Annotated in this window: 48 protein-coding genes and 2 pseudogenes (1 of these 50 running past the window's edge); 20 read left to right on the top strand and 30 right to left on the bottom strand. The window is 69.4% G+C overall.

Annotation, left to right across the window (positions count from 1 at the left end):
• The 19 genes from ACFPIJ_RS47140 to ACFPIJ_RS47050 form a co-directional block, all read right to left on the bottom strand.
• Positions 1-169, bottom strand: the 5' end (the start) of a protein-coding gene (locus tag ACFPIJ_RS47140) for a DEAD/DEAH box helicase (RefSeq protein WP_380126031.1). Its footprint begins 2,201 nt before the window's first position; only the first 169 of its 2,370 coding nucleotides appear in the window; it begins with the start codon at positions 167-169; its stop codon lies beyond the left edge, outside the window.
• Positions 170-281: 112 nt separating this feature from the next.
• Positions 282-635, bottom strand: coding sequence for a histone-like nucleoid-structuring protein Lsr2 (locus ACFPIJ_RS47135; RefSeq protein WP_380126030.1), 354 nt, complete (start codon positions 633-635; stop codon positions 282-284).
• A gap of 237 nt (positions 636-872) precedes the next feature.
• Positions 873-1,289 carry a hypothetical protein gene (locus ACFPIJ_RS47130; RefSeq protein ID WP_380126029.1) on the bottom strand — a complete coding sequence of 139 codons (417 nt, stop codon included), beginning with the start codon at positions 1,287-1,289 and terminating at the stop codon, positions 873-875.
• Between the two features lie 8 nt (positions 1,290-1,297).
• The gene (locus ACFPIJ_RS47125; protein WP_380126028.1) at positions 1,298-1,795 is read right to left on the bottom strand and encodes a hypothetical protein; all 498 of its coding nucleotides are present in this window, start codon (positions 1,793-1,795) and stop codon (positions 1,298-1,300) included.
• Positions 1,796-2,199: 404 nt separating this feature from the next.
• Positions 2,200-3,588: a hypothetical protein gene (locus ACFPIJ_RS47120; RefSeq protein WP_380126027.1), complete on the bottom strand. Its 1,389-nt coding sequence runs from the start codon at positions 3,586-3,588 to the stop codon at positions 2,200-2,202.
• Positions 3,582-4,436: an SAM-dependent methyltransferase gene (locus ACFPIJ_RS47115; protein WP_380126026.1), complete on the bottom strand. Its 855-nt coding sequence runs from the start codon at positions 4,434-4,436 to the stop codon at positions 3,582-3,584. The genes ACFPIJ_RS47120 and ACFPIJ_RS47115 overlap by 7 nt, the downstream gene beginning before the upstream one ends.
• Positions 4,433-5,047, bottom strand: a complete 615-nt coding sequence (locus ACFPIJ_RS47110; RefSeq protein ID WP_380126025.1) for a hypothetical protein — start codon at positions 5,045-5,047, stop codon at positions 4,433-4,435. The genes ACFPIJ_RS47115 and ACFPIJ_RS47110 overlap by 4 nt, the downstream gene beginning before the upstream one ends.
• Complete coding sequence (locus ACFPIJ_RS47105) at positions 5,044-5,316, bottom strand: hypothetical protein (RefSeq protein WP_380126024.1); 273 nt, start codon at positions 5,314-5,316, stop codon at positions 5,044-5,046. Before ACFPIJ_RS47105 ends, ACFPIJ_RS47110 begins: the two co-directional genes overlap by 4 nt.
• Positions 5,317-5,550: 234 nt before the next feature.
• Positions 5,551-6,372: a class I SAM-dependent methyltransferase gene (locus ACFPIJ_RS47100; protein WP_380126023.1), complete on the bottom strand. Its 822-nt coding sequence runs from the start codon at positions 6,370-6,372 to the stop codon at positions 5,551-5,553.
• Positions 6,369-7,232, bottom strand: coding sequence for an ABC transporter ATP-binding protein (locus ACFPIJ_RS47095; RefSeq protein ID WP_380126022.1), 864 nt, complete (start codon positions 7,230-7,232; stop codon positions 6,369-6,371). The genes ACFPIJ_RS47100 and ACFPIJ_RS47095 overlap by 4 nt, the downstream gene beginning before the upstream one ends.
• Before the next feature lie 2 nt (positions 7,233-7,234).
• Positions 7,235-7,999, bottom strand: a complete 765-nt coding sequence (locus ACFPIJ_RS47090; RefSeq protein ID WP_380126021.1) for an ABC transporter ATP-binding protein — start codon at positions 7,997-7,999, stop codon at positions 7,235-7,237.
• The gene (locus ACFPIJ_RS47085) at positions 7,996-8,997 is read right to left on the bottom strand and encodes a branched-chain amino acid ABC transporter permease (protein ID WP_380126020.1); all 1,002 of its coding nucleotides are present in this window, start codon (positions 8,995-8,997) and stop codon (positions 7,996-7,998) included. Before ACFPIJ_RS47085 ends, ACFPIJ_RS47090 begins: the two co-directional genes overlap by 4 nt.
• Positions 8,994-9,875 (bottom strand): branched-chain amino acid ABC transporter permease, encoded by an 882-nt coding sequence (locus ACFPIJ_RS47080; protein WP_380126019.1) that lies wholly within the window; start codon positions 9,873-9,875, stop codon positions 8,994-8,996. The genes ACFPIJ_RS47085 and ACFPIJ_RS47080 overlap by 4 nt, the downstream gene beginning before the upstream one ends.
• A gap of 49 nt (positions 9,876-9,924) precedes the next feature.
• Positions 9,925-11,124: an ABC transporter substrate-binding protein gene (locus ACFPIJ_RS47075; protein ID WP_380126018.1), complete on the bottom strand. Its 1,200-nt coding sequence runs from the start codon at positions 11,122-11,124 to the stop codon at positions 9,925-9,927.
• Positions 11,125-11,152: 28 nt separating this feature from the next.
• The gene (locus tag ACFPIJ_RS47070; protein ID WP_380126052.1) at positions 11,153-11,764 is read right to left on the bottom strand and encodes a GTP-binding protein; all 612 of its coding nucleotides are present in this window, start codon (positions 11,762-11,764) and stop codon (positions 11,153-11,155) included.
• A gap of 35 nt (positions 11,765-11,799) precedes the next feature.
• Positions 11,800-12,222 (bottom strand): roadblock/LC7 domain-containing protein, encoded by a 423-nt coding sequence (locus tag ACFPIJ_RS47065; RefSeq protein WP_380126017.1) that lies wholly within the window; start codon positions 12,220-12,222, stop codon positions 11,800-11,802.
• 29 nt (positions 12,223-12,251) lie between these two features.
• A complete protein-coding gene (locus tag ACFPIJ_RS47060) occupies positions 12,252-14,771 on the bottom strand; it encodes a sensor histidine kinase (protein WP_380126016.1) in 2,520 nt (839 codons plus the stop codon).
• A gap of 506 nt (positions 14,772-15,277) precedes the next feature.
• Positions 15,278-16,321, bottom strand: coding sequence for a helix-turn-helix domain-containing protein (locus ACFPIJ_RS47055; protein ID WP_380126015.1), 1,044 nt, complete (start codon positions 16,319-16,321; stop codon positions 15,278-15,280).
• Positions 16,322-16,477: 156 nt separating this feature from the next.
• A complete protein-coding gene (locus ACFPIJ_RS47050; RefSeq protein ID WP_380126014.1) occupies positions 16,478-17,686 on the bottom strand; it encodes a helix-turn-helix domain-containing protein in 1,209 nt (402 codons plus the stop codon).
• Positions 17,687-17,758: 72 nt separating this feature from the next.
• On the opposite strand from ACFPIJ_RS47050, the gene ACFPIJ_RS47045 reads away from it, so the two are divergent.
• The 8 genes from ACFPIJ_RS47045 (at position 17,759) to ACFPIJ_RS47010 (ending at position 25,681) form a co-directional block, all read left to right on the top strand.
• Entirely contained in the window at positions 17,759-18,475 is a 717-nt protein-coding gene (locus ACFPIJ_RS47045) for an HAD family hydrolase (protein WP_380126013.1), read from the top strand.
• Positions 18,476-18,489: 14 nt separating this feature from the next.
• A complete protein-coding gene (locus ACFPIJ_RS47040) occupies positions 18,490-18,756 on the top strand; it encodes a hypothetical protein (RefSeq protein ID WP_380126054.1) in 267 nt (88 codons plus the stop codon).
• A 205-nt stretch (positions 18,757-18,961) separates the two neighbouring features.
• Positions 18,962-20,062, top strand: coding sequence for a DegT/DnrJ/EryC1/StrS family aminotransferase (locus ACFPIJ_RS47035; protein ID WP_380126012.1), 1,101 nt, complete (start codon positions 18,962-18,964; stop codon positions 20,060-20,062).
• On the top strand, positions 20,052-21,335 hold the full coding sequence (locus tag ACFPIJ_RS47030) for a hypothetical protein (RefSeq protein ID WP_380126011.1): 1,284 nt from the start codon (positions 20,052-20,054) through the stop codon (positions 21,333-21,335). Before ACFPIJ_RS47035 ends, ACFPIJ_RS47030 begins: the two co-directional genes overlap by 11 nt.
• A complete protein-coding gene (locus ACFPIJ_RS47025; RefSeq protein ID WP_380126010.1) occupies positions 21,332-22,243 on the top strand; it encodes an NAD-dependent epimerase/dehydratase family protein in 912 nt (303 codons plus the stop codon). Before ACFPIJ_RS47030 ends, ACFPIJ_RS47025 begins: the two co-directional genes overlap by 4 nt.
• A gap of 77 nt (positions 22,244-22,320) precedes the next feature.
• Entirely contained in the window at positions 22,321-23,946 is a 1,626-nt protein-coding gene (locus tag ACFPIJ_RS47020) for a carbamoyltransferase family protein (RefSeq protein WP_380126009.1), read from the top strand.
• Entirely contained in the window at positions 23,943-25,109 is a 1,167-nt protein-coding gene (locus ACFPIJ_RS47015; RefSeq protein WP_380126008.1) for an NAD(P)/FAD-dependent oxidoreductase, read from the top strand. The genes ACFPIJ_RS47020 and ACFPIJ_RS47015 overlap by 4 nt, the downstream gene beginning before the upstream one ends.
• A 47-nt stretch (positions 25,110-25,156) precedes the next feature.
• Positions 25,157-25,681, top strand: coding sequence for an NUDIX hydrolase (locus tag ACFPIJ_RS47010; protein WP_380126007.1), 525 nt, complete (start codon positions 25,157-25,159; stop codon positions 25,679-25,681).
• Positions 25,682-25,690: 9 nt separating this feature from the next.
• On the opposite strand, the gene rfbB is transcribed toward ACFPIJ_RS47010, so the two are convergent.
• The gene (gene rfbB / locus ACFPIJ_RS47005; RefSeq protein WP_460494969.1) at positions 25,691-26,680 is read right to left on the bottom strand and encodes a dTDP-glucose 4,6-dehydratase; all 990 of its coding nucleotides are present in this window, start codon (positions 26,678-26,680) and stop codon (positions 25,691-25,693) included.
• A 417-nt stretch (positions 26,681-27,097) separates the two neighbouring features.
• Between rfbB and ACFPIJ_RS47000 the strand changes: the two genes are divergently transcribed.
• Complete coding sequence (locus ACFPIJ_RS47000; protein ID WP_380126005.1) at positions 27,098-27,499, top strand: VOC family protein; 402 nt, start codon at positions 27,098-27,100, stop codon at positions 27,497-27,499.
• Here the strand turns inward: ACFPIJ_RS47000 and ACFPIJ_RS46995 are convergent.
• Genes ACFPIJ_RS46995 through ACFPIJ_RS46985 form a run of 3 tightly spaced genes read right to left on the bottom strand, consistent with a single transcriptional unit; the run spans position 27,496 to position 29,890 of the window.
• Positions 27,496-28,458 carry a helix-turn-helix domain-containing protein gene (locus tag ACFPIJ_RS46995; RefSeq protein ID WP_380126004.1) on the bottom strand — a complete coding sequence of 321 codons (963 nt, stop codon included), beginning with the start codon at positions 28,456-28,458 and terminating at the stop codon, positions 27,496-27,498. The two genes, ACFPIJ_RS47000 and ACFPIJ_RS46995, sit on opposite strands and share 4 nt — an antisense overlap.
• On the bottom strand, positions 28,455-29,138 hold the full coding sequence (locus ACFPIJ_RS46990) for an HAD family hydrolase (protein ID WP_380126003.1): 684 nt from the start codon (positions 29,136-29,138) through the stop codon (positions 28,455-28,457). The genes ACFPIJ_RS46995 and ACFPIJ_RS46990 overlap by 4 nt, the downstream gene beginning before the upstream one ends.
• A complete protein-coding gene (locus tag ACFPIJ_RS46985; protein WP_380126002.1) occupies positions 29,135-29,890 on the bottom strand; it encodes a TauD/TfdA family dioxygenase in 756 nt (251 codons plus the stop codon). Before ACFPIJ_RS46985 ends, ACFPIJ_RS46990 begins: the two co-directional genes overlap by 4 nt.
• A gap of 117 nt (positions 29,891-30,007) precedes the next feature.
• On the opposite strand from ACFPIJ_RS46985, the gene ACFPIJ_RS46980 reads away from it, so the two are divergent.
• Both ACFPIJ_RS46980 and ACFPIJ_RS46975 read left to right on the top strand, forming a co-directional pair.
• Positions 30,008-30,445, top strand: coding sequence for an NUDIX hydrolase (locus ACFPIJ_RS46980; protein ID WP_380126001.1), 438 nt, complete (start codon positions 30,008-30,010; stop codon positions 30,443-30,445).
• Between the two features lie 188 nt (positions 30,446-30,633).
• Positions 30,634-31,689, top strand: a complete 1,056-nt coding sequence (locus ACFPIJ_RS46975) for a helix-turn-helix domain-containing protein (protein ID WP_380126051.1) — start codon at positions 30,634-30,636, stop codon at positions 31,687-31,689.
• Positions 31,690-31,970: 281 nt separating this feature from the next.
• Here the strand turns inward: ACFPIJ_RS46975 and ACFPIJ_RS46970 are convergent, their stop codons facing one another.
• Positions 31,971-32,330 carry a histone-like nucleoid-structuring protein Lsr2 gene (locus ACFPIJ_RS46970; protein WP_380126000.1) on the bottom strand — a complete coding sequence of 120 codons (360 nt, stop codon included), beginning with the start codon at positions 32,328-32,330 and terminating at the stop codon, positions 31,971-31,973.
• Positions 32,331-33,072: 742 nt separating this feature from the next.
• On the opposite strand from ACFPIJ_RS46970, the gene ACFPIJ_RS46965 reads away from it, so the two are divergent.
• Positions 33,073-34,554, top strand: coding sequence for a tyrosine-type recombinase/integrase (locus tag ACFPIJ_RS46965; protein WP_380125999.1), 1,482 nt, complete (start codon positions 33,073-33,075; stop codon positions 34,552-34,554).
• Positions 34,555-34,820: 266 nt separating this feature from the next.
• Here the strand turns inward: ACFPIJ_RS46965 and ACFPIJ_RS46960 are convergent, their stop codons facing one another.
• Entirely contained in the window at positions 34,821-35,270 is a 450-nt protein-coding gene (locus ACFPIJ_RS46960; protein WP_380125998.1) for a hypothetical protein, read from the bottom strand.
• Between the two features lie 785 nt (positions 35,271-36,055).
• A complete protein-coding gene (locus tag ACFPIJ_RS46955) occupies positions 36,056-38,596 on the bottom strand; it encodes a tetratricopeptide repeat protein (protein WP_380125997.1) in 2,541 nt (846 codons plus the stop codon).
• Between the two features lie 226 nt (positions 38,597-38,822).
• Between ACFPIJ_RS46955 and ACFPIJ_RS46950 the strand changes: the two genes are divergently transcribed.
• A complete protein-coding gene (locus ACFPIJ_RS46950; protein ID WP_380125996.1) occupies positions 38,823-38,945 on the top strand; it encodes a hypothetical protein in 123 nt (40 codons plus the stop codon).
• Positions 38,946-39,212: 267 nt separating this feature from the next.
• Here ACFPIJ_RS46950 and ACFPIJ_RS46945 read toward each other — a convergent pair whose 3' ends face one another.
• Positions 39,213-41,771 carry a hypothetical protein gene (locus ACFPIJ_RS46945; protein ID WP_380125995.1) on the bottom strand — a complete coding sequence of 853 codons (2,559 nt, stop codon included), beginning with the start codon at positions 41,769-41,771 and terminating at the stop codon, positions 39,213-39,215.
• Between the two features lie 522 nt (positions 41,772-42,293).
• Between ACFPIJ_RS46945 and ACFPIJ_RS46940 the strand changes: the two genes are divergently transcribed.
• Positions 42,294-42,461, top strand: coding sequence for a hypothetical protein (locus tag ACFPIJ_RS46940; RefSeq protein WP_380125994.1), 168 nt, complete (start codon positions 42,294-42,296; stop codon positions 42,459-42,461).
• Positions 42,462-42,482: 21 nt separating this feature from the next.
• Here ACFPIJ_RS46940 and ACFPIJ_RS46935 read toward each other — a convergent pair whose 3' ends face one another.
• Both ACFPIJ_RS46935 and ACFPIJ_RS46930 read right to left on the bottom strand, forming a co-directional pair.
• Entirely contained in the window at positions 42,483-43,037 is a 555-nt protein-coding gene (locus tag ACFPIJ_RS46935) for a suppressor of fused domain protein (RefSeq protein WP_380125993.1), read from the bottom strand.
• Positions 43,038-43,064: 27 nt separating this feature from the next.
• Positions 43,065-49,547: a polymorphic toxin-type HINT domain-containing protein gene (locus tag ACFPIJ_RS46930; protein WP_380125992.1), complete on the bottom strand. Its 6,483-nt coding sequence runs from the start codon at positions 49,545-49,547 to the stop codon at positions 43,065-43,067.
• 820 nt (positions 49,548-50,367) lie between these two features.
• Here ACFPIJ_RS46930 and ACFPIJ_RS46925 point away from each other — a divergent pair.
• Positions 50,368-50,890: pseudogene (locus ACFPIJ_RS46925) on the top strand (IS5 family transposase); the annotation flags it as partial.
• A 623-nt stretch (positions 50,891-51,513) separates the two neighbouring features.
• On the opposite strand, the gene ACFPIJ_RS46920 reads toward ACFPIJ_RS46925, so the two are convergent.
• On the bottom strand, positions 51,514-52,563 hold the full coding sequence (locus ACFPIJ_RS46920) for a mannosyltransferase family protein (RefSeq protein ID WP_380125990.1): 1,050 nt from the start codon (positions 52,561-52,563) through the stop codon (positions 51,514-51,516).
• On the opposite strand from ACFPIJ_RS46920, the gene ACFPIJ_RS46915 reads away from it, so the two are divergent.
• From ACFPIJ_RS46915 to ACFPIJ_RS46895, 5 genes and pseudogenes are all read left to right on the top strand, one after another.
• Entirely contained in the window at positions 52,562-52,825 is a 264-nt protein-coding gene (locus ACFPIJ_RS46915) for a hypothetical protein (RefSeq protein WP_380125989.1), read from the top strand. The genes ACFPIJ_RS46920 and ACFPIJ_RS46915 overlap by 2 nt on opposite strands.
• Before the next feature lie 280 nt (positions 52,826-53,105).
• Complete coding sequence (locus tag ACFPIJ_RS46910) at positions 53,106-54,392, top strand: hypothetical protein (RefSeq protein ID WP_380125988.1); 1,287 nt, start codon at positions 53,106-53,108, stop codon at positions 54,390-54,392.
• A gap of 121 nt (positions 54,393-54,513) precedes the next feature.
• The gene (locus ACFPIJ_RS46905) at positions 54,514-55,698 is read left to right on the top strand and encodes an acyltransferase family protein (RefSeq protein ID WP_380125987.1); all 1,185 of its coding nucleotides are present in this window, start codon (positions 54,514-54,516) and stop codon (positions 55,696-55,698) included.
• Between the two features lie 122 nt (positions 55,699-55,820).
• On the top strand, positions 55,821-57,182 hold the full coding sequence (locus tag ACFPIJ_RS46900; protein WP_380125986.1) for a hypothetical protein: 1,362 nt from the start codon (positions 55,821-55,823) through the stop codon (positions 57,180-57,182).
• A gap of 61 nt (positions 57,183-57,243) precedes the next feature.
• A pseudogene (locus ACFPIJ_RS46895) lies at positions 57,244-57,671 on the top strand (nucleotide sugar dehydrogenase); the annotation flags it as partial.

The raw sequence follows: 57,671 nt of genomic DNA, 5'->3' as shown, positions 1-57,671 counted from the left end.
CGATCACCACCAGACCGTCCGCGACCAGTTGCGCAGCTGCGTGGACCGCCATCAGCGTCTTGCCCGTGCCGCAGGCGGACAGCAGTTGTCCCCGGCCGCCGTCGGTCAGCCCAGCGGTCACCGCGGCGAGAGCCTGCCGTTGGTACGTGCGCAAGGCCGGCAGAGCCACGTCGAGGCGATCGGCCGGTGCCGCGTCCGACCTGTGTTGCTGCAGTTTCAGCACCAGGCACCCCGGTCGGTGACCACTGAGTCGGCATACATCGCCGCCGTAGGCTGCCGCATCAGCGTTGAGCGCGTGCTGGATCACCGGTCATGGCTGCGTGGTACGCAGCGGCGATGCGGTTCGAGATCCTCCCCCGGTCGCGAAGCTCGAAGCCGGCGGCGCGGGCCCAGGCGCGGATCTCAACGCATTCGCGGTCCGGGCGCCGGGCGGTGCGGACGGCGGGCGTGCGGGTGTTCCACTGGACGCAGGTCGCCGCCCGCACGAACGGTCCGACAGCGGCTCGCAGCTTCGCCGCGTTGATGGTGTTGAGGTCGATCTCGTAGTGGGTGCCGTCCAACGCGAAGCGGACGGTCTCGTCTGCCGGGCCTCCGTCGAGGTCGTCGTCGAGGACCTCGATGCTGCGCCTCGCCATGTGCTGCCCTTCAAATCGGGAGGGCACGCCGGGTACATGGACGTGCCAGAGGTGTGGGTTCGTGCTTTCGGTGACCGCTGCCAGCCCGGCGCCGTGTACGTGGGCGCCGGTCGGCGAGGGCTGCTCGCCGACCGGGCTACCCGACGTACGTGGAGCGACCAGGCCGGGTGTGCCGATCGAGCCGCAACGACACGATCTGCTGCTTGAGCCGGTCGGTGCGTCCTCGTGCGGTTGGGTTCAGGACGGCCGGCGGGCACGTGCACGCTCGACCTGTCGGGTGCGCACGGTGCTCGCCACCCACAGCCGCACGCGGGTCGAGGTGAGGTCGGTGTAGATGGTCGGTTCCGTGCACGGTCGTTCGGCGCTGATCTCGCGGCTGGCGATGCCGATCTGCGACCACCGCGAGCCCCGGCTCGCGGTGGTGCTGATGTTTGTGTGGACGACCGGGCTGCCGGAGTCGCCGTCGCCGTAGCAGGCTTCGTCGCCGCTGATGAACCCGCCGCCGCACGCGGTGGCGGGCAGCCTTGCGGTGTCCCGCTGCAGCAGCGCTGGCGGGCCGGTGGTGGTGGGTAGTCGGTGAGGCCCCGGCGCGACCGCTACTCCTGTACCGCTGACGGTGGCCGTCGCGAGGATCGCCGCCGCTGCGGTGCACACGCGCCGGTTCACCATGTCGGACCCGCGGGCGTCTCGACGGGGCGGTGCGGGTCGCAGCGGGTTCGGTGCAGCAGCAGCATGGTCGGCGTCGGACCGTGCTCGGTCGGGGTGGCCAGCCGGTGGCTGAGGACTTCGCCGGTGGCGGTGTCGACGATGAGGTCGATCGAGACTGAGTCTGCGGCGAAGCGGAAGCCCCACCCGGTGCGGTGCTGCTGGTCGCTGCTGGGCCCGAGGCCGGTGATGGCGGACCAGGTGGCGAGGACCCGCAGCAGCGTGGCGCGTTGCTGCGCAGTGAGGGCGCGCACGCCGAGCAGGTCGGTGATCGCGGCGAGGATGGTGCTGCTGTCACGGTCCGGCGTGGCCATGGCCGCGTGGGCGGGCCAGGTCGCCGGGTCGTCCGGGATCGCCGCCAGGCCGGGCGCCGCTGGGACCTCGGTGATGACGACGGGACCGACCGCGGCCAGCGGCGACGTGACGTCGGACCGGACGTGGCGCTGCTCAGTCACCCACCCAGCACCGTCCCTGCGAAGGTGCCGGTGCACGTCGAAGACCATGTCGCCGCCAGTTTCGTCGTGCAGCCACCGTTGGACGTGCACACATGACCCGGGACCGCTACCGGGCTCGGTGGCAACGGACGCTGCCTGTTCGGCGATCGCGAGCAGCTGGTCCCGCGCCGGCTCTCGCATCTCGCCGGCGGCTAGCGCCGCTGGCCGGGCGGTGCCTGCGTGCGCCGCTACTGCAGGATCGCTGGACGCAGCGGCGAGCAGGCCAGTGCTGAGGACGGCGCTGAGCAGCCGACGCGGCTGCGACCATGGTCGAGGGCTACCGGGCACGGGCGGATTCCGATGTTGGTGTGGTGATCGGGGCGGAGGTGGGGGTCGTCATCGAATGGCTTCCTAGGGCTGGGGTCTTACGGGCGCGGTGGGCTGCTGCTGCCGCCCAGTGGCACGGCCGCGGCGGAGGTTGAAGGTTGCTGGGTGCTCAGCCGTGCTGGGGCACAGACGGGCGGGGCGCCGACGACGGTGTTGACGCCGTAGACCAGCGCCACGCAAATGCAGTAGGTCGTCGCCCGGCCCAGGCCGCTGAACCGGTGCTCGGTGGTGCCGGCCGGCACCGTCGCGGTCGTGACCGGGGTGCCGCCGCGGGTCAGCTGCACCACGGCCGGGCTGGTGCCGGTCGGGTCGCTCCAGGTCACGACCAGCACCGTCAGCGGGTTGCGGGTGACGCGGACCTCCTGGGGTGCCGGTGTCGCCGCCGGGCCCTGTGTGGTTGGCGGGCGGGCGGTAACCGGCGCAGCGGGCTGCTGCGGAGGCTCCGGGTCGGGCAACAAGAGCGTGTTGAGCCCTCCGGCGGCGACACCGAGGACGCTGAGCCCGCCGAACAGCCATCTGGCTGTCCAGCGCGGTCGCCACCGACGGGCACGCCGCGGCTGGCGGTCGGCCCGCGCACCCGGCACGGCTCTGGGCAGTACTTCCGGCGGGGCTTCGGACGGGGCTTCGGACAGGGCACGGTGAGCGCCGGCGATGGCGCGGGTGGCGGATCGTCGCGGGCGTGCTGGCGCGGTGGCCGAGGCGGTGCCGGGGCGGGTGAGTGTGTTCAGGGCGGCGATCGCAGTGTCAATTCGGGCGGTGAGGGGGTGGTCGGCGCCGAGGACGTGGTGGGCGGTGTGGGCCGCGTCGTCGAGGACGGTGACAGCGTTGCCCGGTTCGCCGAGCCGTTGGTGGAGTTCGGCGAGGGCGAGGGTGAGCCGGACGCTGGTCGTGGCGTGCTGGCGGGTCGGGCCGCGCAGCCCGGCGATGGCGTCGGCGAGCAGTGGTGCTGCGCGGCGGGGCTGGCCGCGGTCGGCGATGAGCTGGGCGCGGTGGGCGCGGGCGAGGCGCAGTGCCCATCCGGCCTGGCCGGTGTCGTCGGCGCCGCTGTAGACGATCGCGGCGTAGAGGTCGTCGGCGGCGTCGAGCTGACCCTGGTCGTGCACGATGCGGGCGAGGACGCCGGTGGCGCGCAGCGCCGCCGGGTGCGCGGGACCGTGCCGGGCGGTGAGGTCGTCGACGAGGTGCCGGGCCAGCAGGTGCGCTTCCTCCAGGTCACCGGCCTGGCGCAAGGCGTCGGCGAGGCGCCACGTCAGGGTCGCTGCCAGGAACGGCGGACCGCCTGCACCGCTCGGGTCGGCCGGTGCGGCGGGACCGATCTGCTGCACGGCCCAGCGCAGCACCTCCGCCGCGGCGGTGACGTCGCCCGCGTCCTCGTGGTCCGCGGCCAGCCGCAGCAGGTCCCTGATCTCCTCCGTCACCGTCACCACGTCCCGGCACCGCCTCCATCGCCGCCACACACCGCGACGGTGGTCACAGTGAGCAGGCCGCGGTCGCGGCGGGTCCGGCGATCGGCACAGTGGGCGTCGGGGACGGCGGTGGCCGACAGGCCCGCGACGCGGAGCAGCGCCCGTACGTGCTGCCGGGTCCGCAGGTGCAGCGGCTGGTCGGTGTCGGCGTACAGGCGGGTCAGCCAGTCGGTGACGTGGGCCGGCTGCTCGTCGCGGACGAGATGGGACACGACCAGGCGGCTGCCCGCCGGCAACCGCGCGTTGACGGCATGCAGCAGGGCGAGGGCGGCCGGGTCGGTGAGGTGCTGCAGTAGCCCGAGGCACAGCACCAGCACGGGCCTGTGCAAGGTGACCGTGCGGGCCGCGGCGGCAAGCAGGTACTGCGGCCGGTGCGGGTCACCGTGCAGGACAGTGACGTTCCCGCGGCCGCGGTGCACGAGCCGCAGCTGTTCGACCGTGACCGGGTCGGTGTCTACGGCCACGACGTGCACCCGGTCGGGGATGTGCCGTGCGTCGACGCCCGCGACGGTCCCGGCGTCGGCGATCCCGGCGGCAAGGTCCAGCACGACGTGCACGCCGGCGCTGACGGCGGCGAGGACTGCGTGCCGGCGAACCGTCGCCTCGGCGTGCAGCGCGGCGCGCAGGTGCGGCGCCGCGTCCAGCAGTGCCTGGCCGACAGCCCGGTCGGCGGCGAAGGTGTGCCCGCCGCCGCGGACGAAGTCCGCGACCCGGGTAGTGCTCGCCCGCTCCGCGACCGCGTCGAGCGGCACTCCGGCACAGGGTTGCGGGCCTGCGGGGCTGCGCGGGGCGGCGGCGAGGGCGGTCATTGGTGCTCCTGCCGGGCGGGCGCTGACCGGCCGGCGGGCCGGTACGTGGTCCAGCACGACATGCCGTCCGGCAGCAGATGCCGGCCGAGGTCCTGGTAACCGTGGCGGTGTAGCAGCGCCCGGGTCGGTTCGTCGAACGCGTACGCGGTCGCTGCGACGCAGGTGCGGTCGAGTTCGGCATGGCGGTGCTCGAGCAGGGCACAGGCTCGGCCGGTGCGCCGCAGCTGCGGCTCGGTTGCCACGAGTAGCAGCCGCACCTGCGGGCCGGCGATCGACGACGATGGCAGCGCGTCGGCGAGTGCGGTGGCCCGGTCGGCGTACCCGGGGGTGGGGTTGAACCCACCGCCCGCACCGAACACCGGCCGCCTTGTGGCTAGGGCCGGCTGGGGCAGCCACACCGTGATCGCGGACCGGTCGTCGTACAGGTCGATCACACCGCCGCCGGTGAGGACGTGGCGGGCCAGGCGGACCGCGTCGCCGCGCAGCTCGTAGCGGGTGGCGTCGCCGCGCAGCCACTGCAGCAGCGGATGCTGCTCGGCGCAGGCGACGATGGTGTCGGCGGTGAGGTCTGCGTCGCCGACCAGGGCTGTGCAGATTGCTGGGAGGGTCACCGGCTGCCTCGGGCGCTGATGAGGCCGGGTTGCAGCCCGGCGATCTGGACGAACACGGAGCGGCGTGCGACCGCGTCACCGCAGTGGCTGAGCTGGTAGCCGTCCAGCCAGCACCAGCCGTCGTAGGTCTGCCAGTCGTGGACGCGGATGACCCGCAGCAGGATCGGGTTGCTGAACTGCACGCTGGCGGCCTTGGACAGTCGCACGACGTGCCCCGTGTGGGACAGCCCCGAGCGGTACCCGGGACGGGATGTGTTGCTGGCTGGCATGTCGGCGCTCCCTCCGGTGGGCTGGGGCGGTTCAGCTGCTACGGGTCGCTGCTGGTGGTGCGTGTGGCGGCGGGTGACGGTGATGGCGACGTCCGGTTCGGCGGTTCGCGTCGAGTGGGGGGTTGAGCCGTCCGCCGCCACCACCGGGGATGGAGGCGGCGGCACATCGGCAGGGCCGGACCGGCCCAGTCATCCGGCGGGCCGGGTGCGAATGACGGTTCGGCGCCTGGGCGACTACTGGAGCGGTCGTTGCCCGCGGGTGCACACGAACCGGTAGGAGCGGGCGAAGAAGCCGGGATCGGCTACCAGCTCGCGGAAGCGGTCCAGGTCTGCGGTGGTGATTCCGTGCTGGAGCAGCTCGTCCTGCGTCTGGGATGTGTTGGCGTGGTGCATGCGGATGCCGATACTGCCGCCGGACCAGCTTTCCGCGTGCTCGACGGCGTGGACGTCGTGGAGGCCGGCGTCTCGCATGGCGGCGTGGGTGGCGTCGGCCCAGGCCATGTCGACGCCATGGCCTTCCAGGACGTGTTGCAGCGCGTAGACGACGCGGGTGTACAAGTCGGTGTCGCTGTCGCTGGGGCTGCTGTAGACGGTCATGGGGGTGTCGCCGAAGTCGCCGAGGACCAGCCAGCCGCCCGGGGCGAGGGCGTCGGTGAGCGTGCGGAGGACGACGTAGCGTTCCGGCAGGTGCACCAGCACCAGCCGGGCGTGGATGAGGTTGAATGGCCCGTCGAGCGGCAGCCCGTCGCGGATGTCGTGCTCGTAGACGTCGAGGTCGCCGCCCGGGGTGATCCGGCTGAGGTCCAGGTCGACTGCGGCTACCTGGCCGGTCGGGCCGACCCGGCCGGCCAGGTAGCGGGCGATCGAACCGCTGCCAGGACCGATTTCCAGACACCGGTTGCCGGGATGAAGGGGCAGTTGGTCGATGACGCGGCGGGTGACCGGGTCGAGGAAGTGATCCAGTGCCATGAGCCGGACCGCCGCGTGGTCCGCGCTGTTGCCGAGCGCGTAGGCGGCGCGGTCCTCGATGCCGTCGGTGACGGTGGTGCTGCTCACGAAGGTCCTCCTGTCGCGGTGGTGCCTGTGGTCGCTGTGGATGCGGCGCTTGGAGCTGGAAGGGTGTCGATCCAGACAGCGGCTCGTCCCGGCCGCTGGTCGAGGGTTGCTGCGGCGGCTGTCCCGGCGGCGGGGGTGCTGCCGTGGGTGCCGGGGGTGAGTGCCGCGCGCAGTCCGTCGGGGTCGGCGCGGATGGTTGCTGCGTCGAGGTGGGCAGTGACCCGGCCGGCGGTCAGCACGCTGGTCTGGTCGGCAACCGTGCGGGCGAGGTTGGGTTGCGGGGTGGCGAGCAGGACGGCGAGGCCATCGCCGGCGAGGGCGGTGATGGTGCGGCTGATCTGCTCGCTGATGGCGGGGGCGAGCCCTTCGGTGGGTTCGTCGAGTAGCAGCAGTGCTGGTTGGGTGAGCAGGGCGCGGGCGATGGCGAGCATCTGCTGTTCGCCGCCGGACAGGTGCGCGCCGCGGTGCCGGAGCCGGGTGGCCAGGTGCGGCAGCAGGTTCAGGACCCGGTCTCGGGTCCACCGTGCCGCGGTCGAGGTTCCGGTGGTGTGGCGTTGGGCGATGGCGAGGTGTTCCGCGACGGTGAGCGAGGCGAACACCCGTCGGCCTTGCGGCACGTAGCCGATGCCGGCTCGTGTCCGTCGGTGGGCGGGCTGCCCGGTGAGGTCGGTGCCGTCGAGAAGGATCCGGCCGGTGGCTGGTGGGATGAGCCCGGCGATGGTGTGCAGCAGGGTGGTTTTGCCGGCGCCGTTGTGGCCGACGACGGCGTGGACCGTCCCGGCCGGGACGGACAGGTCGATGCGGTGCACGACCACGCCGCCGCCGTAGCCGGCGCTGACCTGCTCCAGGGACAGCCGCATGCTCACCCCGTCCCGTGGGGGGTGCCGAGGTAGACCTCGGCGACCGCCGGGTGGGTGTGGATGGCGTGCGGGGTGCCGGTGGCCAGGACCCGGCCGTGGTGCAGGACGGTCACGGTGTGCGCGAGGGTGGTGACCACGTCCTGGTTATGTTCCACGAGCAGGACCGCGGTCTGTGCCGGCAGCCGCCGCAACGCGTCCAGCAGCAGGGTCAGGTCGTGGTCGGCGAGGCCGGCGGCGGGTTCGTCGAGCAGCAGCACGGCGGGGTTGGCGGTGAGCGCTCCGGCGATCTCCAGGAGTCGGCGTTGCCCGTGGGAGAGTTCGCGGGCCGGGGTGTGCGCGTGGTCGCCGAGGCCGACCTCGTCGAGGCGGTGCAGGCCACGGGCGGCGAGTGTGCGGCGCCTGGCGGGCCGCCACGCGGTGTGGGTGCCGGTGTGCCGCCACGCGGCGACGACCAGGTTGTCCAGCGCGGTGAGCGACTCAAGGACCGCGGGGGTCTGGAAGGTGCGGCTGAGGCCGAGCCGGGCGCGGCGGACCGGGCGGGTGCGGGTGATGTCGCGCCCGGCGAGGACGACCTGTCCGGCGGTGGGCCGGATGGTGCCTGCGAGGAGGTTCAGCAGGGTGCTCTTCCCGGCACCGTTGGGGCCGATCAGCGCGTGCCGGTCCCCGGCCGCGAGGTCGAGGTCGACGTCATCGACTGCGAGGAAGGGTCCGTATCGGCGGGTCAGCCCTCGGGCGGACAGCTGCGGCCCGAACGACGTCTGGGTCATGACGACGGCACCTCCGCCGCGACCGGCGGGTGCTGTCGGCGGCGCCGGCCGGGACCGGCCAGACCCTTCGGGCGCACGTACACCACGGCGACGAACAACACACCGAGCAGCAGGGGGCCGCGGCCGGGGACGGTGGCGGCGGCCCAGTCCCGCACAACGGCGACAAGGGCGACCGCGGCGAGGGCGCCGCCGAGGGACCTGCCACCGCCGATGGTCACGGCGAGCAGCACCAGCGCGGCGACCTCGAACCCGACGTCGCCGGGTGAGACGTAGCGTTGTCCGGTGACCAGCAGCGCGCCGCCGATCCCGGCGATCGCACCGGCGCCGACGTAGGTGGCGACGAGGTACCGGGTGACGGGGTGGCCGCTGGCCCGCATCCGCGTCTCGTGGTCGCGGCATCCTTGCAGCAACAGCCCGGCCGGTGTCCGCAGCGTCCACCACAGGGCGGCGGTGACCGCCACGGCGACGGTGAGGGCGTAGCCGTAGACGGCCCGGTCCTCGAGCATCGGAGCGGTGCCCCACCACGGTTGGGTGGCGGGGATGCCGGCCAGGCCGTCGGTGCCGCCGGTGACCGTCGTCCACTGCCCGGCCGCGACCGCCGTCAGCTCGCCCACGGCGAGGGTGACCATGAGGAACGTGATCCCGCGGGTGCGGGTCACGGCCACGCCGATGGGGAGGCAGAACACGGCCGCGGCGGTAGCGGCGGCGGCGAGCTGGGCCGGGCCGGCGGTGATGCCGTGGCGGGCCAGGATCGCGGTGGTGTAGGCGCCGACGGCGTACGGGGCGACCTGCCCGAGGCTGGGCAGCCCGGCGGTCCCGGCCAGGACCGCGACGCTGAGGGCGAGCAGGGCGAGGCTGAGGATCCGGGTCCAGGAGCTCAGCGTGTACGGGTCTGCGAGGATTCCGGCGGCGGCGAGGGCGGCGATCGCCGCGAGCCCCCACACTGGTGCCGGGAGGCCGCTGCCACGGCGCAGCACCGCGCGCCAACTGCGGCTCATGCGTGACCCCCGATCTGGAGCGGCTGGCGCCGCACCAGCAACGTGAGGGCCATCGCGGCGAACAGCAGGTACGGCGTCCACGTGGGGGCGAGGACCACGCCGAGGCTTTGGACCTGCCCGACCCCGACGGCGGCGGTGACCGCGCCGCCGACCGAGCCGAGCCCACCGACCACGACGATCACCAGCGACAGCAGCAGCACCGTGTCCGCGGTGCCCGGGCCTGGTCCGATGATCGGCGCGCCGAGCACCCCGGCAAGGCCGGCCAGCGCACCGCCGGCGGTCAGGACGGCGGCGAGGACGGTGTGGGGGTTGGTGCCCAGGCAGGCGAGCATGTGCGGGTCGTCGACCATGGCTCGCAGCCGGGCCCCAGCTCGGCTGCGAGCCAGGGCCAGCCACCCGCCGCCGGCGAGGATCGCCGAGATGGCGATGAACGCCAGCCGGTATGCCGGGTACCGATGCCCCGCGAGGGTGACGGTGGTGTCCAGCCCGGCCGGCACGGTGGGGCGCAGGTTGTCCGGTCCGAAGGCCAGGACGAGCGCGGCGCCGGCGACGAGCGCGACGCCGAAGGTCAGCAGCGCCTGCGCCAGGTGCCCCCGGCCCGTGACCGGCATGAGGGCTGCGGACAGCAGCGCGCCACCGGCCGCGCCGGCGAGGGTGCCTGCGGCCGCGGCGATGGCGAGGCTGGTCCAGGAGCCGTCGCTGATGAGCGCGGCGGCGTAGGCGCCGACGGCGTAGAGGCTGCCGTGGGCCAGGTTCAGCACCCCACCCGCCCCGAACACCAGGGTCAAGGGGGCTGCCAGGGTGAACAGCAGCAGCCCGTAGGCGACCCCGTCGATGACCGGGATCAGGTACACATCGAGGGCATTGAGCGGGCCCACGGCAGGTTCGTCCTCTCGCCGACAGAACTCGGTTGGGGGAAGGGGCTGTTCAGGCGCCGATGGTGGCCAGGTCCTGCACGACGCGGTTGGCCAGTTGGGTGCCGTCGCGGCGGACCACGCGCAGGTACCAGTGCTGGATCGGGGTGTGGTTCTTGGGGCTGAACTGCCACGCGCCGCGCGGGCTGTCGATCTGCCCGAGCTGACCGATCGCTTCGTTGATCTTCACCGGCGTGACCTTGCCGCTGATCCTTGCGATTGCCTTGTCGAGGACGGCGGCGGCGTCGTAGGCGGCCATCGCATACGTGGTCGGCGACCGGTCTGCGTGGCGGGTCGTCCACTCGGCAATGAATGTCCGGTTCGCGGCGTTGTCCAGGTCTGGGCTGTAGTTGAGGACGTTCCAGATGCCTTCGGCTGCCGCGCCCTGCTGCTGCAGGACGGGACCTTCGGTCAGGAACGCCCCGTACAGCGGCAGGTTCTTCGCATCGGACTGCCGGTACTGGGTGACGAACCCGACGGCGTTCGCACCGCCGAAGAACGCGTAGACCGCCTTGGCGTCCGACTTGGCGATCTGCGACAGGTACGGCAGATAGTTCGGCGTGTCCGGGAACGGTGTCCAGGTGGCCTTGCCGGCCGGGTTGGCGAGTTTCCCGCCGAGCTTGGTGTACGTGTCGGTGAAACCGCCGACCTGGTCGTAGCCGCCCTTGTAGTCCGGACCGATCGCCCACACCGGCCCGTCCACGTGCTCCTTGACGTACGGGGCGATCGCGGTGCCCGGGTCCGGTGACCGGAAGCTGGTGGTCCACAGCCAGTCGGAGTTGTCGGTGTCCGGTCGGCCGTTGGACCCGATCAGCGGGATCTTGTGTTCGGTGGCGAGCGCGGAGATGGCCAGGTACGACCCGGACGCCACAATCCCGGCCAGTGCCGCGACGTGCTCGTCTTTGACCAGCCGGGTGGCCGCAGGCAGGGCGGTGGCCGCGCCGTTGCCTTCGTCGGCGACGACGAGGTCGACCTTCCGGCCGCCGAACCGGCCGTCGTGGGTGTCCAGGTAGAGCTGGAACCCGTCGCGCATCTCCTGCCCGACGTCCTGGTAGGTCCCGGACAGGCTGCCCACGAAGCCGATCTTGACCGTGTCGGTGCCGGTGTCGCCGGCGTTGCTGCCGCCGCAGCCGGTCATCGCCAGGGCCGCCGCGAGCACCCAGGCCAGCCGGGTCGCCCAGGTCGCCCGGTGCCGCGTTCGTCGTTGTTGCATGTGTCTGCTCCTGAGAGGTTGGTGGGGCTTAGCGGGCACCGGTGCCGGGCGGTCGGATCCGCCGGGCCAGAAGGTGCTCGACGAGGGTGATCAGGACCTGCTTGGCGCCTTCGCGGTTGCGGGCATCGCAGGCCAGTACCGGCACCGATGCGGGCAGCGTGAGCGCTTCGCGGAGCTCCGGTTCGGGGTACTCGGGTGCGCCGTCGAACTGGTTGACGACCACCACGAACGGCAGCCCGGTCCGTTCGAAGTAATCGATCGGGCCGAAGCTGTCGGTCAGCCGCCGTACGTCGACCAGGACGATCGCGCCGAGCGCGCCGTGGCAGACCGAGTCCCACATGAACCAGAACCGCTGCTGACCTGGCACGCCGAACAGGAACAGCGCGATACCACCGGGGTCACCGAGCAGGGTGATGCGGCCGAAGTCCATCGCCACCGTGGTCGCCGTCTTGGCCGGCACCGCGCTGGTGTCATCCAGCGCGCGGCTGGCCGCGGTCATCGCGACCTCGGTGGCGACCGGGGCGATCTCCGACACCGAGGCGACCATCGTGGTCTTTCCCACGCCGAACCCGCCCGCGATCACGATCTTCACGGTTGTCCGCCGCGCCCCGGTGACCCCGGACGTCACTGCCGCCTGCATGACGGTCTGCATCGCTGTGGCTGCCATGCCCGCACCTATCCGGCCATCCCGGACGCGGTGAGCATGGACGCGGTGAACGCGTCGGCCCGTGCCTGCGGGCGCAGCGCGGGTCCGACCCGGTTGATCAGCTCGGCCAGTTCATGGCCCACCTGCCCGATGTCGCACCCTGGGGCGGCGAGGGCAAGCAGGGCGCCGCTGGACACCGACATGGTGAACATGAGCCCGCCCGTCATCTCGGTCAGGTTGGACACCACCTGCCCGGCTTCCAGGTTGTTTGCCGCGCCGTGCAGCAACGCGACCAGACCGGAGGCGATCGCGGCCAGCCGTTCCGCACCATCTCTGGGCAGGCTCTGGTTTCGGGCGACGAGCAGCCCGTCGACCGACACAGCCACGATGTGCGTGACCTTCGGTACCCGGCCGACGAAGTCGTTCAATAGGAAGTTCACATCGACGCTCACGACTGTTCGCTCCTTATGGGATGTGGCTGTCAAACGTTCGACGTCGGGCGGATGTGCGCCCCGGCGCGGCTGTTGCGGGCCAGGCCCCGGCCGTAGGCGGCCAGGCTCGCGGCCACGGCCTGCGGGTCGCGGTACTCCGCCGCTGGCACCGCAGGCTGGCCGCCCAGTTCGACGCTGCCTGGCACCAGGTTGGCCATCGGGTTCCGTTGGGGCAGGCCGGTACGGGTGATCGCAGCAACCGCCGGCTGTGCCGCCGCCGCAGCGGCCTGCCAGCCGGTGTCCGCCGTCATCTGCCACGGTTCGGCCGGCCGTGGCACCGGCTCGCCGTCGGCGTCGACGGCCGGGGCCGACGCCGGAGCCGAGACGAACCAGCTGCCCTGGACCGCTTCGAAGATCGGCAGGCGTGTCTCCACGGTGTCGGCGAGGTCGGCTGCTGCCGGTCGCGGCCCGGCCACGGGAATACTGGGCGGTCCGGTGGCCGGTCGGGGCTGAGGCACTGCCGCCGGTCCGTCGACCTGGAACAACGGTGCCGCCGGTGGCGCGCTCGGATCACGCCGCTGTGCACCCGCAACCGGTCCAGCGCCCACAGCACCGCTGACGCGAGCACCGGTGAGGGCCGCAACCGGAGCATGGCCGCTGTCCAGCGCACGCCGTGGCGTCGTGCCGATGGTGAACACGTGCACCGGCACGGTGACGTCGACGATGGTGCCGGGCTGGCCCGGGCGGAGCTCCACCCGGATCCCGTGGCGGGCGGCAAGCCGACCGACCACGGTCAGGCCCATCGCCCGCACCGCCGCCAGGTCCAACGGGCCACGGTCGGATGCGAGGCGCTCGTTGAGGGCACGCCGCCGGTCCGCGTCGATGCCGATACCGGCGTCGACGATCTGGACGACCACCCGATCGGTGAGCAACCTGGCCGACACGGTGACCGCCGCCTGGGAGTAGCTGCAGCCGTTGTCCATCAACTCGGCCAGGAGCTTCACCAGGTCGTCCACCGCCGCGGCCCGAATGGCGACCAGGTCATCGGTGAACCCGAACTCGATCCGCGTGTACTGCTCGACCTGGCCCTGCGCAGCGCGCAGCACGTCGATCACCGGCTCGTCCTGGCGGCGGGGACGCGCCGACGCACCGCCACCCAACACCAGCAGGCTGTCGTTGGTCCGGGTCAGCAGCGCGGCCAGATGATCCAGGCGGAACAACTGCGCCAACCGGTCCGGGTCCTCCTCGCCGCGCTCCTGCCGATCCAACTCGGCAAGCAACTGCCCGGCCAGTCCCTGCCCACGCCGGGCCAGGCTCTCGAACATCGCAGCGATACCGACCCGGGTGGTTGCCTGTTCGGCGGCCACCCGGACCGCCTCACGATGCACCGCGTTGAACGCCGCACCGACCTCAGCCAGCTCGTCGCGGCCACGCACGTCCACCGGGGCAGGGGTGCTGTCGGCGAACTGCTCCGGAGTCAACCCGCCCAGCACCTCATGGTCGGCCAGCCGGGCCACCTCCGCGGGCAGCGTCTGGCGCGCCACCCGCCGGGCGGTGTCCCGCAGCCGCCGCAGGCCACGGATCATCGGCCGGCCCAGCCACAACGCCAACCCGATCACCGCCCCCACCGCAGCCAGCACCGCGGCGAACTCCACCGCAGTCACCCAGCGCTGGTCATCACGCAGCCGCGTCACGTCGGCGACGATCTCCGCGCCGATGCGAATCTCCACCTGGTGCAGCTGCTCGATCCGGGCGCTCATCGCCGACGTCCACCCAGCGCGGTCCAACCCCAGACGGGCACCCGGACGGATCCGGGCGACGGTGTCCTCCAACCGCTGCGCGGCGACCACGTCATCGCCGGTCAGCGCGCCGTCCAGCCACTCCAGCCACTGCGGTGCCGCCAACGCGTCGAACGTCAGCGCCGCCTCCGCGTAGCCGGTCCGCGCAGCGGTGATGTCCTGATACGCCGCCGGTGTCAGCTGCTCCGACTCCGTCGCCCGCAGCGCCGCCACCTGCTGCAACCCCACGAACTCCGCCGCCCTGGACAGGGCCGCCGCCGCGCGGATGCGGTCAGCGATATCCGCCGGGGCGCCGCCGGCCTGCGCCATCGACTCACGGTAGGAGACAAGGTCAGCAATCAAGATCCGGTACGCGAACACCAGCGCCGACGCGGCACCCTTGCCCGAGGACACCCGCGCCCGCAGCGCGGCAAGCTGCCCGATCCCGCTGTCAACCTGGTCCAGCAACCGCTGCATGCTGCCCGGCACCTGCGACAGCTGTGACTGCGCGCCACGGAACCGGTCAGCCGCCGCATCCGTCGCCGCGGCCTTCTGCAGGTAGGCGTCAACGGCCCCGGTAGGCCGGCCGACCAACGCCTCAACCGCAGCCACCCGCTCCGCTTGCAACCGAGACACCAGGTCTCCGGCAGCCTCGCCGGCAACCACCAGCGACCGCAGCCGGTCAGCCCGCAACGCCTGCCCGCCCGCGGACACCAACGCCAACCCGGCGAAGGCGACCACAGCGACCAACGGCACCACAACCAGCACCATCAACTTCCCAGTGATCCTCATGCCTGCCGTCTCCTCACCGGCGCCAACCGCGGGCGCCGTGCGAAGCGCCGCGCAGCCGTGCATGCGGCAGCGGCCCGGTCGGACAACCCGCCGTGCAGCCGGGCCGTTCGCGGCTTGAGATCCACGCCGATCGTGAAGCACTCGTCGATCACGCCACCGTGGACGAGGTCACTCGCCTGCGCTGCCAGCGAGCCACAGACCGAATCACACCCCGCCGCACCCCGTGCCGCTGCACCTCCCGGAGCTGTGCCGGCATCAGCGGAGCGGCTGTGGTCGACCGGGCCGGCCTCGTCGGTCAACGTGCCCCGTCGTGTCTCAACCGTCATGCCGGATCCCGCTCGTCAGCACGTCAACTCGGGTAGAGAACTGCACATGCCAAGGCCGGCCCGCCGCCTGCAGCGCATGCGTCCCGAGCCGCTGACCCGGGCACGGCACCTGCTGTCGACGACCAGCCACGCATGCACCGTCCGCCGTAGTCCGGTGCCAGTGCCGCAGCGCGGAGCCCATCACCGACAGCGCACGGTCGTCGCCGCTCGTCCCGGTGGACGTAGCCACCCTCGCCTCCCCTGTGCCCTGATGGAGCAAACTGCTCGGGCTGTTCGCGCAGCCCGCTTGATTGGTGTTCTGCATCTCGACCGCCGGCCCGATGTGGGCGGATCACGGCTGGCGCCGCCGGCCACCGCAGCCATCTGCGAACGGCAGCCGGCGAACGTCTCATATGCCGCGCCACGGCCTTGAACGCATTCATTCCCGCAGATCTCGACCAGGCACGAAAGGGTGCAGCGTGGTACAGCGCTCGCGCGCGCCGGTTGTACCCGACCATCGGTCCTTCGACGTCGAAGTTCACTGCCGCCATCGCCTACTGGCCCGGGCCGATGTTGACCGTTGAGGCCGTGGGGCTGTGCACCACACCGCGCCCCAGGGGTACGCCCCGATGGTCGGCACTTGCGTACACACTCGCCGACGTCCATTTGGTCGGCGAGGCCGTCGGCACGCCAGACATCGGGGCGGTACAAGCGGCGGGGCGCGCGGTTATGCCACGGATGAGCGCCGCGCATGCTGCGCCTGTACGGTGGCCGGCGCATCCGCGCCGCGGAAGGTCGCGGAGCGGGCCGCCGACGCAGAAGCCGACGACCGTCGCGGTGGTCAGGAAGCCGTTCCAGCCGGTCGAGCCGGTCGGCGAGGGCCCGGTCCGAGAGTTGCCCAGCACAGGTGCCGGCGACAGGACCGCCCCCCATCCGGTGATGCCTCGTCGGGACCGTCGGCACGTGATCGGCTGCAGCGGCCGACATCCATACGGCGTGCAGTTGCCCAGCCGCGTCGAGCGCCGTATCGGCCGCACGCGCGAACGCGTCGGTGGCCCGCCGGTAGCCGTTCTCGACCAGATTGACCAGCGAGCGGGAGTACATGACCTGTTCCGCCAGCGCCGCCTGTGACAGCCCGCGGGTCATCCGCCACCTTCGCAACGCCTCGGCGAACGTCACCGCTCCCGACTCGGACGACGCCGCGGACGACGTACCGCTGGTCCCGGTGCATCCCGTCCTGTCCATCGCATCCACCTCCTCACGGCCATGAACCGCATCACCCGGCCGACCGGCGACCGGTCGCTGGCGCGGAACATCGGTGACCGTACGCACGAAGGTGGATGGGTTGAGGCACGGCGAGGGAGGGACACTGTCAGTGCCCCTCGGCCGCCTACGGGCGGGTTACGGTGTCAGACCCGCGGCGTCGAGCAGGGGGTCGAGGTCGGCGCGGATCGACGGTGTGCCACGGGCGCCGAGCTGCCGTAGGGTCTCGCGGGCGATCGGGTTGTAGCGCAGTTCGTCCCGCGAGTCGTGCAGAACGCGGCCCATCATGTGCACGGCGGCGACGGGGTTGTCGCGGCGGACGTAGCAGCGGGCGGCGTCGATGTGGAAGGTGAGGCGACGCTCGACCGATGCGGCGTGCCGGGCGTCGGTGCGTTCGACGAGGTCGAGAGCCTCGCGGGTGCGGCCGAGCTCGATCGCGGTCGAGATGCGGTGCAGGGCCACGTTCGTCGGCCCGAACACCATCCGGTGATGGTTCGTCTCGCCAGTGCGCGCGGCGATCGCCGCTGCGGTGTCGAGCAGGTTCCGGGCGTCCTGGGCGTCGTCTTCACGGGCGGCCTCGGTCGCACCGAGCAGGTGCAGGCCACCGAAGACGGCAAGCCGCGCCGGCGTGGGACTGTCGCCGACCTGGGCGTCGAGGTCCGTGATCGCGTTACGGACGACGCTGCGGGCCTGCTCGGTCTTGCCCTGCGCGGACAGGATCATGGCGAGGTTCCATGCCGCCGCGCCGGCCAGGTCGGGATCGTCGGCGTCGAGAGCACATGCGACCGCCCGGTCGGCGACAACCCAAGACAGGTCGTACTCGCCGACCCGTTTGGTCCACGTCCGGGCCAGCTGATAGACGGTGCTGGCCAGCGCGAGCGCCTCCCGACGCTGCTCGCCGGCGGACGTGTTGACCTGCGCCTGCGCAAGGCGGATCACCTCGGTGAGGTACTGCCCGACCGCGTCGTAGCGGAAGCTCGACGGCTCCTGCCACGTACCCCATGCCCGGCCGACGAGCCGCCGCAACCCCTCCAACCCCACCGGTTCGGTGCCGTGACCACGTTCCAGGACAGCGGTGCGGACCGTGTCGGCCGCCGCATGACCGCGCCGACCGTCCGGCAGCATCGACATCGGCACCCCGGTCAGATCCCGCAGATCAGCCACGCGCAGGATCTGCGCGAACAGCACCAGCTGCGCGAAGCGGGTCACGGTCCGCGCGCCGGACTCGATCTTCTTCATCATGGACAGCGAGATACCGGCCAGGCCGGCGAGTTCCTCCTGGGTGAGGCCACGGCGCAGCCGATGCTGGGCGATGCGCTGCCCGATCGCCCACTCGTCGATCTCCATGCCGCCACCCCCATCACACGTCCGGACCGGCTGTACCCCTGCAAGGTCGGCGCAGCCTGGCAGACTCGAAGGATGATCGCTTCTCGGTCCGGCCGTCGGCTGATCCTCTGGGATATCGACCATACGCTCATCGAGACCCGCGGCGTGGGCGGTGACCTGTACGCGAACGCCTTCCACACCGCCACCGGCGTCCGGATGGTGCACAAGGCCGAGGTGACCGGGCAGACCGAGCCGTCGATCCTCACCGCGACCCTGCGCCTGCACGGCATCGCCGAGGACGAACCGCACCTGTCCCGGTACACGGCGGCGCTGCCGGCCGAATACGACCGGCACCGAGCCGAGCTGGCCGAGCGTGGCCGGGTCCTGCCCGGCGCGCAGCCGACCCTCGCCACGCTCGCCGACCGGCAGGAGCTGGTGCAGTCAGTGCTGACCGGCAACCTTCGCGAGGTCGCGCGGATCAAGCTCGAGGTATTCGGCCTGGACCGCTACGTCGATCTCGACGCCGGTGCCTACGGCGACGACGACACCGACCGGCCAAAGCTTGTCGCCATCGCCCAACGCCGGGCGATGGCGAAGTACGGCGACGTCTTCGACCGCGACAATACCGTCGTAATCGGCGACAGCAGCCACGACATCAACACCGGCCTACGGGGTGGAGCCCACGCCGCAGGCGTCGCCTCGGGCAGCGAGTCGGTTGAGCAACTGCGCGCTGCCGGGGCTCTCGTCGCTTGGCCGGGTCTCACCGACACCGCCGCGATCGAGGCGTTCCTACTGTCCCCGCTGGCCTGACCAGGCATCGTGGGATGACCGAGGGCGATCAGATCGTGAGCTGCGTCGACGTACCCGACGGGACCGGTTTCGAGGCGCTGATCTTCGCCTGGGACGGCACCCTCGTGGACTCCCGCGAGGTCTGCTACCAGGGGCTGGCTCAGACACTCGCCGACGTTGGCGTCACTCTGCGGACACCACCGGGCCGCTGTCTGGTCTACGCCGACGCCGGCGTCGCGGCGGCCCGGGCTGCCGGGATGACTGCTTGCAACGTGCGGACCGGTCAGCTGCTGTACCGGTGATCTTCCGGCCGTGCCGGAGGTCGACGGGTACACCGCAGTCCTCGCACAGGTGTACCAGCGGATCATGAAGGCGGCGCGCCTGTATCCACATACGTTGCGGACATGACGCCACCGCAGTGCATAACCCCGCAGCCTCATAGCACCCGCGTCCGTCCATCGCTCACCACCAACGCTGCGGCCGGTACTACTGAGCGGGTCACCGGCCGTGGATGAGATCGCTGCGTTCACGGTGCAGTTCCCGGATGAGGTCGCCGAAGAATTCCTCCGGCGAGCGGCAACGGTGCTGCAGACCGGCCGGCTGATCCCCGGGACGAACAACGCCGAGTTCGAGGACCGGTTCGCGACGCTGGTCGGCGCCGCGCATGCGGCAACAGTTTCCTCGGGTACGGCGGCGCTGGAGATCGCGCTGCGTGTCGCGGAGGTGAAGGGCCGGCCGGTGCTGGTGCCGGCGAACACGAACTACGCGACGGCGGAGGCGGTGCTGCGGGCGAGGTGCCGCCCGGTGTTGTACGACGCGGGCCAGTACCCGGACATCGCATCGATCGGCGCCGCATGGACCCCCGAGGTCGCCGCGGTCGTGGTGGTGCACATCGGCGGCTACCTCACCCCGGAGCTGGTGCGCATCCGCGCCTGGTGCGACGAGCGCGACGTCCTGCTCATCGAGGACGCCTCGCACGCGCACGGCGCCGAGGTGGACGGGCAGCGGGCCGGCACGTTCGGGCACCTGGCCGCGTTCTCGCTGTTCGCGACGAAAGTCCTGACCACCAGCGAAGGCGGGGTCCTGACCACCGGTTCCAGCGAGTGGGCGACGGCGGCCCGGCGGCACCGCGACCAAGGCAAGGCCGACGATGGGCTCCACCACGTGGTGTTCGGCAGCGCGTGGCGGATGTCGGAACTGCACGCCGCGCTCGGCGTCGCCCAGCTCCTCGGTTTCGAGGCCACCCGCACCCGGCTCACCCGGCTCGTCAGCCGATACCTCGACGGCATCAACCATCCGTCGGTCCTCGTGCCGCACCTGCCGACAGCCGGCTGCAGCGGCCACAAGTTCATCGTCACCACCGCCGACGCGGCAGCACGGGAGTCGCTGCACCGGCATCTGGCGGCGTGCGGAGTGCAGCCGGGCAAGGGCGTGTACGACGTGCCGTTGCACCGGCAGCCCGCTCTGGGCCTCGGCGACCAGGGGCCGTTTCCCGCTGCGGAGCACTTCGCGGCGACACATGTGTGCCTGCCGCTGTGGCACGGACTCAGCAACGACGAAGCCGACCGGGTCATCGAAGCGGTCAACGGGTGGCGCCATGACGGCTAACACCCGCGGCGTGTGGGCTCCGGCGACCCTGCTGGCGGCATATCTGGCACGGGTGGACTGGGCGCGGGTCGCGGTGCTGGACACGCCCCGATACGCGCCGGACTACCTGCCCGCCGAGGTCGCCGACCGGCTGCCCTGGGAGCGCTTCCGCGACACCGCTCCCACACTCGCGCAGACGCCGGTGCCCGGCACGGCACTGGAAGCGCTGGTGGTGCCCAAGACGGTCACCTGGAGCGACCGAGACGTCAACATCTTCGTCGGTGATCCCCGCGCTGCACCGATACGGTCGATGCTCGACCTGGATACGGCAGCGTTCGTCGCGGTCTTCGGCTGGCACGTCGCAGTCGCACTGCGGATCTCGGCAGTACTGAGCCGCGACGTGTACGTCACCCACGGGTTCAACCCGATCGACACCGCCCCGGACGCGCACTCGGTCGCGGCGAAGTTCCACACCCACATCCACATTCCCGACCTGACCCATCGGCGGCCGGTGCGCCAGGGCGACCTGACCCACTTCGAACGGCTGGCCTTGATCGAACCGTGCGCGAGCATCACGACCGACCTGGTCCGGCACTGGTGCACCACCTGCAGGTCGACGGACTCGCCGACGGTCGGCCGGTGGATCGTCACGGCCGGGTTCGGCTACGTCAGTATCACCACGCCGCTGGACGGGAGCCTTGACGAGGATCTGCGCTGCCTGCACGCCGTGCTGACCGTCCTGCACAACCGCTACCGCGAACTCGTCGGCGTCTTCACCGACGGGCAGGTGGAGCAGGCCACCGGGCATTGCCGACTCGTGCCGCTGCCGCCAGCGGAGCGGCTGCGGCGGCTCGCGGCGTTCGAGGCCACCTCACCGGCCGGATGGTCGGCCGAGTCGCTGGCGGTCCTGCACCACCTCGCCCACCGGCTCGTCCCAGCCGCGGCCCGCGACACGCCGCGCTCCACCCGCATCGCATCGGCCGCCCAGGCGTGGCTGGCCAAGGGACTGTCCGGCGCACTGAATCTCGTCGTGCCCGCCGACGGGTCGACGCTGCGGATCGACTTCGCACCCCGGGTCATCAGCACCTCCGGCGCGACCAAGGTGATCTCGGACGGACCGACGCTGATCCGCAAAGCCCAAGGAAGCGCCACCGCCGGTCAACGGCAGCGGCTGCGTGACTTCGAACAACGTGTCGTCGCCGCGACCAGCGGCACACCAGCTATCCCATCGCAGGGAAGGAGCCCGTCATCAGCAACCTCGTCATCCCCGGCGCGGCCGGCTTCATCGGCGTGAACCTGCTGCAACGTCTGCAGACCCGCCCCGACATCGCTGGCCGGTTCGACACGATCGTGCTGGTCGACCCGCTGCAGTACGGCGAGCAGAAGATCCCACCGCGGCTCCTCGCCGACACCCGGTACCGGTTCGTGCAGGGCTCGATCTACGACCCGGCCGTCGCCGGCGACGTCATCGCGGCCGGCGACACGGTGCTGCACCTGGTCGCCCCGGTCAACAGCTTCACCGCCCCCCAGACCACGACGGCCGACGACCCGCCCAGCTACCTGCAGCACCTCGCCGACCGACAGATCGCCCGACTGCTGTTCCTGTCCACCGCCGACGTCTACGGCGACAACGACGCCGACGATCTCCACGAAAGCGACCCGGTCCGGCCCAGCACCATCTACGCCGCGGCGAAGGCCGCGTTCGAGGCATACCTGTCCGCCGTCCACGCCATGCGAGGCCTGCCCTACGTGGCGTTCCGGCCGGTCACCATCTACGGGCCGCAGCAATACCCCGGCTGGCTCATCCCACGAGTCATCACCCAGGCCCTCACCGAACAGTCGATCACCCTCACCGGCGACGGCACCGTCCGCCGCGACTGGATCTTCGTCAGCGACGTCTGCGACCTGCTCCTCGCCGCCCTGCTCCACGACAGCGACGACATCCACGGGCAGGTGTTCAACATCGGCACTGGCACCGAAGCCGACGCGCTGACGATGACCCGCCAGATCCTCACCGCCGTCGGCGCCGACGAAACCTTGATCCGGTTCGTACCAGACCGGCCGGGCGACATCCGCCGCCAAGTCACCAGCGCCGCCCGGGCGCGGCACACGTTCGGCTGGGCACCAGCGGTGCCGCTCGCCGACGGGTTGGCCAACACGATCGCCTGGTACCGGGAACACCCCGCGCCGCCACCCGCCTGACCCAGCCGGCCCGGGCGACCGGGCACCTTCAACGAGCAACCCTTGCGCGGATCACCGAGCTGGAAGGGCACCCCGTCATGTACATCCTCGGCGTCCACGGCAACCTCGGCAAAGCCGAACACGACCCCGCCGCGGTCCTGCTTTGCGACGGCGACATCGTCGCCGCCGCAGAGGAGGAGCGCTTCGTCCGCTCCAAGCACGCGGTCGGACTGATGCCCGATGCCGCGATCCGGTTCTGCCTCCAGCAAGCCAAGATCGGCATGCGGGAGGTTGACGTCGTCGCTTTTCCGCGGGCGACGTGGTCGGACTTCCCGCCTCGCCTGGAGGCGTACCTGCAGTACACGTTCGGCTTCGCCCCGCCCGTGGAGTACGTCGACCACCACACCGCGCACGCCGCCTCGACGTATCTGATCTCTGGATTCGACGACGCGCTCATCATCACCGCCGACCAGGCCGGGGACGGCACCTCCTGTGCGGCGTTCCGCGGCCGCGGGCCCGAACTGGAGTTGCTGGAGGCGGTGCCGTTCCCGGACTCGATCGGCCTGTTCGCCGCCCTCGTCACCCAGTATCTGGGGTTCCGCAGCAACCACGACGAGTACAAGGTCATGGGCCTGGCCCCGTACGGCAACCCGACCATGGACCTCACCGGACTGCTGCACACCGCAGGCGGCCTGCCACGCCTCGACCCGCGGGTCCTGCACCAGACGGTCCTGCAGCGGCATCCGGTCTTCCACACCGACCAACTGCCGATGTTCGCCGCCGACCAGCTGCTCGGCCTGCCGACCCGGCGGCTGCCGGACGGCGAGCTCACCGGCGCGCACCGAGACCTCGCCGCAACCGCCCAACAGACGATCACCGCAGCGCTGCTGGGGTTCGTCGAGCGGCACCGCACCGGCATCGACCAGCGGCTGTGCCTCGCCGGCGGCGTCGCCGAGAACTCCGTCGCCGCCGGCGCGATCGCCGCCACTGGCACGTTCGACGACGTGTACGTTGCCCCGGCCTGCGGCGATGCCGGCACCGCGCTTGGCGCCGCGCTGCTCATCGCCGCGCAGCACGGTCACCGCCCCGCACGCCTCACCCACACCCAGCTCGGCCCGTCCTTCACCGATGGGCAGATCGGCGACGTGCTGCGCGAGTGCGGGGTGCCCTACGTCGAAACCGCCGACCCGGCGGCCACCGCAGCCGACTTGATCGCCGACGAGCAGATCGTGGCCTGGTTCCAAGGCCGGATGGAGTTCGGGCCCCGCGCGCTCGGCGCCCGCAGCCTGCTCGCCGACCCGTCCACCGACGCCATGCGCGCCCAGGTCAACCGGATCAAACGCCGCGAGCAGTTCCGCCCGTTCGGGCCCTCCGTCCTCGCCGAACACCTCCCCGACCTGTTCCCCACCACAGTCGAGGCGCCGTTCATGTCGTTCACCCTGCCGACCAAGGACCCGGCGCCGATCATCGCCGCAACCCACGTCGACGGCACCAGCCGCCCCCACACCGTGCCTGACGACGGCACCCTCTACCGGCGGCTCGTCGAGCACGTCCATGCCCGCACCGGCACACCGGCGGTGCTCAACACCAGCCTCAACAGCGGCTGGGAACCCATCGTCGCCACCCCCGAACAGGCCCTGGCGTTCCTGTACTCCAGCACCGCCGACGCCCTCGTCATCGGCCCGTTCCTCGTCACCAAACACACCAGCAAGGAGCGCCGGTGAACAGCTACGACACCATCGTCGTCGGCGGCGGCATCGCTGGCCTCCTCACCGCCCTGCGCCTGGCTCGCGCTGGGCAGGCCGTCGCGCTGCTGGAAGCCGACCAGCTCGGCGCCGGCGCCACCGTCGCCAACCACGGCATGCTGCACTCCGGCGCCCTCTACGCCAGCCGCCACCCGCACGTCGTCGCCAACTGCCGCCAAGCCCAGCCCGCCTTCACCACCCTGCTCGCCGACGCCGAACTACCGACACAGCCCGCTGTCTACGTCGTCCACCGCGCCGACGACTTCCGCGCCCACCTCGACCAGTACGGCATCGCGCACCAGCCCGGCACCACACACGACCTCGCCGCCGACACCAGTGACGGCACCGCCTACCGGCTGGTTCAGGTTGAGGAGCGGGTCTTCTCGTCCCGGCGGATCGTCACCATCCTGGCCGGCCAAGCGTTGGCTGCCGGCGTCGCCGTGTGCACCGGTGTCACCGTCCAGCAGATCAGCCACGAGTCCGGCAAGGTCACCGGCGTCGCCCTGTCCACCGGCGAGCGTCTCACCGGCCGCACGGTCGTGGTCGCCGCTGGCATCGGCACCGCCGCCCTGCTGCGCGCCTGCGGCAGCCGCGACAGCGACCTGCTCAAATCACGGCTCGACATGATGATCCACCTACCCGCCACCACGATCCACCAAGGCCTGATCTTCACCGAGCTGCACCGGCCGATCCTCATGCCCGCCCGCGACGGCGGCACCCTCACCTCATACTTCGGCGGCACCCAACCCGACATCACCGGTCGCCGCGCATACGCCGTCGACCTGGACAAGGCCACCGCGCTGCTCGAACAGACCCGCCGCGCCTGCGCCCACGGCGTCGTCGACCCCACCGGCGCCGTCGCCTACGTCGCCGGCAAGACCGACTACATCGGCACCGCCCACGCCGAACACGGCCGGATCAACCCCGGCTTCCACGTCATCCACCACGAAGACACCGACGGCATCCACGGCCTGCACACCGTCATCACCGGCAAGATGACCCTGGCCTTCCACGCCAGCAAAACGGCTGCCGACGCCATCCTCGGCACCGACCTACCGCTCGCCATCACCCCGGCCCCTGCGAGTCGCGTCCCGCAAGGACTGGTGGCGATCGAACCGTGGGCGCCGGCCAGCCACCGGTAAAGTCAGTCCTTGTGCAAGACCCCGAACGGCCGATAGTTGCCACCTCGGTGCGGCCGGTCTACGCCAGCCGCTGGTGGCAGGTCGAGGAACACGACGTCGTCCACGCCGACGGCACGCCCGGCATGTTCAACGTGCTGTACTGCGGCGACGGCGTCACCGTCCTCGCAGTCACCAGCGACGGCGAGCTGTACCTCATCCGGGAGTACAAGTACGCCATCAGCCGGCACATCCTGCAGCTGCCCAGCGGCGGCGTCGACGACGGCGAACAGCCGCTGCAGGCAGCGGTGCGCGAACTGCTCGAGGAGACCGGGCTGGCCGCCTCCACCTGGACCTCGGCCGGGATCGTGCATCCCTATCCGACCAACGTCGCGGCGACCGTGCACCTGTTCATCGCCCACGACGCCCGGCCCGTCCAGGACCCCGAGCCGGGCATCGACCTGCTACGAGTCGACCGGGGCACCGCGCTCGACCTGATCGCCAAGCATGAGGTCACCCACGCGGCGTCGCTGGCGTGCCTTCTGACCTACCTCCTGCACAGCGCCAGCGGCTCGCCGCCGACCAACGGCGGCTGAGCGGCTAGGTCAGCGGCCGAGGACCTGGTACTTCGCCTCGGTGGTCTCCTTCTGCGGCTTCCACCACCACTCATTGGTCCGGTACCAGTCGATCGTCGCCGCCAGCCCCGCCGTGAAATCGCCGTATACCGGCGCCCAACCCAGCTCGGTGCGCAGCTTCGTGGTGTTGTTCGAGTACCGCAGGTCGTGGCCGGGCCGGTCCGGCACGTGATCGTAGGCGTCCGGCGCCTCGCCCATCAGCTCCAGGATCAGCTCCAGAATCTGCCTGTTCGACCGCTCATCACCGGACCCGATCAGATAGGTCTCGCCGAGCCGGCCGCGGGACAGGATGGCGTGCACGGCGGCGTTGTGGTCGTCGACGTGCGTCCACTCCCGCACGTTCACCCCTTCGCCGTACAACTTCGGCCGCTGCCCGGTCAGCACGTTGGTGATCTGCCGCGGGATGAACTTCTCCACGTGCTGGTACGAGCCGTAGTTGTTCGCGCAGTTCGACAGCGTCGCCTGCACCCCGAACGAGCGCGCCCACGCTCGCACCAACATGTCCGAGCTGGCCTTCGAGGCCGAGTACGGGCTCGAAGGGTCGTACGGGGTGTCCTCGGCGAACTGGTCCGTGCTGTCCAGCGGCAAGTCACCGAAGACCTCGTCGGTGGAGATGTGGTGGAACCGGCCACCGTGCCGCCGCAGCGCCTCCAGCAGCGTGAACGTGCCGATGATGTTGCTGCGGATGAACGGCCCTGGGTCGTGCAGCGAGTTGTCCACGTGGGACTCCGCCGCGAAGTGCACGACGATGTCCGACTCCGCGATTAGGCCGTCGACGACCTCGGCGTCGCAGACGTCGCCGTGGACGAACCGGACCTGGTCCTGTACCGGCGCGAGCGTCGTGCGATCACCCGCGTACGTCAGCGCGTCGAGCACGACGACCTCGTACTCCGGGTGGTGGTTCGTCGTGTAGTGAACAAAGTTCGCACCGATGAATCCGGCACCGCCGGTGACCAGCATCCGAGTCATGCCTAGGCATCCTACGGAAGCCGGTCTCCCCGATTCGCCTGCGCGCCCATGATCCCTCGGTACAGTTTCCGGCCGGTACCAAGCCCTGGACGCTCTGGGCATGTGTCCGCCGCATGCTGTGCCCGTCCGGCCCACGCCACGTTGGCTACCCGTCCAACCCCGTCAAGCGCAAAGTCAGCAACACGTCGTCAGCTTTTGGTACACCTTCGTGCGTTAATCGGCTGGCACTCAACGCGGCCGGCCTCGCCCACCAGGTCTACCGACCCGACGCCGGCCTCTCCATCGGCGTCGCCGCAGCCATACCGACCGAAGCCTGCACGCGACTGCAATCGCTCGTTGCACCGTACAGCTACACCACGTCCCGACCCGGCACCGACCACCGATCCGCGTTCGTCAGGGAGCACACCGATGACCAGGTTGCATCACCTCGCGCTCACCGCAGCAGACCTCGCCGCCAGCGTCGCCTTCTACGACCCGTTCCTCGCCGAACTCGGCTACCAGCGCAGCGGCGGCCTCGAAAGCCCCCTCATCTACCTGGGCGACGGCCCGGAGATCCTCGTCTACCGCACCGAAGGCGACGGTGCCGGCCGCAGCCGGCATCAGCATGGCGCTCCCGGACTGCAGCACCTCGCCTTCGAGGTCGACGACCCTTCGGCAGTCGACGCGGCGTTCCGAGCGGCAGTTGCCGCCTGCGGCACGGTCGTCTACGCACCGCGCACGTATCCCGAGTACGCCGACGGGTACTGCGCCACCTTCATCGAGGACCTTGATGGCTCCCGGTTCGAGGTCGTCAACATCCCGAAGTCCTAGGCAGGGGGCGCGCGTCCGTCCCGCCCGCGCGGACGAGATCGACGCGTACGCAGTCGCGCCGCCGCCTTCGCGGGTCCCATCGCGCGGGGCTTTGGAGTTCGATTACGCAACGTTAGGCTTGGCCAGCTTGGCGGCACCGATCCGCGACATGTCTCGGCCGACGGCTCGTCACGATCGGGTGAGGCGGTCGCAGCATGCTCGGGGGAATCGTCCTGATCTCCAGTCGCCGACTGCTGGCGATGTTCGGGAGCTGCGAGCTGGTACCACTCAGCAGCTCGGTCCCGGTGACCGAGCATCAGCAGTGCGTCTGCGGACAGCGCTGCGAAGGCAGCGAGGACGGCCGAGACTCGCTCGGCGTCGTCCATGCGCAATGGCTGTCGCAGTAGCGCACCAGCGTCGGCGGCGCCGAGCGCCGACGATGACAGCACCTCTGTCCAACCGACCGTCTTGCCGGCAGCAGCGGCGAGATCCGCGCACCGCTGCTCCAGCGCAATGACGTGATCGTCGGCCGCGACCGGGCGGAGTTCGTCTCGCAGCACGCCCTGCAGGTCGTCAATCGCTGTCAACCAGGCCGTAGGCAACTCGCCGCCAGGCAGCTCCAGGGTGACGCCCCGAAGACGTCCAGCCGCCGTTCCGATCCTCCCGCGGCGGCCCGCGGTCAGACGTCTCGCGGCATGTGACTGAGCGTCGTGAGCGCGAGATCGCTGAATCGCGTCATAGGCCTGCTGGAGTTCACCGTCGGCGTTCAGGGCCGCTTCTGCTCGTTGAACGAACGCCGCGCTCGGTGCTCGAAGACCCCGTTCAACCAGCGCCACGTACTCACGGCTGAAGAACATGGCGACACTCAGGCCGAGTTGGGTAAATCCATGCCGGCGTCGCAGCGACCGCAGCCGCGAGCCGAACGCAACGATCGTGGACTTCTGCGTGCAGGACTGCGTAGTCACGGCGACGGCGTTCATGGCGAGGTCCGTGGCGCTACCTCAGGTGATCCGGCTCGTTCCGCGAGGACCATCTCGACGAGCTCCGTCAACCCACTCGCGACGAACGCAGCTGCTGTGCGGACCTTCGGCTCGTCGTGCCAGAGGTACCCCCAGGGCCCCCTGCGGATCAGCGCGGTTCGGACACCCGCGTTGCAACCAGCGAGCAGGTCATGGTCGCGGTGGTCGCCGACATACAGCAGACCGGCGCGGTCGGTTGGTGCCATGGACACCACTCGGTCGAAGAAGGCAGGGTCAGGCTTTCCGACCCCCCACCGCGCCGACGTTGCGATCGCATCTGCGGGCAATCTCAGGCTGTGGAGGAGTTCGCCGACTCGTGCCGTCTGGTTACCGGCGATCCCGACCCAGACCCCGGCATCGCGCAGCGCGGACAGCGCTGGCCGCACATCCACGTAGAGGTCGGCCTCGTCGATGGCCTGCCCGCAGCCGGCCGCTTCGCGGGCTGCGCGTTCATGCTCAAGGTTGAAGTCGTGGCGGAAGTAGGCGAAAGCTTCTCGGTTGTCCCTGCCCGAGGCGCCGACGGCGCCGACGACCGCTGAGAACGTGTGTCGTCGGACGCCAAGCCAGTCCGCCCAGGCGTTCCATTCTCGCGTGTCGTCAAGGAGCGTTTCGCCGATGTCGAACACCACAGCGTCGATCATGAGACTCTCGCGGCGGGCACTGGACTTGGGAACCCTGCCGAAATGCTAAATCGATCGTGCGGCTCGCCGAGCAGGCGATACATGATTCGGTCCCCGGTAAAGGCGGACCGTCCGTGTAGCCACCGCGTGTTGGACAGGGCGTAGCCGGAGCCCGGTCGGAGCCGGATCGTGATCATGAGGTCGGTGAGGACCTTACGGAGGTCCGGGAGGCGATGCGCGAGCACCGGTGAGAACTGCGCGAGTTCGTCGAGGCGCAACCGGATACTCATCCGGGTGTCGGCGACGGTGAGTACCGATCCGAGGTGCCCAGCCGCACCGCCAAACAGCACGCTGCGCGGTGCGCACAGCAGCGCCAGCAACTCCGGGTCATGCTGGGCGAGCTCACGCACGAGCTCGGCACCGTCAAGCAGCTGGCATGCACCTCCGGCGCTGGCTGCCGACGCGCAGTACAGCACCATCAGGGCCGGAGGGTGCTGCCGTGCGGACGACTCCGTGTGGAGGCTGAGCTGGCGATGGCCGAATCCGAGGTTGCCGGCCCGTTCAGCAGGCGCGCCTCGATCGTGGATCATGGTGACGCCGTCAGTGTCGCTGTCGCGGTGCCGGTACACCGTCAACGCACTCTGTGCGAAGCGCAGTAGGCCAGGCCGGCCGGCGACACCATCGAAGGCGGCGGCACCCTCGTCGGCGACCACCGTCATGAGCTGGTCGATAGTGGCGGGATCACCCGGGTCGAGCTGGCGATGCGTGATCATGGTTCCACCTCGTCTTCGGCAGGGTTTAACCCTTGCCGCTGGAGCAGGTGCCGATCAAGTGACGGGTTGTCAATCGGGGCGGCGCCGTGACGGCCCGGTGGCGTGCTACGGTCCGCAATGACCGTCGATTCGGAGGACCTCGTGTATCGACCGCACGCTTTCCCTGTATCGGTCAAGGGCGTCTGCGTCCGGGATGGCCAAGTGCTGCTGCTGCGCAATGAACGCGACGAGTGGGAGCTGCCCGGCGGCAAACTGGAACTCGGCGAAGATCCGTTGGCGTGCGTTGTGCGAGAAATCGCCGAGGAGACCGGCTGGACGGTCACCGTCGGGGCGATTCTGGACTCCTGGCAGTACCACATCCGCGACGACGTCGACGTGCTGATCGTGACGTACGGGTGCAGCGTCGACGCAGACTCGCCGGTCCAGGTCAGCAGCGAGCACAAAGAGGCTCGCCTGTTCAACCACGACGAGGTCGCCGCGTTGCGCATGCCGTCCGGGTACCGCCGCTCGATCGACGACTGGTTCAGCCGCCTCGATGCCGCGGTGCACGGCTAGGACCCGCCATGCGCTGCCGAGCATGCGGCACAGTACTGGACGGATCGGCGTGGGCGGCGCAATGCCCGGCCTGCCACGTATCAGCGGGCACCGCTCTTGACCTGCGAACCGCCACGTCCTCGTCGCTTTGGCTGTGGACGAGCGACCATGCCCAGGCCGCGCTGGCAACAGGCAAACTCGGCGTGATCATGCGAGCGTGGCGACGTGCCACCGGCACCGACCAGCACGTTCTCGCCGAGCGACTCGGGTACGACAAGTCGTACATCTCGATGATTGAGTCCGGTCGCCGCGACGTCAACGACGTCGCCGGCCGGCTGCGTATCGCCCGCTCCCTCGGGGTCCCAGCCCACCGTGTCGGCGTGGTCGACACCGACAGTCCCGACTTCGTCGCCATGCTGCAGTTCGCTGGGTCGACGATCCGGCTCGCGGTTCTCGCGCGCCAAGCCGGCCAGGCCGCAGCCGCGATCAACGAGCTGTGGCCCCTTGTCGCTCGCCTTGAGGCCCGTGCTGCAGATGGCATGATCGAACGCAACATCCTCCCCCTGCTGGTCCGCGCACGCGCCGAGCTCGGCGTGTCGCTCGGCTATGTCCTGCCGGAGCAGAGGCTCGGATTTGCGGTGCGCTGGACTGGTCGCGCACTGCGCATCGCCGCCCACCTTGACGATCCCGATCTGCATGCGTTCTGCCTGCGCACGCACGGCAACGAGCTGCGGAAGGCGGGACGAAGCGCTGCTGCAACCGTCCGAATCGCTCAGGCCGTCGCGCTCGACACCCCGCAGCAGCGCAGCCCGGCGCTGCTACAGCTCGCGCGGGTCGCAAGGGACCCCGCAACGTTCGATGCCACCTTCGACCTGCTCCAACGCAGCCGCGATGCGGGTCCGGTTGACGATCCGATGGTCACCGAGACCGCGATGCTCGAAGTGCGGCTCAGAGGGCTGCTGAGCACCGGTCGCGCGCACCTCGCCGCGGACATCATCGACCAGGCTGGATGGCCGCCAGGCATCGCCTCGCCGCAATGGCTCGTCATCGGTGACATCACCGTCGCCGAGGTCATGTTCTCCGCCGGCAGCACCGCGACGGCGACACCGCTGCTCGAGCGTGCGATCGCTGCAGCTACTCGACTGCGGTTGCCGCATCAGATCCAGCGTGCTCAGCGCGTCGCCCAACGCCATCACCCAGCGCTGATCACCCACGCTGCTCAGGCGCTGCACAGCCTGCATGGGGGTCCAGACCTCATCGGCTAGCGAAATTGGCGTTTGAGCCTTGGCACAGCTCGACGCCGACCAGCACCGACCGGTCTGAACCCTTCCGAAACAGCGGATCACTTTTCGAACACAACAGGTCCACATTGGACAAACGATAAGAGGTGGTTGATCTACGTTTCCGCAGTTCAAACGCCTCTTGATCTTGATTGCCCGAATGGACTAGAACCCCTAATCTTCTGATCCGTAGTCAGAAGGCCCGCTGACGCATCCCACGGCATGGCAGCGCAGTCAGCTGTGACGCGACACGGCCTCGCCGGTCCCTAGCGGCCGCCTGCGGCTTGGTAGCGGTCGATGATGTCCTGCTTGATCCGACCGCGCTCTGACACTTCAATGCCCTGCTGCTGTGCCCATTCCCGAATCGCGCGGTTCTGGTCTCGGCTGCCACGACCGGTGGCAGCGGGCTGGGCGCTGCGTCCACGGAAGCCGCTGGGCACAACGCCGCCACGGCCAACCTTCGTGCCTGCCGCGAGATATGGGGCGAGCGCAGCACGGAGCGCGGCGGCGTTCTTACCGGACAGGTCGATCTCGTACTGCACTCCGTCGAGGCTGAAGGTAACGCTCTCATCGGCCGGCTTGCCGTCGATGTCGTCGATCAGCTCCTGGATTACCCGTCGAGCCATGCGCCGCCCTTCCACACATACGTCCGGTAGCTACTTCTGGCGTCCAGGCGCTGCCGAGCCGCTGATCACCGTGTCTCTCGCAGTTCATTCGAACACGAATCATTCCACACTTGCTGCCATCGAATCGTGCGGCAATGCAACTCCGCATGGGCCCAGGCCGCGTCAGCGACGACACCGCACCCCAGCCGCAGGGACATCCTCGGCCGCGGCGTTCGCGACCTCGCCCTGCCTATCGGTGTCGGTCCTCCAGCACCCCACGACCTCACCCGGCGTCGACATCCCCATCAATCAACGCGATCGCAGACGAAACGCCGGCGATCGCGTCTGTACCGTCCAAACCCGAATCCTGAGGAGCGCACGACGCGTGACCCCCAACCACTCCCACAGTTCCATTCACCCCACCTCCGCCGCGTGGACCGTTGAACGGATCCACGCGCTCGGCGTCACCACAACCCTGAGCACCGCCGCATCGGTACTGCAGATCAGCCGATCCGAGGCATACCGCCTCGCCGGGAACGGCGCCTTCCCCGCACCCCTCATCCGGGCCGGGACCCGCATCATCGTCCCGGTCGCCGGACTCCTACAGCTCATCCAGCCGCAACCCACCGACCGTCCACCGATACCCGATCCGCGACGACTTGATCCCAACGGTGAACCGAGCGTAGATGCAAACACCACACCCACCAGCGGATTCCGTTCGCCGGCACCAACGCGACCGCCTCGATCACCCAGGAGAAGAACAGTGAAGGGAACCACCTTCAAACGCTGCGGATGCCGCAGCACCGACACCCGCCGACGACTCGGCCAGTCCTGCCCCAAACTCCGCCGGCCCGATGGTGGCTGGTCTCGCAACCACGGCCAATGGCACTTCCAGATCGAACTCCCCGCCCGCGCCGACGGCACCCGCCGACCACTACGGCACGGCACCTACCCCACCCAGACCGCCGCCGACGACGTCCTCGACCAGATCCGCGCCGCCCTCGCCGTCCCCGACCCCACCGACCCGCACACCACCGTCAAGACCGGCGACCTCATCGAAGCCGCCGTCGACACCGGCGCCCCGATCCCCACCCCCGACCAGCTCCGCCGCGCCCTGCACCTGGACATCACCCCGGACCAACTACCGACCGTCGCCGACTACCTCACCACCTGGCTCGCCGGCCGCAGGACCATCAAGCAGGGCACCGCCCGCAACTACGAGAGCCACATCCGCCTGCACCTCAACCCCTACCTCGGCCACCTGCGCATCGACCGGCTTCGGCCCACCCACATCGACGCCATGTACGACGCCATCGACGAGCGCAACTCCGTCATTGCTACGCTGCGCGCCAGCCGCGACTCTGCCGTCCGTGACCGGGTCAAGGGCCAACGCGTCGTGAGCGCGGCCACCCAGCACCGCATCCACGCCACCCTGCGCAAAGCACTGAATGACGCCATGCGCCGTCACCGGTACATCGACACCAACCCCACCCTCATGGTCGAACTCCCCCCAGTCCGCGCACCCAAGCCGACCCTCTGGACCAACCAGCGCGTCCGCACCTGGCGCGACACAGGCAAGGTCCCGAGTCCCGTCATGATCTGGACCCCCGAACAGACCGGACGGTTCCTCGACCACACCCACGCCGCTAACGACCGCCTCTACGCCCTCTACCACCTCGTCACCTTCACCGGCCTGCGCCGCGGCGAAGCGTGCGGCCTGCACTGGGACGACCTCGACCTCGACGCCCACACCCTCACCGTGCGCTGGCAGATCGTCCAGCTCGGCTGGGCCACCAGCTTCGACACCCCAAAGACACGAGACAGCGAAGCCGCCGTCGCCCTCGACGCCGAAACCGTCGCCGTCCTGCGAGCACACCGAGCCCGCCAAGACCGCGACCGTCTGGCGAAAGGTCCCGCATGGCCCAGGACCGGCCTCGTCTTCACTACACCAACCGGCGAACAGCTGCATCCTGCCGACGTCACCGATCACTTCCGTCATCTCGGCGCCCAAGCCGGCCTACCACCTATCCGCCTGCACGACCTGCGCCACGGCACTGCCACGCTGGCCCTCGCCGCAGGCGTCCCGATGAAGGTCATCTCCAAAGGGCTCCGCCACTCAAGCCCACATTTCACCGCCAAGCACTACGGCGACGTACTACCCGAACTCTCCCACGCAGCTGCCGAGGCCACCGCCGCCATCGTCCCCCGCCGAGGCACCAACAACGCAACGACTCGCACCGCCTGAACTCCGTCCGCGAACGTCGACACACGGCTCACCTGGCAGCGAACGCCTCGATCGCGCAGTCCGATGGCTACGCGAACAACTCGAAACTTCGACATCCGCGACATCGGCGAGCTCCCGTCCCAGATTTGCCGATATTCCCACCGCGGCAGGGAGCGCTGGACCTGGCGGACATCGCAATCCACCCAACCGAGACGACACGGCAACGGCGCTCAGGCTCGCAGACAAAGTGCAGGTCACCTGCCACGCCATGTCGCACGGCTGGTCCATCAAAGCACGATGGTCGGCGCCTTGCCGTTCGGTCCTACGGCAAGGACTTCCGCGAGACCGGCACGCAACGCGTCGCGGTCTTCGTGGGTGATGTTGAGGTGCAATGGCAGCTCACGGGGCCACCCAAAGAGGCGTGCGGCTTCCTCGTCAAACACGAGTACAAGGTTCGAGCCGTCGAGACGGGCTGAAGTCACGCCGCCGTACATACATGCGTGGCTGGACATCATCGTTACCAGCTCCTCGATGCCGTCGCCGGGCTGGAACCGGGTTGGCGGGCCGTCGACGACGCAGTAGCCCCAGCTGCGATCATCTGGCTCGTCTGCGAGCTGGAACTCGATGTAGCGCGCGCCTTCTGGTAAATCTATGAAGAGCGCGACAGCCAAGTAGGCCAGGCCAGCCTCTTGCCGGGTGTGTCGCGTCACCTGCGATCGATGGACATCCCAGGCCACTCAAGCTCCTTTCACGGAGGCAGGCACGGCACCGCATCTGTTCTCGTGCACCCTGACCACACATTGCGCGTCGGCCAACGCCGAAACCATCACCGCTCGCGACGGCGGCGACGACGAACCCGCCCCAGGAACTCGGCCAACCGCGGCCGACCGACCCCTCCTGGCCCTCGGGCTCATCCCGCTCGGCGCTACTGCCGTCTACCGACACAACGCGATCATCGCACCGCTACGTTCAGCAGTGGCGCTCGCACTCACAGACACAGCCTGACGCCCACACAGGGGTCAAGCCGAGTCTGCCGAACACACGACTCCGAACGTCACCGACAGATCCAAGAGTCCACCACCCCACGCGCCGTGGTCGAACGGTGAGGGCCTCCGGAGCGTGGCAGATCAACCAAAAGCGCACGACGTTCCGGAGACGGTGCCCCGCACAGCGGGTCGTGCCCGCGATGCGCCCGCCAGCATCTCGCATCGCCGTGGCACATGCGGCCCACACGCCGCACACCATAACCAGGACTATGGCGGCGTTATGGGTGCTGGACGGGCCACTGACCGCCCGGTGTCGGATGCTGGGCCGATTACCAACCCGGTCACCGACGTCTCGAGAGCCTGGCGGCGTGGCTGCCAGTGGAGACCGACACGGCCGCTCGGTGCTGCGGCATACGGTCCAGCGAGACAAACTCTCCGGAGCAGGCCAGCGAGCTGTTAGCAGACCTGCCAGCTATGCCCGCGCTCGCCGACCTACTGGGTAAAATAGTTCAATGTTGCATCAGACGGAATCCTGATCAGCCTGCTTGCTCAAGGCGGCGAAGGCCCTCCACTGCAAACGGCGTGCCGGCCGTCACTTCATCCCGCAGTTCGTCGAGGCGGCCCTGCTCGGCCAGCAGGTCGACCAGCCGTGCTGCAGCGGGCCCGTTGCCGGTGGCGGCGAGGTCGCGCAGCGCCTGCAGGGCCTCGTCGAGGCGGCCCTGCTCAGCCAGCAGGCGGGCCAGCCGTTCGGCGGCGTGCCAGTCGCTGGTGGCGGCGAGGTCGCGCAGTTCGTCGATGCGGCCCTGCTCAGCCAGCAGGCGGGCCAGCCGTTCGGCGGCGAACTCGTTGCCGGTGGCGGCGAGGTCGCGCAGTTCGTCGAGGCGGCCCTGCTCAGCCAGCAGGTCGACCAGCCGTGCTGCAGCGGGCCCGTTGCCGGTGGCGGCGAGGTCGCGCAGCGCCTGCAGGGCCTCGTCGAGGCGGCCCTGCTCAGCCAGCAGGCCAGCCAGCCGTTCGACGGCGAACTCGTTGCCGGTGGCGGCGAGGCTGCGCAGCGCCTGCAGGGCCTCGTCGAGGCGGCCCTGCTCGGCCAGCAGGTCGACCAGCCGGGCGGCGGCGAACTCGTTGCCGGTGGCGGCGTGGTTGCGCAGCGCCTGCAGGGCCTCGTCGAGGCGGCCCTGCTCAGCCAGCAGGCCAGCCAGCCGTTCGACGGCGAACTCGTTGCCGGTGGCGGCGAGGTCGCGCAGTTCGTCGATGCGGCCCTGCTCAGCCAGCAGGCGGGCCAGCCGTTCGGCGGCGGTCCACCTGCCGGTGGTGGCGAGGTCGCGCAGTTCGTCGATGCGGCCCTGCTCGGCCAGCAGGTCGGCCAGCCGGCCGGCGGCGTGCCAGTCGCCGGTGGCGGCGTGGTTGCGCAGCGCCTGCAGGGCTTCGTCGATGTGGCCCTGCTCGGCCAGCAGGTCGACCAGGCGGTCGACGGCGAACCCGTTGCCGGTGGTGGCGAGGTCGCGCAGTTCGTCGAGGCAACCCTGTTCGGCCAGCAGGCCGGCCAGGCGGTCGACGGCGAGTTGGTTGCCGGTGGCGGCGAGGTCGCGCAGTGCGTCGATGCGACCCTGCTCGGCCAGCAGGTCTATGCCAGCGGCTATGAGAGCGCGCCCAAACGAGTTGCGGGGTGTGGCGTCGGCGCGCAGGTAGAGGGCGATGGCGTGGTTTGGTTGGCCGCGGCGTCGGGCGTTGTCGAAGAGGCGGGCGGTGTCGTCAGGGTGGTGGTGGTGGGCGATGAGGGCTTGCCAGACGGGCTCGGGCAAAGCGGCGGTGCGGCAGGTGCGTTGAGCGTGTTGTCGGAGGTAATCGGAGGTGGTGTAGCCCGCGATCAAGCCCATGCTCGCGGGCACAGGGGTGAGGCAGGCTGTAGCGCGGTGGACCGGGGTAGTGGCATAGGCCAGTCCTCGATCCAGCCAGTCGCGTGGCGCGTTGGCTTGCTGGGCTGGGGTGAGGTAGGCGGGGGCGGCGGCTTGCAGGAAGTCGTTGGTGGCGGGTTGGTGGGCGCCGACCCTGTGGGCGTCAAGCACGGCGGTGATGACGGCTTTGCCGTAGCAGTCGTCGTCGGGGGCGTGCTCCCAGCGGCGGATGAGGGCTGGGCCAGCGGCGACAACTTGGGTGAAGCCTGCGTCGGTGGTGTCGAGCGCGATACGGATGCGCTGGTCGGTGCCGGCGAGCGTCTCGCCGCGGCGGCGTTCGGCTCGGCTGAATGTCTCTGGCACCTCGATGAGCTGGGCGAAGCCGAGCAGGTCGCGGTCGTTGGCGTACGGGTCGGGCTGGCCGACGGAGGGCCGGGCGATGCGAATGTGGTACTCGTCGGGCCACAGCGTCGCGACCACGACCGTGCCGGCGGTGATGAGCTGTCGCAGGGCGCCGGCGGGCAGGCCGGTGCGATGGTTGAGGTAGCGCTGCAGCTCATCCAGCCACATCACCGTCCGTGGCGTCGGCGCCGCAGCGTGGGCGTCGGCCGTTGGGGTGTCGGTCGGGTGCAGCAGCCACCACTCCGGCAGCTCGGCGCGGACGGCCTCGTACAGGGCTCTGGTTTTGCCGACCGACGAGCCACCCAGCAGCAGTACGAACCCGCCCTGCGCTGCGGCGGCGGTGAGGTCGGCGCGCAGGTCCGCGTCGAGGTCCCGCGGCACGTACGGCGGCAACTCCTCGGCGGTGCCGGGGAGCTGGATCGCGGCGTGCACGCCGAGCAGCCGCGGCCGGGCCTCCCGCACCCGGACCGCACCGACCGGACGCGGCTGGTGAGCCGTCGCCACCCGCTCCCACGCCGCCAGCCACGGCCGCTGCGCCGCCTCGTCGAGCCCGCACGCGATCAGGAACGTAATCATCGTGTCGCGGGTCGGAGTTGACTTCGCCCTCAAAAGATCGCTCAACGTCGCCGGCGGCAGCAACCGGGGCCGCGCCGCCTTCCCAAGCACGGTGTACGAGCGGCCGGCACGCAGCCGGTCGCAGGCCCGAGCGAACGCTTCGAGGGACTGCACCCCGTCCAGCCCGACCCCGAAGGGATCGGCGAAGGGATCGTTGTCGGCCATTCGGGCGCCTCCCGGCTGTTCGGCGGTCGCACCGAACACTGACGGACCACCGTAGACCGCCACCACCTTCGGCGCGACCGCCGAGGTCACCCAGACCGGCGACCCGCAGCGCCGTTCGGCTTCCTTCGCACCCCATGCCGAACCCCGTAACCCGGCGCTTCCCTCGAAGACGTCAACACGGGAGACCGGCCGGCTCCCCACCCGTCAAACCTGCTGGGAGCCACCGATGCCCAACGAGCCCAACGAGCCCACCAACCCGACTTGGCGCGAGAAGCTCACCCTCGCCGCCGTCCGCGGCACCATCTCCGGCGCCACCCGCGCACTCATCACCTGGATCCTCGAGCACTGAACTCCCACGCTGGCCTGGCCCGCTTGAAACGGGCCGGGCCGATGTGGGAGCCACCCGAGGAATACCGCATGTTCGAATACATGCACTCCACCAGCAAAACAGGAATCTCTGCATCAGATGCAACAGGTAAACGCTGATCGCCGAGCCGCTGAGCTGGCCTAGTCCTAGATCCGCCTGTGTGGACGGGCAGTCCCACGTATGGCTGTTTGCAGCAACGTTGCTTCTGGGAGAACAGGCTGCTGAGCACGGTGACGGCCTGCCCACCGTCTACGTGAGCGGCAACAACGCGTCACGCGGCTGATAGTGCAGCAGACCGTGGAGGGCTTGTGCTGCGCCGCTAGTACCAGCAGCCACCTCGTCTCTCAGCTCATCGATGCATTCCCCGCTCGCCAACAGCCAGACCAGCGACCTAGCGGCGTTCTCGTTGCCGGCGTCGGCGCGGGTGCGCAGCAACTGCAGCGCGTCCTCGACGCGGCCCTGCCTCGTCAGCAGGTCGGCCAGCCGGTCGGCGGCGTGCTCGTTGTCGGCGTCGGCGCGGGCGCGCAGCTCATCGAGGCGTCCCTCCTCCGCCAGAAGATCGGCCAGCAGGTATGCGGCGTCCTCGTTGCCGGCGTCGGCGCGGGTGCGCAGCAACTGCAGCGCGTCCCCGACGCTGCCCTGCTTCGCCAGCCGATCGGCCAGCTGGTATGCGGCGTCCTCGTTGCCGGCGTCGGCGCGGGTGCGCAGTTCCTCGACGCGGCCCTGCTTCGCCAGCAGGTACGCCAGCTGCTGGGCGGCGTCCTCGTTGCCGGCGTCGGCGCGGGCGCGTAGCTCCTCGACGCGGCCCTGCTTCGCCAGCAGGTACGCCAGCCGGTCCGCGGCGTGCTCGTTGTTGGCGTCGGCGTCGGCGCGAGCGCGCAGTTCCTCGAGGCGACCCTGCTCCGCCAGCAGATCGGCCAGCCGATAGGCGGCGTGCTCGTTGCCGGAGTCGGCGCGGGTGCGCAGCAGCTGCAGCGCGTCCTCGACGGGACCCTGCTCCGCCAGCAGGTAGGCCAGCCAATTGGCGGCGTGCTCGCTGCCGGCGTCGGCGCCGGCGCGTAGCTCCTCGACGCGGCCTTGCTTCGCCAGCAGGTAAGCCAGCCGGTCGGCGGCGGGCTCGTTGCCGGCGTCGGCGCGGGCGTGTAGCTCCTGGAGGCGACCTTGCTCCGCCAGCAGATCGGCCAGCCGGTAGGCGGCGTGCTCGTTGCCGGAGTCGGCGCGGGTGCGCAGCAGCTGCAGCGCGTCCTCGACGCGGCCTTGCTTCGCCAGCAGGTAAGCCAGCCGGTCGGCGGCGGGCTCGTTGCCGGCGTCGGCGCGGGCGTGTAGCTCCTGGAGGCGGCCTTGCTCCGCCAGCAGATCGGCCAGCCGGTAGGCGGCCCTCTCGTTGTCGGCGTCGGCGCGGCCGTAGAACGTGAAGGCGTGGGTGGGTTGGCCGCGGCGGTAAGCGCTGTCAGCGAGGCCGAGGGTGTCGTCGGGGTGGTGGTGAGTAGTCAGGGCGTGCCATGCGGAGTCGGGCAAAGTGGTGGTCCGGTGGGCGCGTTGGGAGTGTTGGTGGAGGTAATCGGCGGTGGTGTATCCGGCGATGCTGCCCATGCCGGCGGGTGCGGGGGTGAGGCAGCCGGTGGCGCCGTGGACGGGGGTGGTGGCGTAGGTAAGGGCTTGCTCGAGCCAGTCCGGTGGGGCGGTGGCCTGCTGGGTTGGGGTGAGGTAGGCCGGCGCGGCGGCGGTCAGGTATTCACGGGTGACTGGGTGCTGGGCGCCGACGCGGCGGGCGTCGAGAGCGGCGGTGATGACCGCTTGGCCGTAGCAGTGCTCAGCTGTCTCCCATCGCTGGATCAGTGCCGGGCCGGCGGCCAGGACCTGGGTGAAGCCGGCGTCGGTGGTGTCCAACGCGATCCGTAGCCGCCGGTCGGTGTTGGCGAGGATCTCGCCCCGGCGGCGCTCTGCAGTAGTGAATCGGTCTGGCACCCGCACGACGTGAGCCAGGCGGAGAGTCTCCCGGTCCTCGGCGTGCGGGTCGGGCTGGCCAGCTGCAGGGCGGGCAGTACGCCTGCTGTATTCGTCTGGCCACAGGGTGGCGACGATGACCGTGCCGGCGGTGATGAGCCGGTGCAGGACACCGAGAGTGAGTCCTGCCGGGTGGTTGAGGTAGCGCTGCAGTTCGTCGAGCCACAGCACCGTGCGTGGTGTCGGCGCGGCGGCGTGGGCGCCGATCGCGGGGATGTCGGCTGGGTGCAGCAGCCACCACTCCGGCAGCGCCGCCCGGACCGCTTCGAACAGCGCCCGGGTCTTGCCGACCGATGAACCGCCGACCATCAGCACCAGGCCGCCGCTCGCCGTGGCGGCGGTAACGGCGGTGCGTAGGTCCGCGTCGAGGTCTCGCGGCACATACGGAGGCAGCTCGCCCTCAGCGTCCTCGACCTGGATCGCGGCGTGCACGCCCAGCAGCCGCGGCCGGGCATCCCGCACCCGGACCGCACCGTCGGGACGTGGCAGGTGCGCGGTGGCAACTCGTTCCCACGCCGCCAGCCATGGCGCTTGTGCGGTTGCGTCGTTGAGGCCGCACGCGATCAGGAACTTGATCAGCGTGTCGCGGGTCGGCGTCCCCTTCGCGTTGAGCAGGTCGCTGAGCGTCGCTGCCGGCAGCGAGAGCTTGGCGTAAGAGCGGCCGGCGCGCAGCCGGGCGCATGCTCGGGCGAACGCCGCCAGGGACTGCACCGCGTCCACGTCGACCCCGAGGTGATCGGCAGCGGGGTCGTTGTCGGCCATTCGGGCGCCTCCCGGCTGTTCGGCGGTCGCATCGAACACTGACGGACCACCGTAGACCGCTACAACTTTCGGCGTGCATGCCGAGGTCACGACCAGCAGTGCTCTTCGGCTTCCTTCGCACCCCATGCCGAACCCCGCGACCAGGCGCTTCTCTCAAGGCGTCAACGGGGGAGAGCGGCCGGCTCCCCACCCCGACGAATCACCGGGAGCCACCGATGACCAACGAACCCATCAACCAGACCTGGCGCGAAAAGCTCACCCTCGCCGCCGTCCGCGGCGCCGTCTCCGGCGCTATCCGCGCACTCATCACCTGGATCCTCGAGCACTGAACGCCACTATCCGCCCGGCCCGCTTCACGCGGGCCGGGCCTGCGGCACAGCGGCCGCGCCCAGGCGGTGTACACGGACTGAACTTCGTTAAAACGCACATAATGTCACTTATGGCGTTAGCTGATGTAAGTGGCACTGCTCAACGAGCAGTTGTTCCTAGTGGCCTACGGACGCGTCTACGCCAACGATGGCGCGATGACGTCCGGGGGGTCGACGGGAAGACTCCCGACGGATGAGTCTGGACACGATCCGGCAGATCGTCCACATCCGCGACTACGTCCAGCACTCGAACACCGACGCCAAGCCCTTCACCTGGATCGCGACAGCCGAAGAGATCCTCGCCAAGATCCGCTGGATCCAGACCAGCGTCAGGCAACTCGTCGACAACAACGCGAAGTAACAACACCAGAGTCACACGACACTAGATCGCACCCGGGAGGCGAGTCGGGTCCCAAAAAGACACTCGATTCTCTTTCCAGTGCCGCGTCAGCGCATCAACGCCATGCGACTTCTTGAAATCTGCCTCGTATTTGAAAATGGGTATTGCTGTAAAAAACTCAACACGGCCTACTTTTGAATCAAGAGCCGCCAACGCGGAATGCTGATGCAATGTAACGAGAAAATTCAGTTCGGTCCCACTCCACAAAGGACCGCCCATGTCCCAGGTACTTCCGTGGCGGACATCGTTCCCACCCGCCACCACCGTTGCTGCCAGGTTTGCGAGCGGCAGGCAGATAGGATCCATATCCGGTATCAGTCCTACAAAAACCTCCGCTCTATTTCCATGCGCGTCAAGACGACCCGAAACTCCATAGGTAGCATATACAGTCGTACCACCCGTCCGTGAGCTTAGATCCCATTTAAATACCACGACCTCTAGCGATGCGCTGGAAAATTCCTGCACAAAACTTGGCGCACCCCAGCTGGCAATGTAGTGTTCTCTCACTTCATCAATGCTCGACATTTTATCCCGCACAATTCCATATTATGATGTGATCAATGACTAATGGAGGTCTCTATACAGAATGGGTGGATGCCATCCCGTGAACAATTCCTTAGCACCCTTCGACAGATTACAGGGAGCACAACTGCCTCTCAAATTATCCTCCCTATTCACACGATTACTGCGAGTAGCGATGTCGTCAGCATGCCCTCCCGTGATCCAATCCAATTTCAATGAAATAACATGATCAATCTGGGTCGACGGCCGCTCACCGCAGTACACACATACCGGTTCATTCGTCAGGATGTGATTCCGCATCCCCTCCTCGACCTCATAATACTGATCACGATCATACGGCGGGATGCTGCAACTTGCGGCACCAGTATTGTGCACGAGAACCGCGGTAAGCCCCGCGAGCACATAGTACGTGTGGATGGTGCTGACGGTGAGGTTGAACATGGTTCTGGCGTCGGGGTAGTTCGTTCGGGCCAGAACTTCGACGGTGGAGCCGTTGACGGTTTGGAGTTGTTCGCCGGGGTTGAGGGTTTCGGCGTGGGTCCAGGCGTGGCGGGTGATGCTCCAGAACGGGTGTTCCTGGGTGGTGTTGATGACGGCGCTGGTGCCGTCGCCGGTGGCGACGGTGAGGTCGGTGAATTCCTTGTCGTTGTTGACGTGCAGTTGGGTGATCTCGTGGGCTTCGGTGATGCCGGCGACGGGGTCGGTGGCGAGCACGACGTCGCCGACTTCGAGGGTTTCGATGGGTCTTGTGGTGCCGTCGGCGAGTAGGACGAGTGTGCCGGCCTGGAAGCTGTTGCCCCCGCAGCCTGCGACCGTGCCGGCAATGTCGGCCGCCGTCGAGGCGGCGTCGGCTACGTCGGCTGCAGCTTCGAGGGCCTTGAGGGCTTTTGAGCCCTTCATCCAGCCTTTGACGCCGTCGATGATCTTGTTGGCGAGGTCCCAGATTTTGTTGACGAGTTTGATGCCCTGTTTGAAGCGGATGAGGTACTTGAGGCCGATCTTCGCGGCGAAGGCGCCGATCAGTGCCGGCAGGGCATTCATCAGCGTTTCGGCGCACGCACCCATGTCAAGGTTGGCGATGCAGTTGAAGCCGGCGGTAATGCCGAGTTCGTCCAGGACGACCTTGCCGAGGGCGAGGGCGGCGTCGATCGCCTGTTGCTTGGCGGCTGCTGCAGCTGCCGCGGCCTGCTGCGCCTCCAATGCTTTTTGGTCGGTGGGGACGCCGTCGCCGCCGTTGTTGCCTCCCGGTCCGGGTTTGTTCTTGACGCCGGTGTTTTGGCCTGGGTTCTGACCCCAGCCTCCGCATCGGTCGGCCGGGCACAGCCCGCTCGGGTCGCTGCTGGTGGTGGGGTTGTTGGCGGCGTAGACGTAGCCGTTGATCTGTTGCGGGTCGGCGAGGTCAGTAATCGAGTCGTCGGAGATGAACCGGCCGGTGGTGGGTTCGTATTCGCGGGCGCCGAGATGGGTGAGTCCGGTGGCGTCGCGGGTGCCGCCGACGAAGCCGTGAGGGTTGGGCCAGGCGGGGTCGGTGCCGCGGGGGTTGCCGAACGGGTCGGTCTTGCGGCGGGTGACGGTCTGGCTCACCGCGTCGATGGCGAGTTGTCCGGTGCCGTGGTGGTCTGCGGCGAGCCAGGTCAGTCCGGTCGGGGTGCGGCTGGCGACGCCGTAGTAGCGGGTGGCGGTGACGGTGCCACCGACTTTGCGCAGTTCGTAGCCTGCCAGGTACACCGTCGCCCCGGTGGGGTCCTTGGCGACGAGGCGGGCACCGCCGGCGTCGTAGATGTAGCTGCTGACGCCGGTGCTGTCGGTGACGGTGGCGAGGTGGCCTTCGCTGTCCCACCGGAGATCCTGGGGGTTCCCGGCGATGTTGCGCGTGTACATGTTGCCGGTGTTGTCGTAGATGTAGCTGTCGGTGCCGGTGCTGCCGCCGCTGGTGGCGACCTCGGTGAGGGTGTGCCGTTTGGCGGGGTCGAGATACTTGTAGTCGCGGATGGTGTCGCTGCCGCCGCTGACGGCGTGGCGGGTTTCTTGGGTGCGGTTGCCGTTGTTGTAGGTGCCGGTGCCGTTGCCGTACTTGTAGGAGGTCCAGTACGGGTCGGGTCCGCCGACTGTGCCGCCAGTCTGGGGGGTCTGGCAGGTGGCTGTGGTGGTGGTCCAGGCTTCGGTGAGTTGCTGGAGTTTGTCGTAGGTGAAGCACTGGTTGGACACGACCGACGGGTCCGGGCTGCCGAGGGTTTCGGTGATGTTCAAGACGTTGCCGGCCTGGTCGTAGCCGTAGCGTTCGGTGAGCCGTTCGATCCACGTGCCGGGGTTGGCGGCGTTCTCGGTCTCGGTTTTGCTGCTGGTGAGCCGGCCGGTGGTCTCGTCGACGTCGGTGGTCTGCAGGACCCGTTTGTTGCCGGTGCCGAGGATCTGCTGGTGTACGGCGCCGAAGCTCCAGTAGCTCGTCTCGGCGATGTACGTCTGCAGACCGGTCAAGGTCAGTGCGTTGCCGTTGTTGTCGTAGGTGCTGGTCAGCGTCTCCTCGGGCAGGCCGCCCGCCGCGGGGTATTTCAGTGTTTTCGTGGACCCGTCGGCGTTGTACTCCATCGACGTGGTGTAGGAGCCGCTGGGCAGCCATGGCATGTTCAGGCTGGACGGGATGTCCGTGGTGATGCTCAGGGGTCGGTAGTCGTCGTCGTAGCTGGTGACGGTGGTGGTGAACGTGTCGGTGCCGTTGCTGCCGGAAACGTACCGGCTGGATGAGGTCAGCTGCCCCTTGGCCACCGTGTCATACGTCCACGAGGCCCGTTTGAACCCGCCGGTGCCGGCCCCGTCGTACAGGCCGACGGCGCGGCCGAGTTCGTCGTACTTGACGGTCGTGCTGTTGTTGCTGGGGCGGGTGTCGGTGACGGTGGTCGGTTGGCCGTTCAGGTCGTAGCTGGTGGTGATGGTGCCCTTGTCCGGGTCGGTGGTGGACTTGACCTGGCCGAGGAGGTTGTAGCCGGTGGTCCAGGTGTTGTTGGACTGGTCCTTCACCTCGGTGAGCCGGTCGAGCCGGTCGTAGGCGTAGGTGGTGGCGTGATAGCTGCCGGTCGGGGTGCTGTTGAGGTACTGCCGCAGTTCGGTGGTCTTGCCGCGGGCGTTGACGTAGGTGGTCGTCGGGGTGCCGCCGGCGGGTGGTGTGACGGTGGTGGTGTTGCCCGTGTACTCGAGGGAGGTCTCCCACTTGAAAGTGTTGGCGGCGTACAACGCGTCTTTCGTTTGCCGGCCGAGGCCGTCGTACGTGTACCGGTGCTGGTTCTTCACACCGGAGTCGGTGTCGTTGAACTCGGCGAGCGCGCCGGACGGTGCGCCCACATTCCAGAACGTGGTGGTTTTGGCGGTCAGGCCCCGTGCGTCGTACTTGGTGTCGGTGACGATCCGTCCGCCGTTGGCCTGCGGCGCCGGGCTCTGGTGCTGCCGGGGGCGCAGGTTGCCGTCATACACGTCGTAACTGGTGATCACATTGTTGTTCGGGCCCAGCACCGTTGTGGTGACCGAGGTCGGCGGCGACCCCAGGCCTGCGTACAGCGTGTACACGTAGTGGGTGTCCGGGGCGCCGTTGGCGTCGCGGTTGAGCCACACGTGGGTGAGCCGGCCCAGCGGGTCGTAGACCGCGTTGGTGGTCTTGCCGTTGGCGTCGGTGACCGTGATCGGGACACCACGGGCGCCGTCCGACGTGACGGTCGTGAGGTGATCGAGCGGGTTCTTCGTTTTGGTCGTGATAACCGGCGCGTCCGCAGCGGGCAGGTACTCGATGGTCGTCTTGTGCAAATCGTCGTTCATCGGGTCGCGCGTCCACACGATCCGGCCGTAGCTGTCGTAGCCGATGTTGGTGCTGTTCTGCCAGCTCAGCACCGGATTCGACGGCACGTTGGCAACGCTCTGCAACGCATCGGCCCGCGTGACGAGGCCCTGGCCGACCGGTCCGGTACCGGTGGTGTTGCCGTCGTAATAGGTGAACGTCCCGGCCAGGTAGTCGCTGCCGGCTGCGGGGATGCAGACGGCCTGGCCGTTCTGCACGCTGAGCTTGGTCTGCAGGGTCTGTCGCTGGTAGTTGACGTGGTAGCGGCCGTTGCCCGGGTCCACACTGCGGTCGGCGTAGGTGATCAGGGTGCACCGGTCGTCGGTCGCGTCGGCCTCGTCACCGTAGTCAAGGATCTTGGTCGGCAGCGTGTAGCTGTCGGTTTCGGTGATGGTTTTCGTCGACCGCCACCCAGACCCCGTCGGAGTGGTGATGAGGGTGCGGGTACGGGTCTCGGTCTCGGCGAAGTTGTTCGCGACCAGACTGCCCATGCCGTACGCCAGCGGCCGGGACGCGACCGTGCCGTAGCCGTAACTGTGCAGCGTCGAGGAGAACTCCGCCCCGGCGAGGAATGACGTGTCCTGCCGCACCTGCCCGCGCAGCACGTAGTAGTCGATGGTGGTGTTGCCCCACGAGTCCTCGATGGTGGCTGACCTGGTGCCGCCGGAGGCGTCGGCGCGGTCACCGTGCAGACCCCGGTAGTACCGCGCTGAGGACACCGTCTGGGTGCCGCCGACCGGGCCGGTCGTCGTGGTCACGTCGCTGTACCCGCGCCAGTCCGACCACGACCGCCGCGACAACGGCGCCGTCTCGGACGGGTCGTGCCCCCACAACACCTTCGTCGAGGAGTGCTCGACGCTGTAGCCGTAACTGGTCAGCACCGGCGGTGCGGTCGCATCGGTCATGTCCGTCTGCTGCACCGCGGTGACGACGTACTTGTGGAACCAGCCGAACCCGGCCGTGCCGCCCTGCGGCGCCCAGTACTGCGGGAAGCACCGATAGATGTTGCTGTTCGCGCTGCCTGTCGGGATGCTCGTCGGGCTGCAGTCCGTTCCCGCGTAGTACACCGTCAGCAGGCCACCGACGCCGTTCTCGATGGTGCTGAGCCGGAACCGGCGCAGTTTGAGCACACCAGCGGAGAGGTTGTAGTCGACCCGGTTGTCCAACGCCCCACCGCCGAACGCCATCGGCGGCTCCGACAACGGCGTACCGTTCTTGTACCCGGTGTGCTGCAGCCCTTCCAACCACAACGCGGCCGTGTCGCTCGTGCCCGGATTCAGGAAGTCGTGATCGAGGGTCCACTGGTCAACGGTCTGATACGTGGGCGGGCTCGCAGCCGCATTCGTCAGCACCTTCGTGGTGACCGCGGACAGCCGCCACTGCATGAAGAATCCCGGACTGGTCTGGTTCGGACACGACGTCGGTGTCACCCCACAGAACTGGTCCCACGGCACGTCGAGCGTGCAGTCGCCGGCGTCGCTGCACCGGCTGTCGATGCTGAACTCGACCTTCATCGGCGCCGGCTTCCCCGCCGCACCCTCCGAACCCTGCCGGGTGCCGTACTCGATCCGCACCGGGTACACGTTGGCGTCATAGTCCGCCGGCAGACCGGTGTTGTTGTTGCGCCCGTACCGGCCGGTCGTCTTCTGGTAGAAGATCGTCTCGCTGTTGCCGCGCGGGTCCACGATGTAGTCCAGGTTCCACCGGTACGCCTGCGCACACGACGACGCCGCATACCCACCCTGTGCCGACGTCTTGTAACACGGCTCCCCGCTGTTGTTGCCGTACACCGGCACGATCCCCGTCGAGTACGTCTGCACCGCCGTCGGGCTGTAGGCACCGCCGTGACCGAAGAAGTACTGCGTCCCGTCCGGCGACATCACCTGCCAGTACTCGCCGTCATTGTCGAAGTTGACCGCGCCGGTGTACTTACGGAAACTCCACCCCTTGTGGGTCGCCGACTTGTACTCCCCCGTGAGGCTGTCGCGCACCAGCTGCCCCGACACGCCATCCATGACGATCGAGATCGGCTCATTGTCACCGTTCGCCGACGTCCAGCACAGATCACCGGTCGCGTTACCGTCGTCGGCACAACCGCGGTAGGACCGCTCGATGTAGCCCAGGCTCAGGTCCCAGCCGTCACCGACCCACGACGCCTGCGCGTTCGTCGCCACCGTCTTACCGTCCAGCCCGCCGGAGCTGTACTGCAGTTGCAGGGTCGGCGAGGGACCACCCAACGACGGCGGCACCTTCAACGGCACGCTGTAGCTGAAGTCACCCGACGAGCCGCCGTGCGACCATGACCCCGCCGGTGTCAGCGACGTCTTCGACCAGTCACCCGCCTGCGAAGCACTGCCCGACGTCAACGCCAACACCACGCCACCAGAACCGGCAGCAGTACCGGCAGCAGCAGACCCCGACCCGTCCACCGTCGACGCGCCAGCGACCGCTGTCGAGTCACCGGTCAGCGGCACACTGTCCGCCGACACCCGCTTCGACACCGGATTGTTCACCGACCCCAACGGCGTCTGCACCTGACACTCCGGCAACGCCGGAGTGCTCACCGCGCACCCCGGCAACGACACCAACCGCAACCGACCGCCGTAATCACCGCCATACCCCGTCGCGAACGCGGCATAGTCCAGATCCAGACCCACCGCCGCGGACCCCGCGTCCCCGTCGGCACGCGCGACGGTCAACACCACACCCTTGACACCCAACGCCGCAGCCGCGTCCTGGCCAAGCACCGAAACCTGCACCTGCGACACCGCCACAGCCGCAGCCTGCGCCGCCTGCTCCCCCGCAGTGCGCGGCTCCGACACCGGACCACCCGGCCGCACCACCACCGGCAACCCACCCGGCGCCACCACAGCCCCCTGCTGCTTCGCCTGAGCCTGCGCCGCCCCAGAAACCGGCACCACCGCCGACCCAGCCACCGGCCACACCGGCACCGGCACCTTCCCCAACGCCGCCGTATCAGACTCCACCGCCGGCCGAGCCCGGCCCGTCACACCAGACACCGCCACCGACCGCTCGTCAGGATTCACCACCCCCGACGGCTTCACCGGCGCGGCATGAGCCGGAAGCGCCACCAGCACCGGAGCCAACAACGCACCCGCCGACACTGCCGTCAACCACCACCAGCCCCGGCCACGCCCCAACCCGCGCAGCGAGAACCCGCCCCGACGACCCATGCCTGCCTCCCCGCAACGATCAAGGAGCCAAACAGTAGAGATCACCGACGATCCTGGGAAGAAAGCTGCAAGACCCACTACGGGCCGTCACCACGCACCCGCAATGTCCCCGTACGACGGTTGCCCATTTCGGACAATGCAGTGACCAGCATCACATGAGAGAAGCACGCGGCGTCACGATGAAGCCAAACACGTCAATTGCCAGCTGGCCACCAGCGAGCGTCTCAAAGTGGTGGCCGGGGAGGTCACGGCGTAGCGGTGATCGATAACAGAGTCCTCCGGTAGATGGTTCAGCGACCAAGCAGAACTTCATACCGGAGACCTCGTGGCCACCTTATCGGTGACGAGGCGGCACGACCTGACCGACGCGCAGTGCGCGGCGCTCGCGCCGCTGCTACCTGCGCAGCCGTCGCTGGGTCGCCCGCCGAAATGGGACAGACGACAGCTCAGCAACGGGATGCGCTGGCGCATCCGGGTCGGGGCACCGTGGCGGGACGTCCCGGCCGAGTACGCACCCTGGCAGACCATCTACGGACTGTTCCGCCGCTGGCAACGTGACGGCACCTGGGACACCGTCCTCGCCGCCGCGCAGGCCACCGCCGATGCCGCCGGTCGCATCGACTGGGGCGTCAGCGTCGACTCCACGACCAGCCGCGCGCACCAGCACGCCGCCGGCGCCCGCCACAACGGCCACCTGCAGAAGGAACCACCCGGCGGCGTCCACGACGAACCCGCCGACCACGCACTCGGCCGTTCACGCGGCGGCCTGACCACCAAGACGCATCTGGCCTGCGAACAGGGCCAGAAACCCCTCGCGCTGCTCATCACCGCCGGGCACCGCGGAACAGCCAGCTCGATCACACCGGCCGCAAAGCAGGTCGCGGCGACGGCGGTCGCGACGATGAGGACGGTGAGGGAACCGGCGTCGCGGACTCCCACAATGACGCCCTTCCGCTGGGCGGAACCACGACGGGGCGGGCGGCGCGGCAGCGCCGCACATGACACACGGCACGGGTGCTCCTCGGGCGCTCCACCGCTATTGGACCTGCTGAACTCAGGCCAGCCATAGCAGCACGGCGATCGATTCGAAAGCACCCCAATTCGGACATAGAGCCGACTAGTCAGGCTGGACGCGACAGGATACGCACGCTGAAGCTAGCTCTTAATCTGCGGGTTGTAGGTTCAAGTCCTACGCGGCGTACGGGATTTTTGAGAGGCCCCTGCTTCGCGGCGGGGGCCTCTTGCCATTGAAAATCCCGATTTCCCGCGCACGGCTGCGCCGCGCTCCCCAGTGGGGGAGCTTCGCTCCACCCACACCCCCTCAAGACCGTGCCGGGGTGCACGCCGGAGCCACAAGTGTTCGAGTTTTCGCTGCGGCGTCGGTGCCGGGTCACGCCCGGCGGATCCTGGCGACCGGCTCAGCACCTGTTCGGCGACAGCGTCGCCAGGCGTCCACCACAAACGGCACGGCTCAGGCGATCCAGCCGCCGTGTAGGTAGAAAGCCAGCAGGGAGCCCTGCAGCGTCAGACCGGCGAATACGTACACGCGGCTGATCAGCTCGACGCGGGTCAGCACGGCGAGGGTGAGGAACATCGGAAAGACCTCGAGCACGTGTCGGGCCACCGACATGAGCCGCTCGTTGGGCTGGGACATGACCGGGAAGCAGATGAGAAACAGGATCTGCGTGAGGGCGAGCAGCGGCAGGGCGAGCTGGTCGCGACGCACCTTCCATGGGCCGACGACGGACAGCACGAGCAGCGTCAGCATGAACAGGACGGCGCCGAGGCCGAGCACGTTGACCTGCCCGGTGGACAACGGGATACGGGAGGCGGCATTCGCCGATTCGATGACGGCGAACCAGGGGGCGTGCAGCTCACGGAACCAGACCTTCTGTGCGTGCATGAACGCGAGCGCGTCGTCTTCCGCGAGGTACGTGTAGGTCATGTAGGCGAGCAGACCGCCCGGCACCAGCAGCACGGCGAGTGCGTCGGGGCGAAGCTTCCAGCCGCGTTGGCGGACGTACTCGAAGACGAACGGCACTGCCAGCAGCAGCCCGGCCGACCGGGTCCCGGACGCCAGGGCACACAGCGCCCCCGCGACCCACCAGCGACCGGAGCGCATGGCGGCGACCGCACCGACGGCCAGCAGCAGGAACAGCGAGGAGGGATACGGCGACAGCAGGAAGAAACCCGTCGGGAACGCCGCCAGGCACCAGCACGCCCGACGCGCGACGGTCGGGCCGAACTCCCGCTCGGCCAGCCGGTGCAGCAGCACGTAGGTGCCGAGCAGCGCGAGAGCCGACACCGTCAGTGCCGCGTAGAGGGACGGCCCGGGCACGAACACGTCGAAGCCGCGGACAAGCAGCGGGTAGAGCGGGAAGAACGCAGCGATCCGCCCGTCGCCCCACCGGGCGGCGTAGCCGTCGTCGGCGATCCACTGGTACCAGCCCCAGTCGTACTGGCCCCAGGCCATGAACAAGGTGTGCGCCGACAGCACCTTGCCCTCGCCGATACGTGACATGACGGTGAGCACGCAAGCAGCGAATATGCTGGCAAGCCAGACCGACCCGGCCTCGCGCAAGGTTCGCGCCGCGTCGGTCGCGCACCACGCCCGCCACCGGTGTTTCCACGGCCCCGGCCGCCGGCTGCGCGAGAGCTGCTCCACGGCCGGGGCCGCCGCCGGTCGCGGCACGCTGGATACGGCAGGCGAGGTCAGCTCTGCGGATGCCGTGCTGGTGGGTCCCGATGGCGAGGAACTCGTCATTGTTGGCATCGTACGGTAGTGCGATCGTCGAGACTTGCCCGTACATAAGGGGTTTCGGAGATCTTCGCGATGGTGCGGTTTCCATACAGCTCGACGCTCCGGAAACGAGTCGTCCGGCGGCACCGAACCTTTCCGACCAGGGCCTACGCATTTCCTCTGAAGAAGCAGCGCCGATGACCCGGACGGTCCGGCTGCCACCCGGTCGGTGACCGACGACGGCGGCGCGCCGGGTCAGTCAGTTGCACCCAGCGTCACCGCAGGCGTAGACCGCCGGCGGGTGCGTCCATACACTCGTCGCCGTGACCTGGTCTACCGCAGCCACGCCGGATGCCACCCCGGATGCCACCCCGGCCGCCACCGACGCGATCCCCGCTCAGCGCCGGCCCTCGGACGGCGACACGCTGCCCCCGGCGGCGCCCGGCCGGCTGGACCGGGTCCGCGCCTGGTACGGCGGCTCGCTGCTCGCCGGCGGGACCGCGTGGCTGTTCTGCATGCTCAACGCGATGGTGCTCACCTACTTCGCGCACCTCATGAGCACCAAGCCCGTCAGCTGGAAGGTCCTCGTCGGGGCCTGGGGCCAGTGGGACTGGGGCTTCTACCGGATCATCGCCACCGACGGCTATGACGGGATGTACACGCCGGAGGACACCCGGATCGCGGCCTTCTTCCCGGTCTACGGGCTGCTGGTCCGCGGGTTCGACTTCGTCGTGCCCGGGCCGCCCGTGTTCGCGGGGCTCGTCGTGTCGAGCCTGGCGCTGCTGGGCACCCTGGTGGTGCTGCACCGGCTGGTCGCCCGGGAGTTCGACGAACGGACCGCGCAGCGTGCGATGGCCGTGCTGGCCGTGTTCCCCACCGGATTCTTCCTCGTCGCACCGTATCCGTCCGGCCTCATCCTGCTCCTGTCCATCTCCTGTTTCTCCGCGTTGCGGGCCGGGCGCTGGTGGGTGGCGGGCCTGCTCGGCGCGCTCGCGTCGGGCAGCCGGGGGTCCGGCCTGCTCCTCGCGGTGCCGTTCGCCTGGGAGTACCTGCGGCAGCACGACTTCAAGATCCGCCGGATCAGGGCGGACGTGCTGGCGATCGGATTGGTGCCGATGGGCCTTGTCGCCTACGCCACCTACACCTGGTCGAAGTACGGCGACGCGCTGGCGTACAGCCACGCGCAGGAGAAGTGGGGCCGGCACTTCGCAGGGCCCTGGGTGGCGATCGGCGACACGATCAAGGGTCTGATCAACACGCCGATCTCGACCAACTCGGTCAACGTGCTGAACCTGGGCTCGGTGGTGTTCGTCGCGGTGCTCCTCGTGCTGTGCTTCGTCGGGCCCTGGAAGCTTCCCCGGCACCTGTTCGCGCTGCCGCTGCTGGGCGTCGTGCAGTGGCTGTTCATCGTCAGCTTCCCGGGCTGGCCCGAGCCCACCGGCCGGCTGCCGTCCGCGTCGCGTCATGTGCTCGAGATCTTCCCGGTCTTCATCCTGCTGGGCCGGGTGATCGTGCAGGCGCGGCTCTTCGCCCGGGCCTATCTCTACGTCGGCCTCACGTTGCAGGGCGCACTGACCGTGTTCTACCTCAACGGCGGGTGGATCGCGTAACCGTGTCCGTGCCCGGTGCGGGGGCTGGGCAGCCTGGCTGATGATCAGTTGTTTCGCGGATGGCCGGTGGCTAGATTGTCCCGGCCCGCCCCCGTCCGGTAAGGAGTCACCGTTGGCGTCGATGACGTATGAGGAGTTTCGCGCGCTGCGGCGGTTCCCGGCGCTGGACGGGCTGCGTGCCATCGCCGCGCTGATGGTGGTGATGTTCCACTTCGGCGGCAAGGACTGGCGCTGGCTGTCCGGCCACAGCGGGGTGCACATCTTCTTCGTGCTCTCCGGCTTCCTGATCACCACGCTCGCCCTGCGCGAGGAGGACCGATCCGGCCGCATCTCCTTCGCCGACTTCTACCTGCGGCGGCTGTTCCGGATCGTGCCCGTCTACCTGGTCGTGGTGCTCGCCATGGCGATCTACTTCGCCGCACCCGGGCAGTGGCTCAGCGACCTCCACGGCGGTATGCCCTACTACCTGACGTTCATGAACGAGTTCAGCACGGACGGCACGTTCACCATCTCCTGGACCCTGGGCATCGAGCAGAAGTTCTACCTGGTGTGGCCACTGGTCGCGTTCGCCGCCGGGGTCATCCCGCTCGGCCGGCGGATCGGCGTGACGGTCGGGCTCATCGCCGCCGCCGCCGTCGCCGCCACGCTCAGCCGCGACCTGTACATCCACTACATCCCGATCCTCCTCGGCTGCCTGCTGGCGATCCTCGCGCACCACCCGCGCGGATTCGCGATCATCCGGCCGCTCACCCACCCCGTCACCGGCACCGTGCTCGCCCTCGGGTTCATCGGCGCCCAGCTCGCCCTCGACGCGGCCAACCACGCCTTCGGCGGCGTCCGGGTCATCCCGTGGTACGCGCTGTGCGTCGTGCTCATCCTGCCCGGCCTGCTCGCCCGCACGCCCGGTGCCAGGCTGCTGTCCACCCGGGTCCTGGGCTTCATCGGCGAACGGTCCTACTCGCTGTACCTGCTGCAGGTCCTCGCCGGTGCCGCCGTGTTCTGGCTGATCAAGGTCGGCAACCAGCTCCTCGGCACCGGGTTCGTGCTCAACTTCGGCAACACCCAGGCACTGCTGGTCGCCATCGTCTCGCTGGTGATGGCCGACGTGCTCTACCGCCTGATCGAACAGCCGTTCATCAAGCTCGGCCGGCGGATCACCACCTGGCGTCAGACGCGGCGGAAGGCGAGCGCCGCGGACCGCTCGGCGCCGGCAACCGCCCCGGCCGACGCCGGCGTGGCGAAGCCGGCCCGGCACCCCGCCGCCGAGCCGGTGGTCATGCCGCCGGTGCGGGCCGCCGGCGGCTGAACCGGGCCCGGCGCCCGGCCAACTCGCCGGGGCCGATCTGCCGGCGGCGGTGGTACTAGGATCGGCGCGACCGTCGAGGGCGAACCCCGACGGTCCCGCCCCGCCGCGTTAAGGAAGCAACAGTGACAGCCAGCGCCACTGCCTCACCGGAGCATGTTGACGACACCCCGCCGCGCTCCGCCGGTGGTCGTGTCACCGCGCTGCTCGCGACGCTCTTCCCGGCACCGGCCCCGTCCACGCCGACGCGCTGGTGGCTGGGCGTGCTCGCGGGCGTCGCCGCCGTGGCCGGCTCGCTGGGCCGGATCGGCGGGCACGGACCGTTCGACACGGTGTGGATCGAAGACGCCGCGGTGTTCCTCGACCAGGCGCTCAACGAATCGTGGAAGGACACCGTCTTCCGCCCGCTCAACGGCTACTGGCACATCGGTCCGCGGGCGCTGACCGAGGTGGCGGATCTGTTCCCGCTGGCATACATGCCGGCGGCGATGACGGTCCTCGCCGCGATCATGGTGACCTGCTTCGCGTTCGTGGCGTACTTCGGCAGCCGGACGTTCTTCGACAACAAGTGGCTTCGACTCACGATCGCGGCGCCGGTGCTGCTCGTCCCGGTCGCGCAGAGCCAGATCCAGGTGGACCTGGCAACGCTGCACTTCTCGGGCCTGTACGCGATGTTCTGGCTCTGCTTCTGGCGACCCGTCACGCGCACGGGCACGATCGCCGCCCCGCTGGTCACGACCTATCTGGTGTTCAGCAGCATCCTCAACGTGCTGTTCGCACCGCTGCTGCTGCTGCGGGTCATCGCGGTGCGGGACCGGGCCACGAGACTCATCGCCCTCGCGTACACCGCCGGTATGGCGCTCCAGGTCGGCGGGGTCGTCACCGGCTACAACCAGCGCGTGTCCGGAGAGCCGAACTACGACCCGGTCCTACTGCTCAGCGAGTACGTGCGCTTCGTCCTGCCGCGTGCCTTCTTCGGTGAGTACTGGGCCGGTTACAACACCATCCGCCCGCACTGGTCGCTGGTGGTCGCCGCCGTCCTGATCCTGCTGGTCGCGTTGTGGATCGCGGTGAAGCGCCTGAGCCGTCCGGCGTGGCTGCTCGCGGCTGTCGCACTCGTCATGAGCGTCGTCAACTTCGCCACCCAGGTCGGCTCGATGGGCTGGATCGAGCCGCGCTACGTGGCCGTGCCGGCCCTGCTGCTGTACGTGGCCGTGCTGGCACTGATCCGGCCCGACGCCGGCAGGTCGGCATGGGCCCCCGCCGGTCGGGTCGCCACGGTCGCCGTGGTCAGCTTCGTGCTGCTGCTCGGCGCGGCATGCGCCACGAACTACCGCAGCGACTCGTTCCGCAGCACCGGGCCGTCCTGGCGCTCCGCGATGCACGACGCCGACGTGGCCTGCAACGCCGACCTGAACCTCAAGTCGCACCGGTGGACCCACATCTGGTGGTACGTCAACCTTCCGTGCAAAGACTTCCGTCGATAGTTGATGGGCTCGACCGGCGCGGACGCCGGCAATGAGACCCGGTTTCCTGGAGGGGCAGCGCGTGTCAGACGATAGTGCATCGGCAGGCTTCACGACCGACGTCGTGGTGATCGGGGGGTGCGGCCGGGTCGGACTACCGCTCGGCATCGCCATGGCCTCCCGCGGTCTGCAGGTGACCCTGTACGACATCAACGCGGCTGCGGTCGCGGTAGTGAACGAAGGTCGTCTGCCGTTCGACGAGGACGGCGCGGCCGAGCCCCTCGCGACCGCGGTCAAGGACGGCAGGCTCGTTGCCAGCACCGACCCGGCGAGTGTCGCGTCGGCTGAGCATCTCGTCGTGATCGTGGGTACGCCCGTCGATGAGCACCTGAACCCGAACATCGGTGCGGTGCCGGCGGCGATCGAGCGGTGCGCGGAGTACCTGCGCGACGGGCAGTTGATCGTGTTGCGCAGCACGGTGCATCCGGGTGTCACGGCGTTGACGGAGAA

The sequence above is a fragment of the Dactylosporangium cerinum genome (genome assembly GCF_042653625.1).
Taxonomy (GTDB): Bacteria; Actinomycetota; Actinomycetes; order Mycobacteriales; family Micromonosporaceae; genus Dactylosporangium; species Dactylosporangium cerinum.
This window is presented reverse-complemented; position numbering and strand designations above follow the sequence as displayed.

Coding starts and splice junctions, on each gene's coding strand:
- ACFPIJ_RS47135 (WP_380126030.1), bottom strand. CDS start 635: ATGGCGAGGCGCAGCATCGAGGTCCTCGACGACGACCTCGACGGAGGC.
- ACFPIJ_RS47115 (WP_380126026.1), bottom strand. CDS start 4,436: ATGACCGCCCTCGCCGCCGCCCCGCGCAGCCCCGCAGGCCCGCAACCC.
- ACFPIJ_RS47105 (WP_380126024.1), bottom strand. CDS start 5,316: ATGCCAGCCAGCAACACATCCCGTCCCGGGTACCGCTCGGGGCTGTCC.
- ACFPIJ_RS47095 (WP_380126022.1), bottom strand. CDS start 7,232: ATGCGGCTGTCCCTGGAGCAGGTCAGCGCCGGCTACGGCGGCGGCGTG.
- ACFPIJ_RS47090 (WP_380126021.1), bottom strand. CDS start 7,999: ATGACCCAGACGTCGTTCGGGCCGCAGCTGTCCGCCCGAGGGCTGACC.
- ACFPIJ_RS47085 (WP_380126020.1), bottom strand. CDS start 8,997: ATGAGCCGCAGTTGGCGCGCGGTGCTGCGCCGTGGCAGCGGCCTCCCG.
- ACFPIJ_RS47075 (WP_380126018.1), bottom strand. CDS start 11,124: ATGCAACAACGACGAACGCGGCACCGGGCGACCTGGGCGACCCGGCTG.
- ACFPIJ_RS47070 (WP_380126052.1), bottom strand. CDS start 11,764: ATGCAGGCGGCAGTGACGTCCGGGGTCACCGGGGCGCGGCGGACAACC.
- ACFPIJ_RS47060 (WP_380126016.1), bottom strand. CDS start 14,771: ATGAGGATCACTGGGAAGTTGATGGTGCTGGTTGTGGTGCCGTTGGTC.
- ACFPIJ_RS47055 (WP_380126015.1), bottom strand. CDS start 16,321: ATGGACAGGACGGGATGCACCGGGACCAGCGGTACGTCGTCCGCGGCG.
- ACFPIJ_RS47050 (WP_380126014.1), bottom strand. CDS start 17,686: ATGGAGATCGACGAGTGGGCGATCGGGCAGCGCATCGCCCAGCATCGG.
- ACFPIJ_RS47045 (WP_380126013.1), top strand. CDS start 17,759: ATGATCGCTTCTCGGTCCGGCCGTCGGCTGATCCTCTGGGATATCGAC.
- ACFPIJ_RS47040 (WP_380126054.1), top strand. CDS start 18,490: ATGACCGAGGGCGATCAGATCGTGAGCTGCGTCGACGTACCCGACGGG.
- ACFPIJ_RS47030 (WP_380126011.1), top strand. CDS start 20,052: ATGACGGCTAACACCCGCGGCGTGTGGGCTCCGGCGACCCTGCTGGCG.
- ACFPIJ_RS47020 (WP_380126009.1), top strand. CDS start 22,321: ATGTACATCCTCGGCGTCCACGGCAACCTCGGCAAAGCCGAACACGAC.
- rfbB (WP_460494969.1), bottom strand. CDS start 26,680: ATGCTGGTCACCGGCGGTGCCGGATTCATCGGTGCGAACTTTGTTCAC.
- ACFPIJ_RS47000 (WP_380126005.1), top strand. CDS start 27,098: ATGACCAGGTTGCATCACCTCGCGCTCACCGCAGCAGACCTCGCCGCC.
- ACFPIJ_RS46995 (WP_380126004.1), bottom strand. CDS start 28,458: ATGAACGCCGTCGCCGTGACTACGCAGTCCTGCACGCAGAAGTCCACG.
- ACFPIJ_RS46990 (WP_380126003.1), bottom strand. CDS start 29,138: ATGATCGACGCTGTGGTGTTCGACATCGGCGAAACGCTCCTTGACGAC.
- ACFPIJ_RS46985 (WP_380126002.1), bottom strand. CDS start 29,890: ATGATCACGCATCGCCAGCTCGACCCGGGTGATCCCGCCACTATCGAC.
- ACFPIJ_RS46980 (WP_380126001.1), top strand. CDS start 30,008: ATGACCGTCGATTCGGAGGACCTCGTGTATCGACCGCACGCTTTCCCT.
- ACFPIJ_RS46975 (WP_380126051.1), top strand. CDS start 30,634: ATGCGAGCGTGGCGACGTGCCACCGGCACCGACCAGCACGTTCTCGCC.
- ACFPIJ_RS46970 (WP_380126000.1), bottom strand. CDS start 32,330: ATGGCTCGACGGGTAATCCAGGAGCTGATCGACGACATCGACGGCAAG.
- ACFPIJ_RS46955 (WP_380125997.1), bottom strand. CDS start 38,596: ATGGCCGACAACGATCCCTTCGCCGATCCCTTCGGGGTCGGGCTGGAC.
- ACFPIJ_RS46950 (WP_380125996.1), top strand. CDS start 38,823: ATGCCCAACGAGCCCAACGAGCCCACCAACCCGACTTGGCGCGAGAAG.
- ACFPIJ_RS46940 (WP_380125994.1), top strand. CDS start 42,294: ATGAGTCTGGACACGATCCGGCAGATCGTCCACATCCGCGACTACGTC.
- ACFPIJ_RS46915 (WP_380125989.1), top strand. CDS start 52,562: ATGACGGTGAGCACGCAAGCAGCGAATATGCTGGCAAGCCAGACCGAC.
- ACFPIJ_RS46920 (WP_380125990.1), bottom strand. CDS start 52,563: ATGTCACGTATCGGCGAGGGCAAGGTGCTGTCGGCGCACACCTTGTTC.
- ACFPIJ_RS46905 (WP_380125987.1), top strand. CDS start 54,514: ATGACGTATGAGGAGTTTCGCGCGCTGCGGCGGTTCCCGGCGCTGGAC.